At 76.7% G+C, this 55,215-nt stretch carries 59 protein-coding genes, 2 pseudogenes and 2 riboswitches (1 of these 63 only partly in view); of the genes and pseudogenes, 22 read left to right on the forward strand and 39 right to left on the reverse strand.

The features are described 5' to 3' along the window. Nucleotides 1–123: 123 nt before the first annotated feature. The 3 genes from hflX to ACI784_RS12545 all read right to left on the reverse strand — a co-directional run bounded on the left by hflX (nt 124) and on the right by ACI784_RS12545 (nt 3,122). The gene (gene hflX / locus ACI784_RS12535) at nt 124–1,272 is read right to left on the reverse strand and encodes a GTPase HflX (protein ID WP_457013704.1); all 1,149 of its coding nucleotides are present in this window, start codon (nt 1,270–1,272) and stop codon (nt 124–126) included. A gap of 135 nt (nt 1,273–1,407) precedes the next feature. After that, complete coding sequence (locus ACI784_RS12540; protein ID WP_457013705.1) at nt 1,408–2,427, reverse strand: S-adenosylmethionine:tRNA ribosyltransferase-isomerase; 1,020 nt, start codon at nt 2,425–2,427, stop codon at nt 1,408–1,410. Continuing rightward, nucleotides 2,424–3,122, reverse strand: coding sequence for an SDR family NAD(P)-dependent oxidoreductase (locus tag ACI784_RS12545; protein ID WP_456921406.1), 699 nt, complete (start codon nt 3,120–3,122; stop codon nt 2,424–2,426). The genes ACI784_RS12540 and ACI784_RS12545 overlap by 4 nt, the downstream gene beginning before the upstream one ends. A 72-nt stretch (nt 3,123–3,194) precedes the next feature. Between ACI784_RS12545 and soxR the strand changes: the two genes are divergently transcribed. From soxR to arr, 3 genes are all read left to right on the forward strand, one after another. Further along, nucleotides 3,195–3,665, forward strand: a complete 471-nt coding sequence (soxR, locus tag ACI784_RS12550; protein WP_456921407.1) for a redox-sensitive transcriptional activator SoxR — start codon at nt 3,195–3,197, stop codon at nt 3,663–3,665. Nucleotides 3,666–3,764: 99 nt separating this feature from the next. Continuing rightward, complete coding sequence (ygiD, locus tag ACI784_RS12555; protein WP_457013706.1) at nt 3,765–4,616, forward strand: 4,5-DOPA-extradiol-dioxygenase; 852 nt, start codon at nt 3,765–3,767, stop codon at nt 4,614–4,616. A gap of 45 nt (nt 4,617–4,661) precedes the next feature. Beyond that, nucleotides 4,662–5,093, forward strand: a complete 432-nt coding sequence (arr, locus tag ACI784_RS12560; RefSeq protein ID WP_457013785.1) for an NAD(+)--rifampin ADP-ribosyltransferase — start codon at nt 4,662–4,664, stop codon at nt 5,091–5,093. A 10-nt stretch (nt 5,094–5,103) separates the two neighbouring features. On the opposite strand, the gene cobA is transcribed toward arr, so the two are convergent. The 11 genes from cobA to ACI784_RS12615 are packed head-to-tail and all read right to left on the reverse strand — an operon-like array spanning nt 5,104 to nt 15,505. Further along, nucleotides 5,104–6,363, reverse strand: a complete 1,260-nt coding sequence (gene cobA, locus ACI784_RS12565; protein ID WP_457013707.1) for a uroporphyrinogen-III C-methyltransferase — start codon at nt 6,361–6,363, stop codon at nt 5,104–5,106. Further along, nucleotides 6,360–7,460 carry a nicotinate-nucleotide--dimethylbenzimidazole phosphoribosyltransferase gene (gene cobT / locus ACI784_RS12570; RefSeq protein WP_456921522.1) on the reverse strand — a complete coding sequence of 367 codons (1,101 nt, stop codon included), beginning with the start codon at nt 7,458–7,460 and terminating at the stop codon, nt 6,360–6,362. Before cobT ends, cobA begins: the two co-directional genes overlap by 4 nt. Next, entirely contained in the window at nt 7,457–8,530 is a 1,074-nt protein-coding gene (gene cobC, locus ACI784_RS12575) for an Rv2231c family pyridoxal phosphate-dependent protein CobC (protein WP_457013708.1), read from the reverse strand. The genes cobT and cobC overlap by 4 nt, the downstream gene beginning before the upstream one ends. Beyond that, complete coding sequence (locus ACI784_RS12580) at nt 8,527–8,868, reverse strand: cobalamin biosynthesis protein (RefSeq protein WP_456921411.1); 342 nt, start codon at nt 8,866–8,868, stop codon at nt 8,527–8,529. The genes cobC and ACI784_RS12580 overlap by 4 nt, the downstream gene beginning before the upstream one ends. Further along, on the reverse strand, nt 8,865–9,704 hold the full coding sequence (locus ACI784_RS12585; RefSeq protein WP_457013709.1) for an energy-coupling factor ABC transporter ATP-binding protein: 840 nt from the start codon (nt 9,702–9,704) through the stop codon (nt 8,865–8,867). Before ACI784_RS12585 ends, ACI784_RS12580 begins: the two co-directional genes overlap by 4 nt. Beyond that, the gene (cbiQ, locus tag ACI784_RS12590) at nt 9,701–10,435 is read right to left on the reverse strand and encodes a cobalt ECF transporter T component CbiQ (RefSeq protein WP_457013710.1); all 735 of its coding nucleotides are present in this window, start codon (nt 10,433–10,435) and stop codon (nt 9,701–9,703) included. Before cbiQ ends, ACI784_RS12585 begins: the two co-directional genes overlap by 4 nt. Then, a complete protein-coding gene (locus tag ACI784_RS12595) occupies nt 10,432–10,824 on the reverse strand; it encodes an energy-coupling factor ABC transporter substrate-binding protein (RefSeq protein ID WP_456921415.1) in 393 nt (130 codons plus the stop codon). Before ACI784_RS12595 ends, cbiQ begins: the two co-directional genes overlap by 4 nt. Continuing rightward, the gene (locus ACI784_RS12600) at nt 10,821–11,516 is read right to left on the reverse strand and encodes an energy-coupling factor ABC transporter permease (protein WP_457013711.1); all 696 of its coding nucleotides are present in this window, start codon (nt 11,514–11,516) and stop codon (nt 10,821–10,823) included. Before ACI784_RS12600 ends, ACI784_RS12595 begins: the two co-directional genes overlap by 4 nt. Then, nucleotides 11,503–12,885, reverse strand: a complete 1,383-nt coding sequence (locus tag ACI784_RS12605; RefSeq protein ID WP_457013712.1) for a cobyrinate a,c-diamide synthase — start codon at nt 12,883–12,885, stop codon at nt 11,503–11,505. Before ACI784_RS12605 ends, ACI784_RS12600 begins: the two co-directional genes overlap by 14 nt. Next, complete coding sequence (gene cobO, locus ACI784_RS12610) at nt 12,882–13,496, reverse strand: cob(I)yrinic acid a,c-diamide adenosyltransferase (protein ID WP_456921418.1); 615 nt, start codon at nt 13,494–13,496, stop codon at nt 12,882–12,884. Before cobO ends, ACI784_RS12605 begins: the two co-directional genes overlap by 4 nt. Then, a complete protein-coding gene (locus ACI784_RS12615; protein WP_457013713.1) occupies nt 13,496–15,505 on the reverse strand; it encodes a putative cobaltochelatase in 2,010 nt (669 codons plus the stop codon). The genes cobO and ACI784_RS12615 overlap by 1 nt, the downstream gene beginning before the upstream one ends. Before the next feature lie 73 nt (nt 15,506–15,578). After that, a riboswitch (cobalamin riboswitch) is annotated at nt 15,579–15,705 on the reverse strand. A gap of 255 nt (nt 15,706–15,960) precedes the next feature. Between ACI784_RS12615 and ACI784_RS12620 the strand changes: the two genes are divergently transcribed. From ACI784_RS12620 to ACI784_RS12635, 4 genes are all read left to right on the forward strand, one after another. Then, nucleotides 15,961–17,055: an AbrB family transcriptional regulator gene (locus tag ACI784_RS12620; protein ID WP_456921420.1), complete on the forward strand. Its 1,095-nt coding sequence runs from the start codon at nt 15,961–15,963 to the stop codon at nt 17,053–17,055. Nucleotides 17,056–17,085: 30 nt separating this feature from the next. Beyond that, nucleotides 17,086–18,132, forward strand: coding sequence for an LLM class flavin-dependent oxidoreductase (locus ACI784_RS12625; RefSeq protein WP_457013714.1), 1,047 nt, complete (start codon nt 17,086–17,088; stop codon nt 18,130–18,132). Nucleotides 18,133–18,196: 64 nt separating this feature from the next. Then, nucleotides 18,197–18,448 (forward strand): hypothetical protein, encoded by a 252-nt coding sequence (locus tag ACI784_RS12630; protein WP_457013715.1) that lies wholly within the window; start codon nt 18,197–18,199, stop codon nt 18,446–18,448. A gap of 73 nt (nt 18,449–18,521) precedes the next feature. Next, nucleotides 18,522–18,962, forward strand: coding sequence for a hypothetical protein (locus ACI784_RS12635; RefSeq protein ID WP_457013716.1), 441 nt, complete (start codon nt 18,522–18,524; stop codon nt 18,960–18,962). A 4-nt stretch (nt 18,963–18,966) separates the two neighbouring features. On the opposite strand, the gene ACI784_RS12640 is transcribed toward ACI784_RS12635, so the two are convergent. Then, complete coding sequence (locus ACI784_RS12640) at nt 18,967–19,698, reverse strand: class I SAM-dependent methyltransferase (protein ID WP_457013717.1); 732 nt, start codon at nt 19,696–19,698, stop codon at nt 18,967–18,969. A 158-nt stretch (nt 19,699–19,856) separates the two neighbouring features. Then, on the reverse strand, nt 19,857–20,432 hold the full coding sequence (locus ACI784_RS12645) for a type II toxin-antitoxin system PemK/MazF family toxin (RefSeq protein ID WP_457013718.1): 576 nt from the start codon (nt 20,430–20,432) through the stop codon (nt 19,857–19,859). Between the two features lie 188 nt (nt 20,433–20,620). Here ACI784_RS12645 and ACI784_RS12650 point away from each other — a divergent pair, with 188 nt between their 5' ends. Beyond that, complete coding sequence (locus tag ACI784_RS12650) at nt 20,621–20,818, forward strand: hypothetical protein (RefSeq protein ID WP_456921426.1); 198 nt, start codon at nt 20,621–20,623, stop codon at nt 20,816–20,818. 50 nt (nt 20,819–20,868) lie between these two features. On the opposite strand, the gene ACI784_RS12655 is transcribed toward ACI784_RS12650, so the two are convergent. Both ACI784_RS12655 and ACI784_RS12660 read right to left on the reverse strand, forming a co-directional pair. Continuing rightward, on the reverse strand, nt 20,869–21,294 hold the full coding sequence (locus ACI784_RS12655) for a VOC family protein (RefSeq protein ID WP_457013719.1): 426 nt from the start codon (nt 21,292–21,294) through the stop codon (nt 20,869–20,871). Nucleotides 21,295–21,324: 30 nt separating this feature from the next. Beyond that, a complete protein-coding gene (locus ACI784_RS12660) occupies nt 21,325–21,915 on the reverse strand; it encodes an MSMEG_1061 family FMN-dependent PPOX-type flavoprotein (RefSeq protein WP_456921428.1) in 591 nt (196 codons plus the stop codon). 34 nt (nt 21,916–21,949) lie between these two features. Here ACI784_RS12660 and ACI784_RS12665 point away from each other — a divergent pair, with 34 nt between their 5' ends. Beyond that, a complete protein-coding gene (locus ACI784_RS12665) occupies nt 21,950–22,339 on the forward strand; it encodes an acyl-CoA thioesterase (RefSeq protein ID WP_456921429.1) in 390 nt (129 codons plus the stop codon). Between the two features lie 7 nt (nt 22,340–22,346). Here the strand turns inward: ACI784_RS12665 and ACI784_RS12670 are convergent, their stop codons facing one another. The 6 genes from ACI784_RS12670 to ACI784_RS12695 form a co-directional block, all read right to left on the reverse strand. Beyond that, nucleotides 22,347–22,634, reverse strand: a complete 288-nt coding sequence (locus tag ACI784_RS12670; protein ID WP_456921430.1) for a hypothetical protein — start codon at nt 22,632–22,634, stop codon at nt 22,347–22,349. A gap of 128 nt (nt 22,635–22,762) precedes the next feature. Then, nucleotides 22,763–24,262, reverse strand: coding sequence for a cobyric acid synthase (locus ACI784_RS12675; protein ID WP_457013720.1), 1,500 nt, complete (start codon nt 24,260–24,262; stop codon nt 22,763–22,765). Then, the gene (locus tag ACI784_RS12680; RefSeq protein ID WP_457013721.1) at nt 24,259–24,924 is read right to left on the reverse strand and encodes a lysophospholipid acyltransferase family protein; all 666 of its coding nucleotides are present in this window, start codon (nt 24,922–24,924) and stop codon (nt 24,259–24,261) included. The genes ACI784_RS12675 and ACI784_RS12680 overlap by 4 nt, the downstream gene beginning before the upstream one ends. Nucleotides 24,925–25,024: 100 nt before the next feature. Beyond that, a complete protein-coding gene (locus tag ACI784_RS12685) occupies nt 25,025–25,738 on the reverse strand; it encodes an ANTAR domain-containing protein (protein ID WP_457013722.1) in 714 nt (237 codons plus the stop codon). Between the two features lie 259 nt (nt 25,739–25,997). Beyond that, nucleotides 25,998–27,449 (reverse strand): MocR-like transcription factor YczR, encoded by a 1,452-nt coding sequence (yczR, locus tag ACI784_RS12690; protein WP_457013723.1) that lies wholly within the window; start codon nt 27,447–27,449, stop codon nt 25,998–26,000. A 249-nt stretch (nt 27,450–27,698) separates the two neighbouring features. Beyond that, entirely contained in the window at nt 27,699–28,661 is a 963-nt protein-coding gene (locus tag ACI784_RS12695) for a cobalamin biosynthesis protein (protein ID WP_457013724.1), read from the reverse strand. A gap of 52 nt (nt 28,662–28,713) precedes the next feature. Between ACI784_RS12695 and def the strand changes: the two genes are divergently transcribed. The 3 genes from def (at nt 28,714) to cobM (ending at nt 31,302) form a co-directional block, all read left to right on the forward strand. Beyond that, nucleotides 28,714–29,271 (forward strand): peptide deformylase, encoded by a 558-nt coding sequence (gene def, locus ACI784_RS12700; protein ID WP_457013725.1) that lies wholly within the window; start codon nt 28,714–28,716, stop codon nt 29,269–29,271. A gap of 79 nt (nt 29,272–29,350) precedes the next feature. After that, nucleotides 29,351–30,565, forward strand: coding sequence for a precorrin-6y C5,15-methyltransferase (decarboxylating) subunit CbiE (gene cbiE / locus ACI784_RS12705; protein WP_457013726.1), 1,215 nt, complete (start codon nt 29,351–29,353; stop codon nt 30,563–30,565). Continuing rightward, on the forward strand, nt 30,562–31,302 hold the full coding sequence (gene cobM, locus ACI784_RS12710) for a precorrin-4 C(11)-methyltransferase (RefSeq protein ID WP_457013727.1): 741 nt from the start codon (nt 30,562–30,564) through the stop codon (nt 31,300–31,302). Before cbiE ends, cobM begins: the two co-directional genes overlap by 4 nt. A 44-nt stretch (nt 31,303–31,346) precedes the next feature. Here cobM and ACI784_RS12715 read toward each other — a convergent pair whose 3' ends face one another. Then, nucleotides 31,347–32,438 carry a cobalt-precorrin-5B (C(1))-methyltransferase gene (locus tag ACI784_RS12715; RefSeq protein WP_456921439.1) on the reverse strand — a complete coding sequence of 364 codons (1,092 nt, stop codon included), beginning with the start codon at nt 32,436–32,438 and terminating at the stop codon, nt 31,347–31,349. Between the two features lie 26 nt (nt 32,439–32,464). Here ACI784_RS12715 and ACI784_RS12720 point away from each other — a divergent pair, with 26 nt between their 5' ends. Beyond that, nucleotides 32,465–33,190 carry a cobalt-precorrin-6A reductase gene (locus tag ACI784_RS12720; RefSeq protein WP_456921440.1) on the forward strand — a complete coding sequence of 242 codons (726 nt, stop codon included), beginning with the start codon at nt 32,465–32,467 and terminating at the stop codon, nt 33,188–33,190. A gap of 1 nt (nt 33,191) precedes the next feature. Here ACI784_RS12720 and ACI784_RS12725 read toward each other — a convergent pair whose 3' ends face one another. Next, nucleotides 33,192–33,584, reverse strand: coding sequence for a hypothetical protein (locus tag ACI784_RS12725; protein ID WP_456921441.1), 393 nt, complete (start codon nt 33,582–33,584; stop codon nt 33,192–33,194). A 605-nt stretch (nt 33,585–34,189) separates the two neighbouring features. Here ACI784_RS12725 and ACI784_RS12730 point away from each other — a divergent pair. Continuing rightward, nucleotides 34,190–34,681: an FBP domain-containing protein gene (locus tag ACI784_RS12730; protein WP_457013728.1), complete on the forward strand. Its 492-nt coding sequence runs from the start codon at nt 34,190–34,192 to the stop codon at nt 34,679–34,681. A 4-nt stretch (nt 34,682–34,685) separates the two neighbouring features. Here the strand turns inward: ACI784_RS12730 and ACI784_RS12735 are convergent, their stop codons facing one another. The 6 genes from ACI784_RS12735 to ACI784_RS12760 all read right to left on the reverse strand — a co-directional run bounded on the left by ACI784_RS12735 (nt 34,686) and on the right by ACI784_RS12760 (nt 41,381). Beyond that, entirely contained in the window at nt 34,686–35,912 is a 1,227-nt protein-coding gene (locus ACI784_RS12735; protein ID WP_456921444.1) for an MFS transporter, read from the reverse strand. Between the two features lie 59 nt (nt 35,913–35,971). Continuing rightward, the gene (gene mftD, locus ACI784_RS12740; protein ID WP_457013729.1) at nt 35,972–37,141 is read right to left on the reverse strand and encodes a pre-mycofactocin synthase MftD; all 1,170 of its coding nucleotides are present in this window, start codon (nt 37,139–37,141) and stop codon (nt 35,972–35,974) included. Nucleotides 37,142–37,270: 129 nt separating this feature from the next. Next, entirely contained in the window at nt 37,271–38,776 is a 1,506-nt protein-coding gene (locus ACI784_RS12745; RefSeq protein WP_457013730.1) for a precorrin-2 C(20)-methyltransferase, read from the reverse strand. 74 nt (nt 38,777–38,850) lie between these two features. Further along, nucleotides 38,851–39,471, reverse strand: coding sequence for a precorrin-8X methylmutase (locus ACI784_RS12750; RefSeq protein ID WP_456921447.1), 621 nt, complete (start codon nt 39,469–39,471; stop codon nt 38,851–38,853). After that, nucleotides 39,471–40,634 carry a precorrin-3B synthase gene (gene cobG / locus ACI784_RS12755; protein ID WP_457013731.1) on the reverse strand — a complete coding sequence of 388 codons (1,164 nt, stop codon included), beginning with the start codon at nt 40,632–40,634 and terminating at the stop codon, nt 39,471–39,473. The genes ACI784_RS12750 and cobG overlap by 1 nt, the downstream gene beginning before the upstream one ends. Before the next feature lie 36 nt (nt 40,635–40,670). Continuing rightward, on the reverse strand, nt 40,671–41,381 hold the full coding sequence (locus ACI784_RS12760; RefSeq protein WP_456921450.1) for a DUF4383 domain-containing protein: 711 nt from the start codon (nt 41,379–41,381) through the stop codon (nt 40,671–40,673). Between the two features lie 121 nt (nt 41,382–41,502). Here ACI784_RS12760 and ACI784_RS12765 point away from each other — a divergent pair, with 121 nt between their 5' ends. The 3 genes and pseudogenes from ACI784_RS12765 to ACI784_RS12775 all read left to right on the forward strand — a co-directional run. After that, nucleotides 41,503–41,832 carry a tetratricopeptide repeat protein gene (locus ACI784_RS12765; protein ID WP_457013732.1) on the forward strand — a complete coding sequence of 110 codons (330 nt, stop codon included), beginning with the start codon at nt 41,503–41,505 and terminating at the stop codon, nt 41,830–41,832. 72 nt (nt 41,833–41,904) lie between these two features. Further along, nucleotides 41,905–42,564 (forward strand): annotated as a pseudogene (locus ACI784_RS12770) (TIGR04222 domain-containing membrane protein); the annotation flags it as partial. Nucleotides 42,565–42,575: 11 nt separating this feature from the next. After that, nucleotides 42,576–42,731, forward strand: a pseudogene (locus ACI784_RS12775) (YunG family protein); the annotation flags it as partial. Between the two features lie 239 nt (nt 42,732–42,970). Here the strand turns inward: ACI784_RS12775 and ACI784_RS12780 are convergent. The 3 genes from ACI784_RS12780 to ACI784_RS12790 are packed head-to-tail and all read right to left on the reverse strand — an operon-like array spanning nt 42,971 to nt 44,861. Continuing rightward, nucleotides 42,971–43,699: a methyltransferase domain-containing protein gene (locus ACI784_RS12780; protein ID WP_457013733.1), complete on the reverse strand. Its 729-nt coding sequence runs from the start codon at nt 43,697–43,699 to the stop codon at nt 42,971–42,973. Continuing rightward, complete coding sequence (locus tag ACI784_RS12785; protein ID WP_457013734.1) at nt 43,696–44,157, reverse strand: nitroreductase/quinone reductase family protein; 462 nt, start codon at nt 44,155–44,157, stop codon at nt 43,696–43,698. The genes ACI784_RS12780 and ACI784_RS12785 overlap by 4 nt, the downstream gene beginning before the upstream one ends. After that, nucleotides 44,154–44,861 carry a hemerythrin domain-containing protein gene (locus ACI784_RS12790; RefSeq protein WP_457013735.1) on the reverse strand — a complete coding sequence of 236 codons (708 nt, stop codon included), beginning with the start codon at nt 44,859–44,861 and terminating at the stop codon, nt 44,154–44,156. Before ACI784_RS12790 ends, ACI784_RS12785 begins: the two co-directional genes overlap by 4 nt. Before the next feature lie 60 nt (nt 44,862–44,921). Here ACI784_RS12790 and ACI784_RS12795 point away from each other — a divergent pair, with 60 nt between their 5' ends. Together ACI784_RS12795 and cobN are read left to right on the forward strand one after the other, a co-directional pair. Then, nucleotides 44,922–45,551 (forward strand): TetR/AcrR family transcriptional regulator, encoded by a 630-nt coding sequence (locus ACI784_RS12795; protein ID WP_457013736.1) that lies wholly within the window; start codon nt 44,922–44,924, stop codon nt 45,549–45,551. Nucleotides 45,552–45,626: 75 nt separating this feature from the next. Further along, a riboswitch (cobalamin riboswitch) is annotated at nt 45,627–45,691 on the forward strand. 55 nt (nt 45,692–45,746) lie between these two features. Beyond that, entirely contained in the window at nt 45,747–49,352 is a 3,606-nt protein-coding gene (gene cobN / locus ACI784_RS12800) for a cobaltochelatase subunit CobN (RefSeq protein ID WP_457013737.1), read from the forward strand. A gap of 358 nt (nt 49,353–49,710) precedes the next feature. On the opposite strand, the gene ACI784_RS12805 is transcribed toward cobN, so the two are convergent. From ACI784_RS12805 to ACI784_RS12815, 3 genes are read right to left on the reverse strand one after another with little or no spacing between them, the layout of a single operon-like run. After that, entirely contained in the window at nt 49,711–50,469 is a 759-nt protein-coding gene (locus ACI784_RS12805) for an adenosylcobinamide-GDP ribazoletransferase (RefSeq protein WP_457013738.1), read from the reverse strand. Then, nucleotides 50,466–50,987, reverse strand: coding sequence for a bifunctional adenosylcobinamide kinase/adenosylcobinamide-phosphate guanylyltransferase (gene cobU, locus ACI784_RS12810; RefSeq protein WP_456921459.1), 522 nt, complete (start codon nt 50,985–50,987; stop codon nt 50,466–50,468). The genes ACI784_RS12805 and cobU overlap by 4 nt, the downstream gene beginning before the upstream one ends. Before the next feature lie 28 nt (nt 50,988–51,015). Next, nucleotides 51,016–51,567, reverse strand: a complete 552-nt coding sequence (locus ACI784_RS12815; protein ID WP_457013739.1) for a histidine phosphatase family protein — start codon at nt 51,565–51,567, stop codon at nt 51,016–51,018. A gap of 141 nt (nt 51,568–51,708) precedes the next feature. On the opposite strand from ACI784_RS12815, the gene ACI784_RS12820 reads away from it, so the two are divergent. After that, nucleotides 51,709–52,497 carry an oxidoreductase gene (locus ACI784_RS12820; RefSeq protein WP_457013740.1) on the forward strand — a complete coding sequence of 263 codons (789 nt, stop codon included), beginning with the start codon at nt 51,709–51,711 and terminating at the stop codon, nt 52,495–52,497. A gap of 75 nt (nt 52,498–52,572) precedes the next feature. Next, complete coding sequence (locus tag ACI784_RS12825) at nt 52,573–53,541, forward strand: aldo/keto reductase (RefSeq protein WP_457013741.1); 969 nt, start codon at nt 52,573–52,575, stop codon at nt 53,539–53,541. 17 nt (nt 53,542–53,558) lie between these two features. Here the strand turns inward: ACI784_RS12825 and ACI784_RS12830 are convergent, their stop codons facing one another. Further along, nucleotides 53,559–54,407: an HAD family hydrolase gene (locus ACI784_RS12830; protein ID WP_457013742.1), complete on the reverse strand. Its 849-nt coding sequence runs from the start codon at nt 54,405–54,407 to the stop codon at nt 53,559–53,561. A 126-nt stretch (nt 54,408–54,533) separates the two neighbouring features. Between ACI784_RS12830 and ssd the strand changes: the two genes are divergently transcribed. Further along, nucleotides 54,534–55,215, forward strand: the 5' portion of a protein-coding gene (gene ssd / locus ACI784_RS12835) for a septum site-determining protein Ssd (RefSeq protein WP_456921464.1). Its footprint extends 416 nt past the window's final position; 682 of the gene's 1,098 nt are visible here — the first part of the coding sequence; the start codon lies at nt 54,534–54,536; the stop codon falls past the right edge of the window.

Genomic DNA, 55,215 nt, shown 5'->3' on the forward strand with positions numbered 1-55,215 from the left:
TCGATCCAGACATACAGTGCGGTCAGGAGGGTGTTTAGGTCGGTTCTCACACCCCGAGCCTGGGCACCCTCCGCCTGCGCCTACAGCGCCCTTCGGCCCTGCCCGCCGATAGGACTTACTCGTCTAGCCGCCCAGCCGCTCCTCCACCGCCCGCCGGAGGTCCTCGGTGCCCTCGCCGGTGAGGGCGGACACCGGGACGGCGTCCGGATGGGCCACCTGCAGCGCCGCCACCCACTCCGGCGGGGCGACGTCGACCTTGTTGAGGGCCAGCAGTTCGGGCTTGTCGCGGGCGCCGATCTCGTAGAGCACGCCACGGACCGTCGTCACCTGCGCCATGGCGTCGGGGGCGGAGGCGTCCACGACGTGCAGCACCAGGTCGGCGTCGGTCACCTCCTCCAGTGTGGAGCGGAAGGCGTCGACCAGCTGGTGCGGCAGGTGGCGGACGAAGCCGACGGTGTCGGTGAGGGTGTACTCGCGGCCGCCGGGGGTGCGGGTTCGGCGGACCGTGGGGTCCAGCGTGGCGAACAGCGCGTCCTGGACCAGGACGTCGGCTCCGGCCAGCCGGTTCATCAGCGCGGACTTCCCGGCGTTGGTGTAGCCGGTCAGCGCCACCGCGGGCACCCGGTTCCGGCGGCGCCGCAGCCGGGTGCGCTGGCGGCGCCGGGCGGTCTCCTGCACCTGCCGGCGCAGCAGTGTGATCCGGCGGCGCAGGTGGCGCCGTTGGCTCTCCAGCCGCATCTCGCCGGGTCCGCGGACGCCGGTGCCTGCGCCGCCCGCCGTGCGGCCGCCGCCGATCCGGGACAGCTCCGTGCCGTGCCCGGTGAGCCGGGGCAGCTGGTAGGCCAGCTGGGCCAGCTCGACCTGCGCCTTGCCCTCACTGCTGCGCGCGTGCTGGGCGAAGATGTCGAGGATCAGCGCCGTCCGGTCGACCACGCGCGCGTCCAGCCGTTCCTCGAGGTTGCGGACCTGTGCGGGGGACAGGTCGCCGTCGGCGATCACCAGCGCGGCCTGCTGCTCGCGCACGAGCTCGGCGAGCTCGCCCACTTTGCCGGCGCCCAGGTAGGTCGCCGGGTCGGGCCGGTCGCGGGCCTGGACCATCCGGCTGACGACGGCCACCCCGTCGGTCTCGGCCAGCCGCGCCAGCTCGTCGAGCGGGTCGCCCGAGCCGCCTGCGCCGTCACCGCCGGCCCGCAGGCCGAGGAGGACCGCACGGGGGCTGTCCGCATCACCGTCGGGGGGCGCCTGTGCGCCCAACAGCCACGTCCCTGGCACGTCCGCCTCCCGGGCCCGGGCCGCCGGCCCGGGGTCGGCGCCGGAAGAGGTGGGGCCGTCCTGGCCCGGTGCCCCGCGGGGCGCGCTCCGGCCCCTCCAGCGTCGCCGACGGAGCGCGCCCCTGCCACCCCGCGCTCAGGGCAGGAACAGCATCGTGTCGCCGTACTCGTGCCACAGGTAGCCGCCGTCGACCGCGTGGGCGTAGGCGCGGTCGACGAGGTCCCGCCCGGCCACCGCCTCGAGCAGCAGCAGGTGGCTGGCGTCGGGCGCGTGCAGGCCGGTCACCAGGCCGTCGACCACACGCGCCGGGCGGTCGGGGCCCAGGACGAGGTCGGTCCAGCCGGCGGCCGGGCGGGGAACGCCGTCCTCACCGGTCGCGGACTCCAGCGCGCGGGTGACCGTGGTGCCGACGGCGACCACCCGCTGCCCGGCCGCGCGGGTGCTCTCCACCAGTCGGGCCGTCGCCGGTGGCACCCGGAACCGCTCGGGCGCCGGCGGCTCGTGCAGCTCCGGGCTGGAGACGCCGGCGTGCAGGACCACCGGGGCGACGACGATCCCGCGCGCCATGAGCCGCACGAGCAGCCGCTCGGTGAACGGCCGGCCCGCGCTGGCGTTCTCCGCGCTGCCCGGCTCGGTGGCGTAGACGTTCTGCGTGTCGGACAGGGACGGCGCGGCGGTGAGGTACCCGTAGCGGATCGGCTGCCCGTGGCGGCGCAGGTGGTCGGCGACCGGGACCGGCGGGTCGGGGCGGGCCCGCCACAGCCGGGAGGCCCGGGCCGGGTCGGGGAAGCCCGCGAGCAGCCGAAGGCGGACGCCGCCGGGCAGGCCCAGCACGGTGCCGGGTTCCACGCCGCGGTCGGGGCCGTCGTTGCCGGGGCGGCGCACCTCGACCACCCAGTCGCCGTCGTCCAGCGTCGTCGAGACGTGCAGCGGGGTGCTGGTGCCGTCGGCCCGCCGGGCGTCCAGGCGGGCGGGCAACGTCGCGGAGGTGTTGACCACGAGCAGGTCGCCGGGCTCCAGGTGCTCGGGCAGGTCGCGGAAGGTGGCGTCGCGCAGCCCATCGGGTCGGACCACCATCAGCCGGACGCCGTCCCGGGCGAGCCCGCGGTGCTCGGGCGGGGCGGTCGCCTCCCGGCCCATCGCCACCGCGGTCACCGGGTCACCTCCAGCCGGACGGGGAGGTCGGCGGCGCGGTAGCGGCCGCTGGGGAGGTCGCCGTCGACCAGCGTCAGCAGCGCCGGGACGACGGACTCCGGGCCGGGCAGGCCCGTGGCGTCGGGGTCGGCCGCGTGGTGCATGTCGGTGGCCATGTCGCCGGGGTCGACGGCGTACAGGCGCAGGCCGGGGTGCTCGACGGCGAGGACGGCGGTCAGCTGGTCGAGCGCGGCCTTGCTGGCGCCGTACCCGCCCCAGCCCTCGTAGGCCTCGACGGCGGCGTCGCTGCTGATGTCGAGCACCCGCCCGCCGGCCCGCTCGAGCGCCGGCAGCACCGCCTGCAGCAGGGCCAGCGGGGCGACGGTGTTGACCGCCAGCACCCGCTCGAGGGCCGTGGCCGGCAGGTCGGCCAGACGGGGCAGCGGGGTGGGGCCGAGCTCGCTGGCGTTGTTGACCAGCAGGTCCAGGCGGCCGGGGACGGCGGCGGCGAGTGCGGCCCGGTGGCCGGGGTCGGCGACGTCGCCGGCGATCGCCGTGACGAGGTCGGGGCGGGGGAGCGCGGCGACGGTGGCGGCGAGGCGGTGGGGGTCCCGGGCATCGACGACCAGCCGCCACCCGCGCCGGTTCAGGGCCTCGGCGAGGGCGGCGCCGAGGCCGCGGGACGCTCCGGTGACGAGTGCGGTCGGTGTGCTCATGGAGCTACCGTCGGAGTTCAAGTGAACTTGAGGTCAAGGGGTTCGAGCCGGCTCGAGGGAGAGGAGCCCGCCGTGGCGGACGAGCTGACCATCGGCGAGGTCGCGCAGCGGTCGGGGGTGGCCGCGTCGGCGCTGCGCTACTACGAGGCGCAGGGCCTGGTCGCGGCGTCCCGGACCGCCGGGGGTGCCCGGCGCTTCCCGCGCAGCGTGCTCCGCCGGCTGGCGTTCATCCGGGCGGCGCAGAACGTCGGGCTGACGCTGCCGGAGATCCGGGCCGCGCTGGCCACCCTGCCCGAGGGGCGGACGCCGTCGGCGCGGGACTGGGCGCGGCTGTCGCAGGGTTGGCGGGACCGGCTGGACGAGCAGATCGCCGCGCTGGTCCAGCTGCGGGACGGGCTGGCGTCGTGCATCGGCTGCGGCTGCCTGTCGCTGACCCGGTGCGCGCTGTCCAACCCCGGCGACGTCGCGGGTGGGGAGGGCCCGGGGGCGCGGTGGCTGTCCCCGGCCCTGCGGCGGGTGCCGCCCACCTCCAACGCCGGGTGACCACGGGGACCGACGCGGGGTGACGGCCCGCACCACCTCGCCTCCGGCGCGGGGGCGGGAGATGATCAGCTGATCGCCGTCGACGAGGGGAGCGACCCCATGCCGGTCATGCCCGCCGCGTTCATCGGCCACGGCAACCCGATGAACGCCCTCGAGGAGAACCGCTACACCCAGGCGTGGCGGGCGTTCGGGCAGTCGGTGCCCCGGCCGCGGGCCATCCTGGTCGTCTCGGCCCACTGGTACGTGCACGCCACCGCCGTCACGGCGATGCCCCGGCCGCGCACGATCCACGACTTCTTCGGCTTCCCCCGCGAGCTGTTCGACGTCAGCTACGAGCCGCCGGGCCTGCCCGAACTGCACGAGGAGATCTCCGACGTCGTCCACCCGACGTGGATCGGCGCCGACCTCGACAGCTGGGGCATCGACCACGGCACCTGGTCGGTGCTGCGGCACGCCTTCCCCGACGCCGACATCCCGGTCGTGCAGCTGTCGATCAACGCGCTCAAGCCGTTCGACTACCACCTGCAGCTGGGCGCCTCCCTGGCTCCGCTGCGGGAGGACGGCGTGCTGGTGATCGGCAGCGGCAACGTCGTCCACAACCTCGGCGGGGTCAGCCGCGCGCTGCCCGACGCCGGGTTCGACTGGGCGCGCCGCTTCGACGAGCAGGCCCGCGAGCTCATGCAGCTCGAGCCCACGGAGGTGGCCAAGCTCGACGGGCACCGCGACTACGACCTCGCCGTCCCGACGCCGGACCACTTCCTGCCGCTGCTCTACGTCGCCGGCGTGGCCGGGGCGACCGGCACGACCGCCGACGTGCTGGTCGACGGCTACGCCTACGGGTCGCTGTCGATGACCGCCTACACCGTCGGCATGACCCCGCCCGTGGTCGACGGCGCCGGTTTCGCCGCGCCGCTGCCCGAGGAGCCACCCGCCGACGGCGCCAACATCTGAGTGGAGGCGACGGTGGGGCCCGACGACGCCAGCCACCACGTCCCCGTGACCTACGACCGCTGCGCACACGTCACCGGCCCCTTCTTCCACGGGACGAGGTCCGCGCTCCAGGTCGGCGACGAGCTGGTGCCCGGCCGCGGCTCCAACTTCCATGCGGGGCGGGTGTCGAACAACGTCTACTTCACCGCGCTCGTGGACACCGCCGTCTGGGGCGCGGAGCTCGCGACGGCGCTGGCCGGGAGCGGGGAGCGGGGACGCATCTACGTCGTGGAGCCACTGGGGCCCTTCGAGGACGACCCGAACGTGACGGACAAGCGGTTCCCGGGTAACCCGACGCAGTCCTACCGCACCCGCCACCCGCTGCGCGTCGTCGGCGAGGTGGAGAGGTGGCAGGGGCACGACCCCGACGTCCTGAAGAGGATGCTCGACCACCTCGCCCTGCTGCGCGAGCAGGGGCTGGACGTCATCGAGGACTGACCCCCGGCCGTCAGCGCCGCGGGCTGAGCTCCGCGGCCAGCGTCACGACCTCCCCGACCACCCAGACCGCGGGCGGGCGGATGCCCTCGTCGGCCAGCGTGCGGGCCAGCCCGGCCAGTGTGGTGCGCACCGTCCGCTGCGTGGGGGTCGACCCGTCGGCGACGACGGCCACCGGGGTGTCCGGGGCGCGGCCGTGCTCGACCAGGGCCGCGGCGATGGCCGGGGCGGTGTCGACGCCCATGAGCACGACCAGGGTGCCCTGCAGCCGGGCCAGCGCCGTCCAGTCGGTCAGCGACGACGGGTGCCCCGGGGGCACGTGCCCGGAGACGACGACAAACTCGTGGGTGAGCCCGCGGTGGGTCACCGGGATGCCGGCCAGCGCCGGGACCCCGATCGCCGAGGTCACCCCGGGCACCACCTCGACCGGCACGCCCGCGGCCGCGCACGCCGCCAGCTCCTCCATCCCGCGGCCGAAGACGAACGGGTCCCCGCCCTTGAGCCGCACCACCCGCTTCCCGGCCCGCGCGTGCTCCACCAGCAGCGCGTTGATCTGCTCCTGCGCCATGTACCGGCCGCGGGGCAGCTTGGAGGCGTCGATGACCTCGACGTCCGGCGGCAGCGAGGCCAGCAGCGACTGCGGCGCCAGGTGGTCGGCCACCACGACGTCGGCCTGCGAGACCGCCTGCTGGCCGCGGACGGTGATCAGCCCCGGGTCGCCGGGCCCGCCGCCGACGAGGACGACGGTGCCGGGGCGCCCCTCCGGGGTGGCGCGGGCGGCGCGGTCGCGGATGCTGCCGTCGGTGAGCCCGGCGACCACCGCGTCGCGGACGCCGACCGCCCGCTGCGGGTCACCACCGCCGTGGACGCCGACGACGAGGTCGCCCTGCCGGCCGACGGCGGGGGTCCAGACGCTGGACGCGGCGCGGTCGTCGGCGCGCGCGCAGAACAGCCGGGCCCGCTCGGCCTCCTCGGCGACGGCGGCGTTGACCGCGGGGTCGTCGGTGGCGGCGACCGCGTACCAGGCGCCGTCGAGGTCGCCGTGCTGGTAGCCGCGGCGCACCCAGGTCACCGCCCCGGGGCCGACCAGGGCCTCCAGGGCCGGGGTGACCTCCGGGCTGACGACGGTGACCAGCGCGCGGGCCTCCAGCAGCCCGGCCACGCGGCGGTGGGCGACCTGGCCCCCGCCGACGACGACCACCCGCCGGTCCAGCAGCCGCAGCCCGACCGGGTAGACGACCCCGCTGGCGGGGTCGACCGGTGTGGCGTTCATGCGTCCTTCCCGGTGACGCCGGCGGAGTCGAACGTTGCGACGTCGCGCAGCGCCCGGGCCGCGCTCGCGACCAGCGGCAGCGCCAGCAGCGCGCCGGTGCCCTCGCCGAGGCGCAGGTCCAGGCCCAGCAGCGGGCGCAGGCCCAGGGCGCGCAGCGCGAGGCCGTGCCCCGGCTCGGCGGAGGTGTGCCCCGCCAGCGCGTGCTCCAGGGCGGTCGGGCACAGCGCCGCGGCGACGAGCGCGGCGGACCCCGCGATGACCCCGTCGAGCAGCACGGGCACGCGGGCCGCCGCGGCGCCCAGGACGAAGCCGGCCAGCGCGGCGTGTTCCAGACCGCCCACCTCGGCCAGGGCGGCCAGCGCCGCCTCGGGCGTGGTGGGCCGCTCGGGGACGCGGGCCACCGCACGGGTGACCACCTCGACCTTGCGGGCCAGGGTGCGGTCGTCGACGCCGGTGCCGCGGCCGGTGGCCTCGGCGGGGCTCGCGCCGGTGAAGGCGCAGACCAGCGCCGCGGACGCGGTGGTGTTGGTGATCCCCATGTCGCCGGTGACGAGGCTGGCGTGGTCGGCGGCGAGCGCGGTCGCCACCTCGATGCCGGCCTCGACCGCGCGGCGCGCCTCGTCGACGGTCATCGCCGGGCCGGTGGCGAGGTCGGCGGTGCCGGGGCGCACCGTGCGCGCGAGCAGCGCGGGGCCGGGCTCGACCGCGTACGAGGTGGCCACCCCGACGTCCACCACGACGACGTCGGCGCCGAGCTGCGCGGCGAACGCGTTGACCACCGCGCCGCCGCGGGCGAGGTTGGCCACCATCTGCGCGGTGACCTCCTGCGGCCACGGCGTGACCCCCTGGGCGTGCACCCCGTGGTCCGCGGCGAACACCGCGACCGCGGCGGGCACCGGCAGCGGCGGGGGGCAGGCGCCCGCGGTGCCCGACAGCTGCGCGGCGACGTCCTCCAGGACGCCCAGCGAGCCCGGCGGCTTGGTCATCCGGTCCAGCCGGTCCCGGGCGGCGCGCTCGGCCTCGGCGTCGCGGGGGGCGACCGCGGCGATCGTGTCCCCCAGCAGGGTGCCGGCGAACGGGGTCGGGTCGGTGCTCAGCGGATCTCCTCGGGCTGGCGGGGCTGGCCCCGCGGCGTCGGTGGCGCGGGAGGGATCCCCTCCAGGATCGCAGCGAGGTCCGCGGTGAACGCACGCGAGGTCGCCGGGTCGCGGACGGCGACCCGCAGGTGGTCGGCGGACAGGCCCGGGAAGGTGTCCCCGCGGCGCACCGCCCAGCCCCGTTGCCGCAGCTCCGACCGCACCTGCTCCCCGCCGGGCACCCGCAGCAGCACGAACGACGACCGCGGCGTGCCGAGCACCTCCACCCCGGGCGGCAGGGCCTGCAGCAGCACCTCCCGGTGGTCGATGAGGTGGTGCGCCGCGGCGGTCGCCTCCGCCCGGGCCGTGGACGTGGTGCAGGCGGTGAGCGCGGCCAGCGCGGGGGAGGAGACCGGCCAGTGCGGCTGGTGCGCGGCGAGCGCGGCCACCAGGTCCGGCGACCCCAGCGCGTAGCCGACCCGCAGCCCGGCCAGCCCCCACGTCTTGGTCAGGCTGCGCACCACGAGCAGCCCCGGCAGGTCGCGGCGGCCGGCCAGCGAGGCGGGCTCCCCGGGCACGGTGTCGGCGAACGCCTCGTCGACCAGCAGCACACGCCCGGGCCGCGCCAGCGCGGCGACGTCGTCCCGCGGGTGCAGCACCGAGGTGGGGTTGGTCGGGTTGCCGAGGACGACCAGGTCGGCGTCCTCCGGCACGGCGGCCGGGTCGAGCCGGTACCGCGGAGCCGCCAGGAGCAGCCGCTGGACCGGGTGGCCGGCGGCCCGCAGCGCCGCCTCCGGCTCGGTGAACGACGGGTGGACGACGACCGCGCGCCGCGGTCGCAGGGCCCGCGCCACCAGCGTGAACACCTCGGCGGCGCCCGCGGCGAGCAGCACCTCCGCGGAGGGGCGGCCGTGCGCGGCGGCGACCGCGGCACGGGCCGGGCCGGCGTCCGGGTAGGCGGCGGCGTCCTCCAGCGCGGCCTGCAGGACGGCGCGCAGCCACGGCGGCGGGGTGCCCGCACGGACGTTGACGGCGAGGTCGGTCAGGCCGGGCGCGAGCTCGGCGTCCCCGTGGTGCTGCAGGTCGGTCATGCGGCCACCGCCACGGTCACCCTCCCGACCACCGTCCGGCCCACCAGCAGGGTGCCGCCGCCGAGCAGCGCCGCGGCCTCCGCGACCGACGCCGTCCCCACCGCGGCCGCCACCCGCGGGGACGGGGCGGGGACGGGGACGGCGGCCAGCGCGGCCGCCGGGTGCCCGGTCAGCGGCCAGCCGCGGGCGGCCGCGGCGGCCCGCATCCCCGGCTCCGCGGCGCGCGCGTCGAGCGTGGCCAGCCGGACGCCGTCGGCCCCGGCCGGCAGGACGGCGTCCACCGCGGCCAGCACCTCCGCCGCGCTCACCCCCGGCCGCGCCCCCACCCCGACGATCACGGGGCCACCCCCTCGGGGAGTGCGGCGAGCAGCTCGTCGGCGTCCCGCGGCAGGGCGCCGTCGGGCAGCAGGCCCAGCGTCCGCAGGCGGGCGCCGACGGCCAGCGCCCACGGGCGGTCCAGGCGGGCCCGGGCGAGCAGCGCGTCGTCGGCGAGCAGCTCCGTGGGCGCGCCCTGCACCACGGTGCGGTCGACGACGACGGCCACGTCGTCGGCCCAGCGCAGCGCGAGGTCCACGTCGTGGGTGCTCATGACGACGGTGGAGCCGGCGGCGCCCAGCCGCTCCAGCGCCCGCAGCGCCTCGGTGACCGCCGAGGGGTCCAGCCCCGCGGTCGGCTCGTCGAGCAGCAGCACGCAGGGCCGCATCGCCACCGCGCCGGCGATGGCCACCCGCTTGCGCTCGCCGTAGGAGAGCTGGTGGGTCGGGCGCCCGGCCAGGCCGGTCACGCCCAGCAGGTCGAGGGCCTCGGCGACACGGGCCCGGACGGCGTCCTCCGGCAGGCCCAGGTTGAGCGGGCCGAAGGAGACGTCCTGGGCGACCGAGGCGCTGAACAGCTGGTCGTCGGGGTCCTGCAGGACCAGCTGCACCTCCTGCCGGTGCGCCCGCAGCCCGCGGCGGGTGTACCGCAGCCGCTCCCCGTCGAGCGCGACCGTGCCGGCGGTGGGCTCGAGGGCGCCGGACAGGCAGCGCAGCAGCGTGGTCTTGCCGGACCCGTTGGCGCCCAGCAGCGCCAGGCGCCGTCCGGCGGGGACGGTGAGGGCGGCGCCGTCGAGCACCCGCCGGCCCCGCTCGTAGCCGGCGACCAGGCCCTGGGCGGTCAGCGTGCGGTGGCTCACGCGAGCAGCCCCACGGCCACCAGCGCCGCCAGCCCGGCGGCGGTCGCGGCGAGGAACGGCCGGGACGACGGCAGCGCCTCGGGCAGCACCCGCAGCCCGGTCTCCATCCCGCGACCGGCCAGGCCCTCCTGCAGCCGGCGGGCGCGGTCCCAGGAGCGGGTGAGGACGGCGGCCGCGAGCACCGCCGAGGAGCGGTAGGAGCGGCGCACCGACGAGTGACCCATGCGGGCGGTCTGCGCCTCGCGGACGGCGGTCAGGCTGGTCAGCAGCACGAACAGCAGCCGGTAGGTGACCGCGGCGACCTCCACGACCGCGGCCGGCACCCGCAGGCGGCGCAGCGCCGGCAGCAGGTCCGACACCGGCGTGGTGGTGGCCAGCAGGAGCACCGCGGCGCTGCCGGCCAGCGCGTGCCCGGCCAGCGCGCCGGCCCGCGCCACGGCGTCGGGCGCCCAGCCCAGCCCACCGTCGCCGACGGAGACCACCGAGGTCAGGGCGCCGACGGCGACGAAGCCCAGCGGCCAGCGCACCACGCGGCCGAACGTGCGGGCGGGGACCCGGGCGGGGCCGAGGGCGAGGACGACGGCGGTGAGGCCGACCAGGAGGCTGCCCGGCCACGCCGGCAGGACCAGCGCGCAGACCACCAGCCCGAGCGACAGCAGCAGCTTGTCGCCGGGGGCCCGGCGGCGCCAGGCGCTGGCCCAGGCGGCGTCGTCGATCGCCAGGGAGCTCACGGGCGCGGTGCCTCCGGCGCGTCGGCCCGGGCGGCCTCGACCGCGGGGGTGCTCGTCGCCGCCCCGGCCGCGGGGCTGCTCGTCGCCGCCCCGGCCGCCGCGAGGGCCTCCCGCAGGGCCCGCCGGTTGCGCAGCCGGCCCAGCACGTAGCCGAGCACCCCGGCGCCCGCGGCGGCCTGCAGGGCGAACAGCCCGGACTCGACCTCCGCGGAGCCGGCGGAGAACACCGAGTCGAACCACGGCGTGTAGCCGGACTCCTCGATCAGCTCGGTGGCCTGCCCGTCCGTGCCGCCGAACTCGGCGCTGCCCGCGTGCAGCAGCAGCGGGACGGCGACGAGCACGACGACGCCCAGGACGAGCAGGGCGGTGACCAGGTGGCGGCGGTTCATCGCGCGCCCTCCTCGTCGACCGCGGCCGCCGGGCGGGGGAGGACCCCCAGCCGTTGCAGCTCCGGGCGGGCGTTGACCGTGAGCACCCGGAACAGCAGCACCCCGACCAGGCCCTCGGCCAGCGCCAGCGGCACCTGGGTGACGGCGAAGACGCCGAGGAACTTCGCGACGGCGCCGGCGAAGCCGCTCTGCGCGTCGGGGAAGGCCAGCGCCAGCTGCAGCGACGTCGTCACGTAGGTGGCGAGGTCGGCCACCGCCATGCCGGCGAAGACCCCCGGCAGCAGCCCACCGCCCAGCCGGCGGGTCAGCCGGTAGGCGCCGTAACCGGCCCACGGGCCGACCACCGCCATCGAGAAGGCGTTGGCGCCCAGCGTCGTGAGCCCGCCGTGGGCCAGCAGCAGGGCCTGGAACAGCAGGACGACGGTGCCCAGCAGGGCCATGACGGGTGGTCGGAACAGGATCGCGCCCAGCCCCGTGCCGGTCGGGTGGCTCGAGCTCCCGGTGACCGACGGCAGCTTGATCGCGCTGAGCACGAAGGTGAACGCCCCCGCGGCGCCGAGCAGCAGGGTCGACTCCGGGTTCTCGCGCACCTCCTTGACCACCGCCCGCGCGCCGTGGACGACGAAGGGGGCGGCGGCCACCGTCCAGCCGATCGCGTGCGCCGGTGGCAGGAAACCCTCAGCGATGTGCACGTCGCGCCCCCTCTGAGACGGTCGCCGCGCAGGCGGCCACGAAACGCCCGGCCACGGCCGGGGACCCGGCCCAGTTCAGGTGCAGGTAGCTGGCGTGCACGCCGCCGGAGACGAAGCCCTCCGGAGCGGCGCCCGCCCACCGCCACGCCGGCGCCGCGCCCGCGGCCGGGGTCGCGACGGTGCGGTGGAACTCGTGCCCGCGCACCCGGGTGCCCGCCGGGGCCAGCACGGAGTCGGTGAGCGCCACCGCGGCGCGGTAGCCGAGGGTCAGCCCCGGGGTCATCGCCGCGTCGGTGTCCAGGACGCCGCACATCGGCAGCCCGTCGAGGCTGCGGGCCAGGTACAGCAGCCCGGCGCACTCGGCGGCGACCGGCCCTCCGCGGGCGGCGAGCGCGGCGACGTCGTCCCGCAGCGCGGTGTTGGCCGACAGGTCCGCGGCGTGCACCTCGGGGAAGCCGCCCCCGACCACCAGCCCCGCGGTGCCCGCCGGCAGCCGCTCGTCGCGCAGCGGGTCGACGGTCACCACCTCGGCGCCGGCGGCGGCGAGGAGCTCGGCGTTCTCCGCGTACCCGAAGGTGAAGGCCGCGCCACCGGCGACGGCGATCCGCGGCCGGCCAGGCACCGGGGCGACCTCCGCGGCGGGGTCCCACGGGTCGGCGTCCAGCGGCGGGGCCGACCGCGCCAGGCGCAGCACGGCGTCCAGGTCGACGGCCGCGGCGACCGCCTCGCCCAGCGCGCCGACCGTGGCCAGGGCCTCCGCCGAGCGCTCGGCCGCCGGAACCAGGCCGAGGTGCCGGGACGGCGTGGCCAGCGCGTCCAGCCGGCGGATCGCCCCGAGCACCGGTACCCCGGAGGCGCCGAGTGCGTCGCGCAGGATCTGCTCGTGCCGGTCGCTGCCGACCCGGTTGAGCACCACGCCGCCCAGGCGCACCGTCGGGTCGAACGTGGCGAACCCGTGCACCAGCGCGGCGACGGACTGCGCCTGCGCCGAGGCGTCGACGACGAGCACGACCGGTGCCCGCAGCAGCCGGGCGACGTGCGCGGTGGAGGCGAACCCCGGCTCGACCGAGGGGTGGGTGGCGCCGTCGAACAGGCCCATGACCCCCTCGACCACGGCCACGTCGGCTCCGCGCGCCCCGTGCAGGAACAGCGGCACCACCCGTTCCTCGCCGACCAGCACCGGGTCGAGGTTGCGGCCGGGGCGGCCGGCGGCGAGGGCGTGGTAGCCGGGGTCGATGTAGTCGGGGCCGACCTTGTGCGGCGAGACCGACAGGCCGCGGGCGGTGAGGGCGGCGGCGAGGCCCGTGGCGACCGACGTCTTGCCGGAGTTGCTGGCCGGCGCGGCGACGACGACGCGAGCGAGGCTCACCACTCGATCCCCCGCTGGCCCTTCTGGCCGGCGTCCATCGGGTGCTTGACCTTGGTCATCTCCACGACCAGGTCGGCGGCCTCGACCAGCGCCGCCGGGGCGTTCCGCCCGGTCACCACCACGTGCTGGGTGCCGGGGCGCTCGCGCAGCGTCCGCACCACGTCGTCGACGTCCACCCAGCCCCACGCCAGCGGGTAGGTGAACTCGTCGAGCACGTAGAACCGGTGCGCCTCGGCGGCGAGGTCGCGCTTGATCTGCGCCCAGCCCTCGGCGGCGTCGGCGGCGTGGTCGACCTCGGTGCCCTGCCGGCGCGACCAGCTCCAGCCCGAGCCCATCTTGTGCCAGACCACCGGGCCGCCCTCGCCGGTCTGCTCGTGCAGCCGGCCCAGCGCGGTGAGCGCGTTCTCCTCGCCCACCTTCCACTTGGCGCTCTTGACGAACTGGTAGACCGCGATCGGCCAGCCCTGGTTCCACGCCCGCATCGCCATGCCGAACGCGGCGGTGGACTTGCCCTTCATCTCCCCGGTGTGGACGACGAGCAGCGGCCGGTTGCGCCGCTGGCGGGTGGTCAGCCCGTCGTCCGGGGTGACTGCGACCTGCCCCTGCGGCATCAGGCGGCCCTCGCCGTCCGGACCGTGGCCGCCAGCGAGTCGGCGGCCAGCTCCTCCAGCCGCAGCGTCGTCGCGCCCAGGTGGGCCCCCAGCTCCGCGGCCAGGCCCAGCCGCACCGGGCCGGACTCGCAGTCGACGACGACCGCCGCCGTCCCGGTCGCCGCCAGCAGGCCGGCGGCGGCGTGCGCGTCGGCGACGTGCGCGCCGCCCCGCGCACCGGTGGCCCGGCCGTCGGTGACGACGACGAGCAGCGGCCGGCGCTGCGGATCGCGCACCCGCTCCACCCGCAGCGTCTCGGAGGCCCGCAGCAGACCCGCCGCCAGCGGGGTCCGCCCGCCGGTGGGCAGCTCCCGCAGCCGCGCGGCCGCGGCCTCCACCGACCAGGTGGGCGGCAGCGCCAGCTCGGCGCCGGAGCCGCGGAAGGTGACCAGACCGACCTTGTCCCGCCGCTGGTAGGCGTCCAGCAGCAGCGACAGGACGGCGCCCTTGACCGCGGCCATCCGCGAGCGCGAGCCCATCGAGCCGCTGGCGTCGACGCAGAAGAGGACCAGGTTGCCCTCGCGGCCCTCGAGGGTGGCCTGGCGGAGATCGCCGCGCCGGACCCGCAGCCCGGGCCCGGTGCGGCCGCGGGCGGCCTGGTGCGGTGCGGCGGCGAGGACGGTGGCGGGCAGGTGCAGCCGCGTGACGGTGCCGGGCGGGTGGGTCGAGCCGACCACCCGGCCGCGCTCGGCGCGGGCCCTGGACCGCCGGCCGGCCGCGCCCGCGCCGATGCCGGGCACCTCCAGCCGGCGGGTGCGGAACGGGTCGCCCGGCGCGACGGCGGCCCGCTCGGGCGCCGGCCCGCCGCCCGTCTGCCCGCCGTCCGTCTGCCCGCCCTCCGTCTGCCCGCCCTCCGTCTGTCCGCCGTCCGTGCGCTCGCGGGCATCCGGCGCGGGCGGGGGCGCGGGGCCGTCACCGGGCGGGCCGCCGTCGTCGTCGGGGCCGTCGTCCTCGGGCTCCTCGGGGCGGGCGTCCTCGAGCGCCTGGTCCAGCGTCGACTCGTCCAGCCCCGGGGCGTCGAACGGGTTGCGCCGCCGGCGGTGGGGGAGGGCCAGCCGGGCGGCGACCCGGACGTCGTCCTCGGTGACCTCGTCGCGGCCGCACCAGGCGGCGTGGGCGATGGCGGCGCGTGCGGTGACGAGGTCCGCGCGCAGGCCGTCGACGTCGAACGCCGCGCACACGGCGGTCACCTGACGCAGCGCGTCGTCGGAGAGGACGACGTGCGGCAGGCGGGCGCGGGCGTCGGCGATGCGGGCCGCCAGCGCGGACTCCTCGGCGGCCCACTGCGCGGTGAACCCGGCGGGATCGGCGTCGAACGCGAACCGGCGGCGCACCACCTCGGCCCGCTCGTCGGGGTCACGGGGGGCGGCGACCTCCACGGTGAGGCCGAACCGGTCGAGCAGCTGCGGGCGCAGCTCGCCCTCCTCGGGGTTCATCGTGCCGACCAGCAGGAACCGCGAGGCGTGCCGCACCGAGACGCCCTCGCGCTCGACGTAGGCGGTGCCCATCGCCGCGGCGTCCAGGAGCAGGTCGACCAGGTGGTCGTGCAGCAGGTTGACCTCGTCCACGTACAGCACGCCGCGGTGCGCCGCGGCGAGCAGCCCGGGCTCGAAGGCCTTCACGCCCTCGGTCAGCGCCCGCTCCAGGTCCAGGGAGCCGACGACGCGGTCCTCCGACGCCCCGACCGGCAGCTCGACCAGCCGGGCCGGGCGGGTCTGCGCCGGGGCGGCGGTGTCGTGCGGCCCGTCGGGGCACGCCGGGTCCGGCGCGGCGGGGTCGCAGGCGAACCGGCAGCCGGCGACGACGTCCACAGGCGGGAGGACGGCGGCCAGCGCGCGCACCGCCGTCGACTTCGCCGTGCCCTTCTCACCCCGGACCAGCACACCGCCGACGGCCGGGGAGACGGCGTTGAGCAGGAGGGCCAGCCGCATGTCGGCCATGCCGACGACAGCGCCGAAGGGATAGGTCATGCGGGTCGACCGCGCATGGCACGCGTCCTCTCCCCGGGTGTCCACGCCCGGAGGTGGCAGGGACGACGGCGGGAGTCTCCTGGCTGCCGGATCGTCGTCCGCCCCCGACCTTCCCGTCCCCGGGGGGACAGTGGCCGAGCGTGGGGACGGACTCCCCGGTCACAGTGGCGGGACCGCGCCGGAATCTCACCGGGCTTCCTCCACTGCCGTCGCGTGTGGCCGCGTCATCAGACCACGACGCCCGGGCGCGCCGACACCCCCGGGTGTCGTGACGGATCGGGAACCGACGGTCCGCGCTCTCCGGCGTGGAGGCACCGAGGTCGACGGCCGCCGCCTTCGGCGCGCACGTCGCCCCGCTGCGCCGCATCGCCGGCGTCTGGGAGGACCCCGTCCTCCCCGCCCTTCGCAGGCTCAGGGCGGGCCCCGGGACGGGGCCGCGGCGGCCAGGAGGCAGAGTGACCCACGTGGGGGGCTCGGGGCGGATCGCGTGGCTGGTGGACGCGGCCCTCGTCGTGGCCGGTGCGCTCGCGGCCACCGTCGTCCTCGACGCGCTCGACCTGCCCTCGCCGTCCCTGTTCGGCGGACTGCTCGCCGGCCTGGTCCGCGGCCTGACCGTCAGCCGGCGGCTCACCGTCCCGCGCCCGGGCGTGACCGCCGCGCAGGCGCTGATCGGCGTCTCCGTCGGCGCGCTGGTCGACCTGGACACCCTGGCCGCGATCGGGCGGGACTGGCTGCCGGTCCTGCTGGTCACCGTCGCCACGCTGGCGCTGACCGTGGTCGCCGGCCTGCTCATGCGCCTGCAGCCGGGGATCAGCCCGGTGACCGGCGCCTTCGCGATGATCGCCGGCGGTGCGTCGGGCATCACCGCGATGTCCCGGGAGCTGGGCGCCGACGACCGGATGGTCGCGGTCCTGCAGTACCTGCGGGTGCTGATCATCGTCGTCCTCATGCCGGTGGCGGCCACGGCGGTGTTCGGCGCCGAGCCCGGGTCCGGCGGGACGCTCGCCGGGGAGGGCGGCCCGGGCTGGCCCGCCGGGCTGCTGTTCTCGGTGGTCTGCGTGGCCGTGGGCCTGCCGCTGGCCCGGCTGCTGCGGATCCCGGTGCCCGCCCTGCTCGGCCCGATGCTCGTCGCGGCCGCCCTCGACCTCAGCGGCCTGGCCAGGGGCGCGCAGGTGCCCGCCGCGCTGGAGCTGGCGGCGTTCCTGGTCATCGGCCTGATGGTGGGCCTGAACTTCACCCGCGCGAGCCTGCGCACCATCGGGCGGGCGCTGCCGCTGGCGCTGGTGATCATCCTGGGCCTCATCGCCGCCTGCGCGGGCCTGGGCGCGGTGCTCACCGTCACCACGGGCGCCAGCGCGCTGGACGCCTACCTGGCCACGACTCCCGGCGGGCTCTACGCGGTGCTGGCCACCGCCCGGGACGGCGGCGCGGATGCCACCTTCGTGCTCGCCGTCCAGGTGTTGCGGCTGTTCGTGATGTTGCTGTCGGCGCCGTTGCTGGCCCGGTGGCTGCGCCGCACGGGGAATCCCGGTGACGCGAACGGTGGTTGACCGTTCAACGGACGACGGCAGGGAGTGGCAGTGGAGCTCGGGGTCTACACGTTCGGCGACGTCCTCCGGGACCCGCACACCGGGACGACGATCAGTCCCGAGCAGCGGGTGGCGAACCTGCTGGAGGAGATCGAGCTCGCCGACCAGGTGGGGCTCGACGTCTTCGGCGTCGGTGAGCACCACCGGCCCGACTACGCGGTCAGCTCCCCGGCGACGGTGCTGGCCGCGGCGGCCGTCCGGACGTCGCGCATCAGCCTGACCAGCGCGGTCACGGTGCTCTCCTCGGAGGACCCGGTCCGGGTGTTCCAGCAGTTCGCCACCGTCGACCTGCTCTCGCACGGGCGTGCGGAGGTCATGGCCGGGCGCGGGTCGTTCATCGAGTCCTTCCCGCTGTTCGGGTACGACCTCGACGACTACGACGAGCTGTTCGCCGAGAAGCTGGACCTGCTGCTCGCGCTGCGCGACGCGCCGCGGGTGACCTGGTCCGGGCGGCACCGGGCGGCGCTGGCCGACCAGCCGGTCTTCCCACGGCCGGTGCAGGACCCCCTGCCGGTGTGGGTGGCCGTGGGCGGCAACCCGCAGTCCGTCGTCCGGGCCGGGGCGCTGGGCCTGCCGCTGGCGCTGGCGATCATCGGCGGCGAGCCGGCCCGGTTCGCGCCGCTGGCCCAGCTGCACCGGCGGGCGGCCGCGCAGTACGGGCACGGGCCGCTGCCGGTCTCGATCAACTCCCACGGCTTCGTCGCTGACACCTCGCAGGTCGCGGCCGACAGCTTCTACGACACCTACGCCGAGGTCATGACCCAGCTGGGGCGCGAGCGCGGCTGGGGGCCCATGACCCGGCCGGACTTCGACGCGCTCGCCGGCCTGCACGGCGCGGTCGTCGTCGGCAGCCCGCAGCAGGTGGCGGAGAAGATCCTGTTCCAGCACGAGTTGTTCGGTCACGACCGCTTCCTCATGCAGTCCTCGCTGGGGGCCGCGCCGCACCGCGAGGTGCTGCGGTCGATCGAGCTGCTCGGCACCGAGGTGGCCCCGATCGTGCGTGCGGAGCTGGCCTCCCGCGCGAAGGCGTCGGCCTGATCACCCGTCCAGGGGCCCCCTTCCCCGCCCGGACGCGCCTACCCTCGACCGGGGCGTCAGGGAGGTGAGGGAGCTGTCCGAGGAGACGACGGGCACGGAGGACGCCGTGCTGCTGTTCGTGGGTGGCCCGCTGGACGGGCGGGTCGAGGTCCGTGAGGCGCGGCACGGTGAGCCGCTGCCGACCATCACCCACGTGCACCTCCACGGCGGCCCCAAGGTGGTGCACCGCTACGATCTGACGACGCTGCAGGGCTCGGCCGGCGTCTACACCGTGCGGCCCCGGCAGTCGGTCCGCGACGAGTCCGTCGCCGACTGACCTCCCATCCGTCACGTCTCGACGCTGACGGGCGGGACTGCCGCCGGCGACGCGCGGGTGCCACGGTCGCCGGGTGACGATCCCGCTGCTCACCCTGCACGTCGCCGCCGGGACGGCCGGTCTGGTGCTGGGACCTCTCTGGCTCGGCGCCCGGATGCGGGGTGCCCGAGCCGCGTTCTCTGCCTGGGGCTACCAGCTCGCCGTCGCGGGGGTCGCGCTCACCGGCGCCGTCCTCGCGCTCGCCGCACCCGGGCTCGCGTGGCTGCTGCCGGTCGCGGTGGGGACCGAGTTGCTGGCGGTGACCGGTGCGCTGGCCCGTCGGCGGGGCTGGCGATCGTGGCGGACGCTCCAGCCGCATCTGCTCGGTGGGTCCTACATCGCGATGGTGACCGGGCTGCTGATCGGGTCGACCGGCAACCCGGTGTGGTGGGCGCTGCCCGCGCTGGTCGGGCAGGTGCCCATCGCGATGGCCAAGCGTCGGCTGCACGCCGCAGGTCACGTGGTGGCCGCCTGACCCGTCACGGGCGCCGCAGCACGAAGCCGGCGTAGCCGAACTCGGTGGCGTGCCTGCGCCGCACGTCGATCTCGACCCGGGCTGCCGCCAGGACCGCGGCCGTCCGCTCGTCCGGCCGGGGCCAGGCGTCGATCGCCGCCTCGAGCGGATCGTGGTACTCCTCAGCCCAGTCGGAGTCGGGCAGCAGGTGTGTGGCGAGGACGTCGTAGCCGGCGGCCCCTGCCGCGGCGACGGTGGCCGCGACGTCCCGCATCGCCGGGTACGCGGCCCAGAACGCGGCGGCCTCCGGGGACGGGGTGTCCGTCGTCCAGACCGCGTCGGTGAGCACGAGGACACCGCCGGGGGAGAGCAGCCGCCGCCACGTGGACATCGCCGCGTCGACGCCCATGAGGTAGGCCGCTCCCTCGCACCACAGCAGGTCGAAGGCGCCGTCGGGGTGGGGGAGCGCACCCATCGAGGCCCGCTCGACCGCGATCCGGCTCGTCAGGCCGGCGTCGGCGGCCGCCTGCCGGGCCCGCCGCAGGAAGGGTTCGTGCAGGTCGACGGCGGTGACCCGGACACCGGCCGCGGCCAGCACGAGCGACGCCCGCCCCGGGCCGCAGCCGATGTCGAGCGCCCTCGGCTCCGCCGGCAGGGCCCCGGCGAGGCCGAGCAGGTGCCGGGTGGTCGCGTCGGATCCCACGCCCTCGCGCGGGAGGTCGCTGTGCAGCGCCCAGAAGACCTCCACGTCGTCCATCCCGGGCAGCGTGCCGCGGCCACCGCAGTGCGGTCGAGCGGATTCCGGGCGTGTGCTCATGCGGCGGTGAGCAGGGGTGGGCCGATGTGGATCTCGGTGCCGTCGGGTGCTTGCGGGGTGCCGCCCACTCACGACTCGCGTCCGGCGCCGGAGCGACGTCAGCTGCGGTGCAGCGTGCGGACCGCGGCGACCGTCTCGTCGAACTGACGCCGGCCGAGCGCGGCGCCGATCCGGCGCGCGGCATCCGGCGGCACGAGCAGGAGCCGGTCCAGCCGCGCCTCGCTGGGGCGGCGCTGGGGGTCCCAGGCCCCGGAGCCGACGTCGATCCACCGCCGGCCGAAACGCGCCTCGTCCGCGGCGTCGCGGTCGTGGTCCTGGCTGGAGAGCATCAGGCCGACGAGGTCCGAGCCCCGCCGGCCGATGACCAGCACGGGCCGGTCCTTGCCGCGGCCGTCGCCCTCGTCGAACGGCACCCACGCCCACACGACCTCCCCGGGGTCGGGCAGGGCGTCGTCGTGCGGGGAGTAGCCGAGGTCGACGCCGGCGAGCGTCCCGGGGAGGTCGCGCACCCCGTCGGACGCCTCGGACGCCGGGGCGGGAGCCGGCGTCCGGCGGGCACGGCGGACCCCCGGCCGGGCCGCTTGCGGAGCCGGCCGGAGCGCCGCCCGGACGGCCGGCCGCAGCGCGGCCCGGAGGCCGTCGGCGAGGCGTCGGCCGAACCCGGATCCGGTCATGAACGGCACCGTACGGAATCGCGGACGGGCGCCGGCACGCGGCCGTCAGCGCGACGTTCGTGGACCTCATGTGTCACGTGTGACACATCGGCACCAATCGGTCACCGGAAGGATTCGACCTGCCGATGGAGGGGCACCATGGCCTCACGGGGCGGGTCAGGGGGCTCCTCCGAGGAGAGGGGGCCGCGATGACCTCGGCCGAACCGGTGCCACCTGCCGCGCCACGGGTGCGGGAGGTGAAGGCCAGCGTACTGGCCGCCTTCCAGCTCGTTGAGGACGCCCGCTACCTGGGGGGCGACCAGCGGTCGCGGCGAGGTCGCAGGCGCAGCATCGTCGAGCGCACCGTGGCCTACCGCAAGCTGGCCCGGGACCTACGCGCCAGCTGAGCCCGACGCCGCGGGCCCGGCTCGCCACGGGCCCCGAGGGGCCAGCGGGTTCAGGCCACGCAGAACTCGTTCCCCTCCGGGTCGGTCAGCGTCGCCCACGTGAACGGGCCCTGGGACTGCCGGTGGAGCTCCGTGGCGCCCATCTCCACCAGCCGCGCCACCTCGGCGTCCCGCTGCTCGGGTCCGACGTGCAGGTCGAGGTGCACGCGGTTCTTGACCGTCTTGGCCTCGGGCACGAGCTGGAACAGCACCCGCGGTCGGCCGGGGTCCGGGGAGTTCACCGCGGCGCCGACCCGCCAGACGAGCGCGCCCCGGTGGGTCGTCGTGTCGGCCTCGCTCGCCGCGCCCGACTCGACCATGCGGCGGATGAACGCCGGGTCCTGCGCCTCCACCTGCCAGCCGAGGGCCTCGGCCCACCAGTCGGCCAACCCGTGCGGGTCGGAGCTGTCCACCACCACCTGGACGTCGGTCGCCATGCCCGCACCGTAGGGCCCGGTACCGACGGCTCAGAGCTCCTGGGCCAGCCCCTCCCGCATCACCGCGTCGTCGGGCAGCGGTGTGGTGAGCCGGCAGTGGTCGCCGAACACCTCGCGCATGGGGGCGAAGGCCGTGCGCTCCACCTGGCGCGACGGGTCCCACAGGCCCGAGCGCATGATCGACTTGGCGCACTGGAAGTAGGCGCGGGTCACCGTCACCACGAGCACCGACCGGGGCGCGCGGCCGAACTCGGTGAGGTCGACGTCCAGGTCCTCCGGCGCGGCCAGCTCGGCGGTGCCGAAGACCCGCAGGGTCTCCTCGATGCCCGGCACCAAGAACAGCAGCGCCGCTCGGGGGTTGCCCGCCACGTTGTGCAGGCTGTCCACCCGGTTGTTGCCCGGCCGGTCGGGGAGCGCGAGCCGGTGCTCGTCGAGCACCTTGACGAAGCCCGGGTCCCCGCCGCGCGGCGACACGTCGGGCCACCCGTCGGCCGAGGCGGTGGACAGCGTCGCGAACGGCGACAGCTCGACGAAGGCCCGGCAGTGGCGGTCGAGGTGGTCGATCACCTTGTCCTGCACCAACTGGGAGGGGTCGCGATAGCGGTCCAGCACGCCGTCCATGCCGAGGACCGTAACCGGACTACGGTCCGTCCCCGTGACGGCACGGTGGAGCGCCCCGGTCCGGTACGTCGAGTGCGACCAGCAGGGCGTCGTCTTCAACGCCCACTACCTGACGTGGGCCGACGAGGCCTCCAACGCCTGGTGGGCCGCGGCCGGGCTGTCGTGGGCCGAGCTCACCGAGCGCTCCATCGACCCGCTGGTCAAGGCCAGCACGCTCGAGTGGTCCTCGGCCGCGCGCTGGGGGGACACGGTCACCGTGGACGCCGAGACCGAGAAGGTGGGCCGCACGAGCGCGACCGCCCGGTTCACCGTGCGCGTCGGGGAGCGGGTCTGCTGCGTCGTCCGCACCACGTACGTCTGCGTGGCCGACGGCGCGGCCGCACCGTGGCCGGACGACGTGCGGGAGCGGCTGGCCGCGGGTTGAGGGCGGGTCAGTCCGGCCGGACCACCTGCAGGACCTCGCCCACCTCCGGCTGCCCCTCGAGCGTCATGCCGAACTCCTCGAGGATCGGGCCGAGCGTGACCATCCACTCCGAGAACGCCTCGGGGGAGTCCCAGACGTCCACGACGTGCAGCACGTCCCCGGCCATCCAGGCGGTGTGGCTCTGCCGGCCGGCCGGGTGCCGCAGCCCCCGCTCGTCGATGCGCCGCCAGGCTCCCTCGTAGGCCGCCCGCGCGTCGCTGTTCGGGGTGTTCACCACGTGCACCGCGATCGCCATGGCCGCCTCCCGCTGCTGGGGTCCGTCGGCGGATGGTCCCGCAGGGGGGCCACCGGCGACACCGCCCGCGGGCGGGGCGTCCGCGCGTCGTGTCCCACGGCACACCCCGTGCGCGCGGCGGGTGCCGGTCAGCGAGACCCGGCGCCGGGCGGCAGCAGCGGCAGGCCGGCCGGGACGCCGTCCTCGACCAGCCGCCACAGCGCATCGGTGTCGGCGTGCTCGGCGACCAGGTCGCCCAGGGCGTCCAGGCGCCGCTCGCGGACGGCGGCGAAGTCGGTGTCCGGGGCCGGGACGAACCGGCGGCCGGCCACCCGCGCCACCTCCGTCAGGAAGGCCCGGCGGAACCCGTCGTTCTCCAGCGCCCCGTGCCAGGTCGTGCCCCAGACCGAGCCACGCCGGGCGCCGTCGAGGAACGGCTCGGCGTCGTCGTCGACGGTGACCACGCCGTGGTGGATCTCGTAGGCGCGCACCGGCTGCCCGAACGCGGTCCCGGTGGGGCGGGCCAGGGTCTTCTCCCGCGCGAACCGGACGTCGGCCGGCAGCAGGGCCAGCCCCGGCACGGTGCCGGCCCGCGACTCGACGTCGTCGGTGATCGTGCGGGCCAGCATCTGGTGCCCGCCGCAGATGCCCAGCACGGGGCGGCCCTCCGCCGCCCGCCGCGCCACGGCGTCGGCCAGCCCCGTCTCCCGCAACCACCGCAGGTCGGCGACGGTGGACCGGGTGCCGGGCAGCACGACCAGGTCGGCGTCGGCCAGCTCGGCCGGGGTGGTGGCGTGGCGGACGAGGACGCCGGGCTCGGCGGCCAGCGCGTCGAGATCGGTGGAGTTGGACAGCCGGGGCAGCCGGACGGCGGCGACGCGCAGCACGTCCTCCCCGTGCGGTGGGCCGGCGGACGGGCGCGCCGTCCCCAGGCCCAGGGAGTCCTCCACGTCGAGGTCCAGCCCCGGAAGCCACGGCAGCACCCCGAGGGTCGGCCGCCCGGTGAGCCCGGTCAGCGACTCCAGCCCCGGGCGCAGCAGCCGGACGTCGCCCCGGAACTTGTTGACCAGGAACCCGGCGACCAGTCGCTGGTCGGCCGGCGGCATGAGAGCCACCGTGCCGTAGAGGGCGGGGAAGACGCCGCCGCGGTCGATGTCGCCGACGACGACCACCGGTAGCTGCGCAGCGGTGGCCAGGCCCATGTTGGCGATGTCGTCGGCGCGCAGGTTGATCTCGGTGGGCGAGCCGGCGCCCTCGCACACGACGACGTCGAAGCGGGAGCGCAGGTCGGCCAGGCAGGCGAGCACCTGCTCCAGCAGCGCGGCCTTCATCGGCCGGTAGGACAGCGCGCTGACCTCGGCCACCGGCCGGCCGAGGACGACGACCTGGCTGGAGTCCTCCCCGCCCGGCTTGAGCAGCACCGGGTTCATCGCGGCCTCGGGGGTCACGCGGGCGGCGGCGGCCTGCACCACCTGGGCCCGACCGATCTCGGCGCCGTCGGGCGTGACCATGGAGTTGTTGCTCATGTTCTGCGCCTTGAACGGCGCCACCGAGACCCCCTGGCGCACCAGCCAGCGGCAGATGCCGGCGGTGACGACCGACTTGCCGGCGTCCGACGTCGTCCCGGCGACGAGCAGCGCCCCTGTCACACGGTCTCGCGCGGGGCGCCCCAGCCGGCCTTCTCCTGCCCCGACAGCTCGGCGATCGCCTCCATGATCTGGTCGGTGACGGCGCGGCGGGCCCGGCCGTTGCCGGCCATCCCGCGGTACTCGGGGAAGGTGAGCGGCGCGCCGAAGGTGACCGACACCTTGTGCGGGCGGGGCCAGCGGGAGCCCACCGGCTGCACCTCGTCGGTGCCGGCCACCGCGACGGGGACGACGGGGCAGTCGGCGGTCAGCGCCAGCCAGGCCACCCCGGTCTTGCCGCGGGCCAGCCGGCCGTCCCGGGAGCGGGTGCCCTCCGGGTAGATGCCGAAGCCGCCGCCCTGGCGCAGCACCCCCAGGGCGGTGTCGAGGGCCTCCTGCGCGGCCCGGTGGGTCTGCCGCTGCACCGGCAGCGCCCCGAGCGCGGTGAACAGCGTCTTCGACAGCCAGCCGGAGACGCCGGACCCGGTGAAGTACTCCGCCTTGGCGAGGTAGCCCACGCGGCGCGGCGCCGAGAGGGGGATGACCATGCTGTCGATGAACGACAGGTGGTTGCTGGCGAGGATGAACGCGCCGGTGGCCGGGACGTTCTCCCGCCCGGTGACGTGGGTGCGCAGCGCGATCCGGAACAGCGGGCGCAGCAGGAACCGGACGACGAGGTAGAGCACGCCGCGCTTCCCCTCTCGGCTCGGGGGGACCACCGGCGGTCGCCGGTGGCAGCGGCATTCTCCCGCGCGCCCCGGAGCGGGCTCCCCCAGGGCCTGTGGCTCAGTGCATGCGCGGGCTCGGCGGGCACACGTCGCGGATGAGTCCGCGGATGTCGTCGGGCAGGGACGCGTGCCCGGCGGCCGACTCCGTGATGGCCACGGCCACGTCGCGCACCTTGCGGTGGGAGTTGCTCGAGATGTGCGCCAGCACGTCGAAGGCCACCTGGTCACCGCATCCGGTGAGCAGCATGACGATGCCCTTGGCCTGCTCGATCGCCGCCCGGCTGCCCATCGCCGTGCGCAGCTGGGCCACCTCGGTCTCCAGCGCGCGCACGCGGTCGCCGTCGGCGCCGCCGTCCACGTGCGGGGCGTGGGCGGGCTCGGCCGGCACCTCCACGAGCAGCCCGTCCAGGGCCTCCACCACCCCGTTGGGGTCGAGCACCGGCTCACCGATGAGGACGCCGGGCCGCTCGGTGCCGCCGCGGCCGCGCAGCCGCACCCGCATCGAGAACGGCAGGCCGTCGGTGCAGGCCGAGGCGATCGCCGCGAGCGCGTGCGGGCGGTCGCCGGAGTGCATCGAGCGCACCAGCAGCTCGGTGCACGGGTGGGCGCCGCCGTGGCCGCAGTCGAGCAGCGTGGTCATCTCCGGGGACCACGTCCAGGTGCCGGTGCGCCGCTCGTATCGGAACCGGCCGGCGAGCCTGCGGGCGTTGCGGACCGGCCGGGACGCCGAGGGCCCGGGGTGCGGCCCCGCAGAGGCGGGCGGGCCGGACACGGGACGGACCGAGGACAGGATGGGTGACGGCGTCACTGTCATGTCGACTCCACGGGGGGGTCGCCGGACGGGTGTCCGGCTGTGCGCCGACGGCCGTGGCTTCGACCACCGCGGTGGGCCGGTGACGCACGGTCACCGAACTCCCGTTGGGTGACACGGTACGACTCTGTAGCGCGGCTTGCACCCCGGGCGACGGGGCCCCCACGCCGTGCAGCGCGTCGCCACGGGCTGTCGGTGCTCGACGGCCTCCCGCAGCGGTTCAGACGACGGTGAGCGGGCGGGTCGGGGCCCATCCCCGGGCGGGTGCGGCGGGCAGGCCGGCGCTCACCGAGGCGAGCAGCTCCACCGCCGTCCGCAGCCGGTCCGGGGGGAGGGTGAACGGCAGCCGGAGGTGGTCGTCGAACGCGTGCCCCGTGCCGAAGGCGCGGCCCTCCGCGAGCACCAGCCCGAGCGGGGCCGCGGCCGCGGTCAGGGCCGCGGAGCTGAGGCCGGGTGGCAGCCGGCACCACACCGACAGCCCGCCGGAGGGCCGGGGCGCCGTCCACCCGGGCAGCGTCCGGGCCAGCTCGGTCAGCAGCACCTCGCGCCGCTCGCGCAGGGCCTCCCGGCGTTGCTCGAGGACGTCGTCCAGCTGCCGCACCAGGACGGCGGCGGCGAGCTGGTCGACCACCCCGACGGAGAGCTGCCGGCGGCCCAGCGCCTCGCCGAGCTGGGCGGCCAGTGCCGGGTCGGTGCGGACCCAGCCGATCCGCAGACCACCCCAGACGGCCTTCGACAGCCCGCCGACGGTGACCGTGGCGGCGTCCGGCAGCGCGGCGGCGAACGGCGGCAGGGAGCCGTCGTCCAGGTGCAGCTCGGCGGTCACCTCGTCGACGACGCTCAGGACGCCGTGCTGCCACAGGGTCGCGGCCAGCCGGCGCCGCCCCGCGGCCGACAACCGCGCACCGGAGGGGTTGGAGAAGTCGGGCATGACGAACGCCATCCGGGGGCTGCTCTGCCGGGCGACCAGTGCCGCCGCGGCGACCAGGCCGTCGGGGTCGGCGGCGTCGACCGGGGCGGGGACGCACCGGCCGCCGGCAGCGGCCACCATCCCGAGCGCGCCGGGGTAGGTCGGGTGCTCCACGAGCACGCGGTCGCCGGGCTGGAGCAGCGTCTCGAACACGATCGCGGTGGCGTCGCCGGTGCCGGCGGTCACCACGACCTGGTCGGGCCCGGTGGGCAGGCCGCGGGCGGTGAAGCGGTCGGCGATGGCCTCCCGGAGCTCGGGCAGGCCGCTGGGCGCGTACCCGTGCCCGGCCGCGTACGCCGGGAGTGCGGCCAGCGCCTGCTGGTAGGCCGCCTGCAGCTGGGGCACCGCCTCGGGTGCCGCGTGCGCGAGGTCGAGCAGCTCCGGGTCGGTGCTCGGGGCCCGCCACACGCTGCTCGCGGCCGGCAGCTCGGCCACCGTGCCCGAGCCGTGCCGGGTGACCGCGAACCCGTCGGCGCGCAGCTGCCGGTAGGCCGAGGCGACGGTGACCCGGCTGGCGCCCAGCTCGGCGGCCAGCTCCCGCTCCGCGGGCAGCCGGCTGCCACTGGGCAGCGCCCCGGTCGTGACCAGCTCGCGGATGCGGCGAGCCAGGGCGGCGTAGCGCGGGCCGGGCGCCACCTCCACCGGCCCGACCAGGGTGGCCAGCTCATGCGCCGAAGTGGACTGGGCCGAGCGGGGTGGCATGCGGGCCACCATGCCGTAGTGGACCGCATTGCACCAGCCGGATCGGTGCCACTCTCTCGGCATGACCTCAGGTGGTGTCGTCGTCCTGTTCGTCCTGCTGGGGATCACCGCGCTGTCGGTGACCACCCTCGTCGTCGCCGTCCGGGGTGGCCGCGGTCCGGCCGACCCGCCGGCCAGCCACGCCCGCGTCGACCCGGGCGGCTTCCCCGTCCTGTCCGAGCCGCGGGGCCTGCTGCCGCGGCACCCGCCTCAGCCGCGCCGGTCGCGCGGCCCGCGGCGCAGCCGGCCGCTCGCCGCGAGGGCCGCGGCGGCGATCCAGACCGCGCGGGAGAGGCGCACCGCGCGGCCGATGTCGCCCGCGGCCGGCGCCCGGCCGCTGCCGAGCACCGGCCGCTCCTCGACCCGGCTGCCGTAGACGTTCCGGCCGCCCAGCCGCAGCCCCAGCGCCCCGGCCAGTGCCGCCTCGCACCGGCCGGCGTTGGGGCTCGGGTGGGCGGCGCCGTAGCGGCGCCACGTGGTCCAGGCGCCGGGGGCCGTGCCTCCGGCCAGCGGGGCGGTCACGACGGTGAGCGCGGCGGTCACCCGGGCGGGCAGCCAGTTGGCGACGTCGTCGGCGCGGGCGGCGGCCCAGCCGAACCGCAGGTACCGCGGCGAGCGGTGGCCGACCATCGCATCGAGGGTGTTGACCGCGCGGTAGGCCAGCAGCCCCGGAAGGCCGGCGACCGCGCCCCACACCAGGGGGGCGACGGCGGCGTCGGAGGTGTTCTCCGCGACCGACTCCACCGTGGCCCGGGCCAGCTCGCCGCCGTCCAGCCCGGCCGGGTCGCGTCCGGCCAGCGTGGGCAGCAGCCGGCGGGCGGCGGGGAGGTCCCCGGCGTCCAGGGTCGTGGCCATGGCGGTCGCGGCCCGGCCGAGTGAGGTGCCGCCCAGCACGCTCCAGGTCACGACGGCGGTGACGAGCCCGCGGGCTCCGGGACGGGTGCGGGTGACCCGGTCCAGGACGAGCCCCAGGACGGTCGCCCCGCCGGTCAGCGCGGCGGCGTACCCGGCACCGGCCGGCCGCGAGTCCCGCCACGCGCGGCGCTCCAGCGCACCGGCGATCCGGCCGAAGCCGGCGACGGGGTGCCACCGGCGCGGATCGGCCAGCAGCAGGTCCGCCGCGGCGCCCAGCGCGAGCCCCGCGGCGGTGGGCAGGTCGCGGGGCGGCAGCACCGGCACATCGTGCCAACCGGGCGGGCCGGCGCCGTCCCTAGGATGGGCGTCCATGCGCCTGCCCGGCCGTTACGACGGCACCGCCCGGCCGATCGTCACCTACGGCACCGACCCGGTGCTGCACCGCCGGTGCGCGCCGGTGACCGAGTTCGGCAAGGGGCTGCGCCACCTGGTCCTCGACATGTTCGCCTCGATGGAGGCCGCCGACGGCGTGGGCCTGGCCGCCAACCAGATCGGCGTCGACGCGCGGGTCTTCGTCATCGACTGCCCCGATGCCGACGGGGAGGACGTCGTCGGCTACGTGGTGAACCCGGAGCTCACGGTCCTCGCGCCGCGGGAGGGCGAGCCGGCCGAGGAGGTCACCGAGGAGGGGTGCCTGTCGGTGCCCGGCCCCTACGCCGAGCTGCCGCGCGCCTTCCGCGCCCGGGTGGACGGCGTGGACGCGGCGGGCCGGCCGGTGTCGATCGAGGCCACGGGCATGGCCGCCCGCTGCCTCCAGCACGAGGTGGACCACCTGCACGGGACGGTCTACGTCGATCTGCTCCCCGAGGAGGAGCGGGAGCGGCTGCTGGCGGAGGCGGCGGGCCCCGGCGGTGAGCTGCCGGCGTGACGACGCCCGAGGGAGCATCGCAGCGAGCGCCGGCGAGCGAGGAGCGGATCGGGGTCGGAGTCGCGCCCATGGACACCGCGTGAACGAGGGGTGGCGCGTCACCGTCGTCGGCGTCGGCGCCGACGGGTGGGACGGGCTGCCGCCCCGCTCGCGGCGGGCGGTCGAGGACGCCGACGTGCTGCGGGGCAGCGCCCGGCAGTTGGCGCTGGTGCCTGACGGCGTGGCGGCCGAGCGGGTCCCGTGGCCCTCGCCGATGGCGCCGGCCCTCGCGGCGCTGCCGGAGGCCCACCCCGGACGCCGGGTGGTCGTGCTGGCCAGCGGCGATCCCATGCTCTCCGGCGTCGGCACCTCGCTGGTCCGCCTGCACGGGGCGGGCGCGGTGACGGTGCTGCCGGCCCCGTCGTCGGTGACGCTGGCCTGCGCCCGGCTGGGCTGGGCGGGAGAGGAGACGCAGGTCGTCCCGCTCGTGGGCCGCCCGGTGGACCTGCTGGTCCCGCACGTCACCCCGGGACGCCGGCTGCTGGTGCTCGGCTCCGACACCCGGACGCCGGCCGGGGTGGCCGCCCTGCTCGCGGACCTCGGCTACGGCGGCAGCCGGGTGATCGCCCTGGCGCGGCTGGGCGGGCCGGACGAGCGCCGGTTCGAGGGCCTCGCCGCGGAGTGGGCGCACCCCGAGACCGACCCCCTCGTGCTCACCGCCGTCGAGGTCGTCGCCGACCCGGGCACCGTCCCCCTGCCGACCGTGCCGGGGCTGCCCGACGACGCCTACGCGCACGACGGGCAGCTGACCAAGCGCGACGTCCGCGCGGTGACGCTGGCGCGGCTGGCGCCGCTGCCCGGTCAGCTGCTGTGGGACGTCGGTGCGGGGGCCGGGTCGATCGGCGTCGAGTGGATGCGGGTGCACCCGTCCTGCCGCGCCGTCGCGGTCGAGTCGCACGCCGGACGCGCGGAGCGGATCGCGCACAACGCCGCCCGGCTCGGCGTCCCGGGCCTGGAGGTCGTGCGGGGGCGGGCGCCCGGGGCGCTGGCCGGCCTGCCGCGGCCGGACGCCGTCTTCGTCGGCGGCGGGGCGACCGCGCCGGGCGTGCTCGACGCCTGCTGGGACGCCCTCGGCCCCGGCGGCCGCCTGGTCGTCAACGCGGTCACGGTGGAGAGCGAGGCGCTGCTGGCGCAGTGGCGGGCCCGGGTGGGCGGGTCGCTGACCCGGCTGTCGGTGGCCTCCGCCGAGCCGGTCGGGACCTTCACCGGCTGGCGGCCGGCGATGCCGGTGACGATCTGGAGCACGACGCGGTGACGGTGTACTTCATCGGGGCGGGTCCGGGCGCGGCGGACCTGGTGACCCTGCGGGCCGCGCGGCTCATCGCCGCGGCCCCGGTCTGCCTCTACGCCGGCGCCCTGGTGCCGCGCGAGCTGCTCGACACCGCCCCGCCGGGTGCGCGGCTGGTCGACACCGCCGAGCTCGACCTGGACCGGATCACCGCCGAGCTGGTCGGCGCGCACGAGGCCGGCCTCGACGTCGCCCGCCTGCACTCCGGGGACCCGTCGGTCTACAGCGCCATGGCCGAGCAGATGCGCCGGCTCGACGCCGCCGGCGTGCCGTACGAGGTGGTGCCGGGGGTGCCGGCGTTCGCGGCGGCCGCCGCGGCGCTCAAGCGGGAGCTCACCGTGCCCGGGGTCGGGCAGACCGTGGTGCTCACCCGCACCTCGGCCCGCTCGACCCCGATGCCGCCGGGGGAGGAGCTCGCGGCGTACGCGGCCACCGGCGCGACCCTGGTCCTGCACCTCGCCGTCCAGCGGATCGCCGAGCTCGCCCCGCAGCTCGCCGGGCACTACGGGGACGACGGCCCGGTCGCCGTCGTCGCCCGCGCCAGCCGGGACGACGAGCTGGTGCTGCGCGGCACGCTCGCCGACATCGCCGCCCAGGTCGAGGCGGCCGGGGTGCGGCGGACGGCGATCGTGGTCGTCGGGCCGGTGCTGAGCGCCGAGCAGTTCCCCGACAGCCACCTCTACTCGACGACCCGGCCCCGCTGATGCGGAGGCTCTCGGCGCAGGTTTCCTGCACCCTCAGCCTCCGCTCAGGCGCGGCCGACGATCGTGCCGGCCCGGTCGATCACCACGACGTCCACCTCGACCGGCGCCCCGCGGAGCACGCCGAGCGCGGTCTCCCGGGCGCCGGCGGCCACCAGGTCGCCCAGGGGCAGCCCGGCGGCCTGGCACTGCTGCAGCGCGTCGAGGGCGGTGTTCGCCGTCCGCACGCCCTCGACGAGCTCCGCGGGACCGCCGGCGTCGCGCACGCGGGCGGCCAGCGCCTCGGTCGAGACCTGGGAGCGGCCCGAGTGCAGGTCGAGGTGGCCGTCGGCGAGCTTGGCCAGCTTGCCGATGCCGCCGGCGACGGTCAGCCGCGGCACCGGGTGGCGTCGCAGGTACTTGAGGACGGCGCCGGCGAAGTCGCCCATGTCGAGCAGCGCGTCCTCGGGCAGGCCGTACAGCTCGGTGACCACCCGCTCGCTGGTGGAGCCGGTGCACCCGGCGACGTGGGTGTGCCCGGCCGCCCGGGCGACGTCGATGCCGCGGCGGATCGAGTCGATCCACGACGAGCACGAGTACGGGACGACGACGCCGGTGGTGCCGAGGATGGACAGCCCGCCGAGGATGCCCAGCCGCGGGTTCCACGTCCGCCGGGCCAGCTCCTCGCCGTGCTCGACGGCCACCTCCACGACGACGTCCCCGGTGCCGCCGTGCCGTGCGGCCACCGCCGCGACGTGCTCGCGCATGAACCGCCGCGGCATCGGGTTGATCGCCGGTTCCCCCACCGGCAACGGCAGCCCGGGCTTGGTCACCGTGCCGACGCCGGGGCCGGCCCGGAACACCACCCCGCTGCCCGGCTCGCCGTGCGTGACCCGCGCCGACACGAGGGCGCCGTGGGTGACGTCGGGGTCGTCGCCGGCGTCCTTGACGATGCCGACGGTCGCGGCGCCGTCCGCCAGGTGCTCGCGGGCCAGGGCGAAGGAGGGGTGCCGGTCGTTGGGCAGGTCGATCGAGACCGGGTCGGGGAACTCGCCGGTGAGCAGCGCGGTGTAGGCGGCGGTGGTCGCGGCGGTCGCACACGCTCCGGTCGTCCAGCCGAAGCGCAGGCCCGTGCCGCGCTCGCGCCCCGCCTCCGTCACCCGGTCAGCATGCACGGGGCGACGACGTGACCGGCCGGGTGCTGGTGCTCGGCGGGACCGGGGAGGCCCGCCGGCTGGCCGGGCACCTCGTCGCCGAGGGGGTCGACGTGGTCAGCTCGCTGGCCGGCCGGGTCGCCGAGCCGCGGCTGCCGCCGGGTGCGGTGCGCATCGGCGGCTTCGGCGGCGTGGACGGGCTGGTGGCGGCCCTGGACGGCGTCGCCGCACTCGTCGACGCCACGCACCCCTTCGCCGCGACGATGACGGCGCACGCCGCCGCGGCCGCCGCCGCCACGGGCACCCCGCTGCTGCGCCTGCAGCGCCCCGGCTGGACGCCGCAGCCCGGCGACGACTGGCGCTGGGTGGACTCGCTCGACCAGGCCGCGGCGGCGGTGGCCGGCTCCGCGTCGGTCTTCCTCACCACCGGCCGTCAGGGGCTGGCGGCCTTCGCGGGACTGACCGGCCGCTGCCTCGTGCGCGCGGTCGAGCGGCCGGCACCGCCCCTGCCGGAGAGGGTCACCGTGGTGCTGGCCCGCGGCCCGTTCACGGTCGAGGAGGAGCTCGCGCTCCTGCGGGAGCACGACGTCGACGTGGTGGTGACCAAGGACAGCGGCGGGGGGATGACCGCGGCCAAGCTCACCGCGGCGCGTCAGCTGGGGCTGCCCGTGGTCGTCGTCCGCCGGCCGCCGGTGCCGCGGGGAGTGCCCGTCGCGGCGACGGTCGAGGAGGCGCTCGCCTGGCTGGGGCTCCGGTGACTCAGATGTTCGCGGGCCAGAACGACCAGGACGTCACCCACACGATGCCGATGGCCACGACCAGGGCGACCGGGACGTGCAGCGCGATCTGGCCGTGGCTGCCGAGCCAGGCCTGCAGGAACGTCAGCAGGAAGGTGACCCCGGTGAGCGCCGCCGGCCACCACTGGGTGGTCCGCCGCCCGTGCAGCGCGGTGGCCACCAGCAGCAGCCCGGTGCTGACGTGCAGGGCGATCGCACCGGTCCCGTGTCCGGAGAGTGCGTCGGTGCCCGAGATCATCCGGCCGGCGGTGAAGAACTGCCAGAGCAGCACGAGCACCGAGAGGACGGCCGCGGCCTGCACGAGCCGGATGGTCGAGCTCTGGCGCGCCACGGCGTTGTCGCGGGTCCGGGTCATCGGAGGCCTCCGGGATCGGGCAGGGGCAGGGGGCGGTGGTGCTTGAAGATTGCAACACCGGGGGGCGGTGTCCACCAGAGGGGCGGACCCGATCGGCTGATCCCCGAAGCAGGGGGTCCGGGGCCGGGCCGCCTCGTCCTGTTCGGCCTCGACGGCACGCTGGTCGACTCCTCGCCGGGCATCCATGCCTCCGTGCGGGTCGCCGCCGCCGCGCTCGGCCGGCCGGAGCCGACGCCGGCCCAGCTGCGGGCGATGGTGGGCCCGCCGCTGCAGGACGGGCTTCCCGCTGGTCCTCGGCGTCCCGCCGGTCGACGTCCCGCGGGCGGTGGCGGCCGACCGGGCGCACCACGCAGCCGGAGCACTGCTCGACGTCGCCGTGCGACCGGGAGTACGACGTGCGGGGCGCCGGGGCGCACGGGCTGCCGTGCATCGGCGCCGGCTTGGGGCCCGGCCGAGGACGGCGAGCCGGCGGACGCCGGCGCGGCGGTCGTGGTGGCCACCCCGGCGGAGGTGCCGGCCGCGCTGGACCGGAAAATCGGCTGACCGGGCGGCGGTCGTCCCGCAGGATGTCCGCCGGCAGTCCGACGAGGTGGGGAGCAGGAACGGTGCAGGCGCTGACCGAACGACAGGTGCGGCGCTCGTTCGCCAACTGCTCCCGCGGGGAGGCCGACGGCCTGACCCTGCCGCCGGGCTTCGCGGACCTCGACTGGGCGCAGCTGGAGGTGCTGGGCTGGCGCGACCCCAAGGCGCCGCTGCGCGGGTACCTCGTGCTGGAGGTCGACGAGCGGCCGCTGGGCATCGCCGTCCGTGCCGCCGACACTCGCATGTCCAGCCGGACGGCGGCCATGTGCCTGCTGTGCCAGACGGCGCAGCCGGGGGACGCGGTCTCGCTGTTCACCGCCAGGCGGGTGGGTGAGGCCGGGCGCAACGGCAACACCGTCGGCACCTACATCTGCGCCGACCTCGCCTGCTCGCACCGGGTCCGGACCGAGATCCCGCCGTGGCTGCAGGACCGCGACCCGGCCGAGGTGGTCGCCGAGCGGGCGGCGGAGCTGCGTGAGCGGGTGGTGGGCTTCGTCGCCGCCGTCCGCCGCTGACCTCCTAGGCGGCGACCGGCTCGCACTGCTCCACGGAGGAGAGCCGGCGCTGGGCGCGGCGCCGGCGCAGCAGGCCGGCCACCGCGGTGAGGGCCAGGACGACGAGCACCGCGCCGTAGACCTCGGCGGTCGGCCGCAGCCCCACCTCGCCGGCGGCCAGCCCCGCGACGATCGCCGGCACGCTGAACGCGAGGTAGCCGACGACGTAGACGCTGGAGAGCAGCCCCGCGCGGTCGCCGGGTGCGACGCCGGCGGTGATGGTGCCCATCGCGCCGAGGAACGCCGAGCCGAAGCCGAAGCCGGAGATCACCGAGGCGACGAAGAACAGCAGCAGCGAGCCGGTGCCCAGCGCGGTGATGGTCGTGCAAACGCCGAGCACGAACAGCAGGGCGCCGGTCAGCATCGACCGGTGCGGGCGGACCCGCCACATCGTGATCGAGCCGATCGCGCCGGTGCCCTGCATGGCGAGGATGAGCAGGCTGCCGACCAGGTGGTCGTCGACGCCGAAGACGCCGACCGCCAGCGAGGGGCCGAGGGAGAGGTACAGCCCGCCGAGCGCCCACATCGCCACCAGGCAGGGCAGGGCCACGAGGAAGGGCGGCCGGTGCGCGCGGGGCACCCGCACCTGCGGGCGCAGCGAGGCCAGCGCCCCCGGCGTCCGCGGCGAGGTCTCCGGCAGCAGGGCGACGACCGCGGTGGCGACGAGGAAGGCGACCGCGAGCGCGGCGAAGACCCACCGGGTCGGGTGCGGGGCGTACTCGACCAGCACCCCGGCGCCGACCGCGCCGAGGGACAGGCCGACGGTCGGCGACGCGGCGTTGAGCATCGCGGCCAGCGGCCGGTCACGGCGCTGCAGGTCCAGCAGCATCGCGCCGAGGGTGCCGGTCAGCGCGCCGACCGACAGCCCCTGGACCACCCGGGCGGCCAGCAGCCAGCCCACGCCGTCCGCCGCGAGGAACAGCACGCTGGCCAGCACCTGGAGGAGCAACCCGACGACGATGACCGGACGCCGGCCGACGTGGTCCGACAGCCGGCCCACCACCAGCAGGGCGCCGAGCAGGGCGATCGCGTAGATGCCGAAGACCGTCGTCAGGACGCCGGCGGAGAACCCGAAGCGCTCCTGGTAGACGCGGTACAGCGGCGAGGGCACCCCCGAGGCCGCGAGGACCAGGACCAGCAGCGTCGCGGCGGTCCAGAAGGCGGCGGGCCTGGGCAGTCGACGGGAGGGCACGCAACGTGGCAAGCCCTCCCGCCGGACCCGCATTCCCGGTACCCGGTGGGTCGCGCGTCTCAGCTGCGGGTGAAGCCCGGCGGCAGGACGACGTCGTCGCGGGTGAGGTCGTGCACCGACGTCTTGCCCAGGCCGAGCAGCGCCTCGTCGATGCCCTGCCGGATGATCGACAGCACGTTCTGCACGCCGCGCTCGCCGTTGGCGGCCATGCCCCACAGGTAGGCGCGCCCGATCATCACGGCCTTGGCGCCCAGCGCCATCGCGCGGACGACGTCGCCGCCGCGGCGCACGCCGCCGTCCATCACGACCTCGACCTGGTCGCCGACCGCGTCGGCGATGGCCGGCAGCGACCGGATGGCGCCGGGGGTGCCGTCGAGGTTGTTGCCGCCGTGGGTGGACACCGAGATGGCGCTGACGCCGGCGTCGACCGCGCGGCGGGCGTCGTCGACCCGGGTGATGCCCTTGAGCATGAACGGCCCGCCCCACTGCTCCCGCAGCCAGGTGACGTCCTCCCAGGTGGGCAGGGCGGTGCCCATCCACTCCCCGTAGGCGCCGAAGAAGTTCGGCGGCTCCTGCCCGTCGAGGGCGAGGTTCGGGACGCTGAGCTCGGGGATCGCGCCGGTGCGCAGGTAGGTGGCCAGCCAGCGCGGCTTGCGCAGCACCTCGGGGGCGAACTTCAGGGCGTTCTTGACGTCGATCTTCTCGGGGATCGGCGGGCTGCCCCAGTCGCGCCGGGAGGCGAAGGACCAGTCGAGGGTCATGATCAGGCCCTTGGCGCCGGCGGCGCGGGCGCGCTCGGCCCGGGCGAGGATCGTCTCGCGGGAGCCGACCCAGTACATCTGGAAGAGGAGCTTGTCGGTGGCGGCGCCGACCTCCTCGACCGGCTTGCTGGCGAAGGAGGACAGCCCCATCGCGACGTCCTCGGCCTTGGCGGCGCGGGCGACGGCGACCTCGCCGTCGGGGTGCACCGCCTGCACGCCGGTGGGGGAGATGAGGACGGGCATGGACACGTCCTGTCCCATGACCGTCGTGGCCAGCTCCCGCTTGGCCGACAGGCCGGCGACGTGCGGCCGCCAGGTGATCTCGTCGAAGGCGGCGACGTTGTCGTTCGCCGTCAGGCCCTTCTCGGTGCCGGCGACCAGCGCCATGTACACCGACCGCGGCAGCCGCTTCTTCGCGCGGTGCTGCGCCTCCTCGACGGTCTCGAACCAGTCCTTCGTGCTCGCCATGGGTCCTCCTGCGCTCCGGTCAGCCAACGGCCGGCGCGCCCGGGAACCGGTGACGCGCGCCACGTCCGGCGAGCATGCTGCCAGTCGGTGGCACTGAGTGTCACGCGCGTCTTCTCGCCCGCGGAAGGATCAGCCGCGGGCCGCCGGGTGGGTGCGCGGGCTGTAGACGACGCCGCCGGGGCCGACCCGGGTCTGCGAGGAGCCGACCAGCACCAGGCAGCGCATGTCCACCGACTCGGAGTCGAGCTCGCCGAGGGTGGTGACGGTGACCTGCTCCTCCGGGCCGCCGACGTCGCGGCCCACGACGACGACGGTCTCCGGTGCGCGGGTCTCCAGCAGCACCGCGCGGGCCTCCCCCAGCTGGTGCGGGCGGGCCTTCGAGCGGGGGTTGTAGAGCGCGATCACGAGGTCGGCGGCCGCGGCGTGGCGCAGCCGGTCGACCACGACGTCCCACGGTTTGCGGACGTCGGAGAGGCTGAGCACGCAGAAGTCGGCCCCCAGTGGCGCGCCGACCCGGGCGGCCACGGCCTGCGCGGCGGTCAGGCCGGGGAGCACCCGCACCGGCACACCGGCGAACTCCGGCCGGCCGGCCACCTCCAGCACCGCGGCGGCCATGGCGAACACCCCCGGGTCGCCGCTGGAGACCACCGCGACCCGGCGTCCCCGCCCGGCCAGCTCCAGGGCGTGCGCGGCCCGCTCGGCCTCCACCCGGTTGTCGCTGGGGTACCGCGTCTGCCGCGGGTTGACCGGCACCCGGTCCAGGTAGGGCCCGTACCCCACGAGGTCGTCGGCGGCGGCCAGCGCCTCGGCGGCCTCCGGCGTGGTCCACGACCGGCGGCCCGGGCCGAGACCGACGACCACCACCTCCCCGGTGCGCGGTGCGGTCTCGTCGTGCTGCTCGGCCCCCGGCAGCGGACCGGTCAGCGGGCTGGGCAGCAGCGCCAGGGAGAAGTAGGGGACCGTCGCGGGGTCGACGTCGGCCAGCGGCAGGGTCCGCTCCCGCGTCGTGCTCGCCCGCTCGACGTACAGGGCCCGGTCCAGCACGCCGGCCCGGTCGAAGGCCTCCCGCACGTGCGGGAACGTGCGGCCCAGCTTGAGCACCGCGGCGGAGTCGGTGGTGGCCAGCCACTCGGCGAGCTCGTCGGCCGGCAGCGTCCCGGGCAGTACGGTGAGCACCTCGTCGCGCTCCACCAGCGGCCGCCCGACCGCCGCGGCGGCCCCGCTGACACTGGTCACCCCGGGCACCACCTCGGTCGGGTAGCGGCCGGCCAGCCGCTTGTGCATGTGCATGTAGGAGCCGTAGAAGAACGGGTCCCCCTCGGCGAGGACGACGACGTCGCGCCCGGCGTCCAGGTGCGCGGCCAGCCGCGCCGCCGCCGCCTCGTAGAACTCGTCGATGGCGCCCTGGTAGCCACCCGGGTGGTCGGTCGCCTCGGTGGTGACGGGGTAGACCAGCAGCTCCTCGACCTGCCCCTCGCGCAGGTAGGGCGCGGCCACGGCGCGGGCCACCGAGCGGCCGTGCTGCGCGGCGTGGAACGCCACGACGTCGGCGGCGCCGATCAGCCGGGCGGCCTTGACGGTGACCAGTTCCGGGTCGCCGGGGCCGAGCCCGACCCCGTACAGCTTCCCGCTCACTCGATGCCCCCCGCTCCCGCCGGGCGCTCCGCTCCTCGCTCGTTCCTCGCTGCGATGCTCACGCCCCTGTCCGCTCACTCGTCGTCGCTCGCGATCGCGTTGACCGCCGCCGCCGTGATCGCGCTGCCCCCGCGCCGACCACGGACGACGAGGTGCTCCAGGTCGCCGGCCGCCAGCGCGTCCTTGGACTCCGCCGCGCCGATGAAGCCCACCGGGATGCCCAGGACGGCGGCCGGCCGCGGAGCGCCCGCGGCGACCATCTCCAGCAGGTGGAACAGCGCGGTGGGGGCGTTGCCGATCGCCACCACGGCGCCGTCGAGCCGGTCGCGCCACAGCTCCAGCGCCGCCGCCGTGCGGGTCGTGCCCAGCTCGGCCGCGAGCGCGGGCGTGCGCGGGTCGCCGAGCGTGCAGACGACCTCGTTGTCCTGCGGCAGCCGGCGGCGGGTGATGCCGGCGGCCACCATCTGCGCGTCGCAGAGCACCGGCGCCCCGGCGTCCAGCGCCTTCCGCGCCCGCGCCACGACGTCGGGGGAGTAGGCGAGGTCGGCGACGAGGTCGACCTGCCCGCAGGCGTGGATCATCCGCACCGCCACGCGGGCGAGGTCGTCGGGCAGGCCGGAGAGGTCGGCCTCGGCGCGGATCGTGGCGAACGAGCGCCGGTAGATCTCCGCGCCGTCCTTCTCGTACTCGTACATCAGGCCTTCCCGATCCGGTATCCGGTCCCTGTCGCCACCACGTCGACCACCTCACCGCGCGGGCGGCCGCAGCGGCGCTCGCAGCCGGCCCAGTGCTGGCGCGCGCCGCCGGCCGGCAGCGTGCCGGTGGCCACGGCCCGGACGGCGTCGGCCCGCACGTCGGCCAGCGACCGCGCGCAGCCGGGGCGCCCGGCGCAGGCGGTCACGCGGGTCCACGGGCTGTCCGCGTCGAACACCATCCCGGTGCGGTGCAGGTCGACCGCCGCGTCGTCGACGCGGTCCTCGGCGAGGTCCGGCACGACGACGCTGCGCCACGGGGTCAGCTGCACCTCGTCCGCGAGCCCGGCCAGCAGGTCGGCCTGGGTGGCACTCATCCGGCCGAGCGGGACGACGCCGACCAGCGCGATCCGCCCGTCGTCCTGCTCGAACCCGCCGACCGGCCCGCTGCCGGAGGCGCCCGGGATCGCGACCGGCGCGGTTCGAGGACGGGAGAGGCGGGCGGTCACGCGCTCGGGCCCGTCGTCGAGCTCGGCCAGCCGCCAGGCGGTGCCGCCCTGCGCGGCGCGCTCGTCGAGGAAGGCGGAGACGGCGGCCAAGGCCAGGGTGACGGCGTCCGTGGGGGAGGCGCGCAGGCCGCTGTCGGTCCCGGCGAGGGTCAGCGCGACCTCGTCCGACGCGAGGGCGAGCAGCCCGACGTCCCCACCGAGGCCGGCGACGTCGCCGCGGCCGTCGTCGAGCGTGGCGAGGAACCGGCCGGGCAGCGCGGCGGTGGCGGGGTCGGCGCGCAGCCCGGCGTCCAGCGCCGCCACCCACGGGCGGACGTCGAGGTGCCCGCCGGTGCGTCCGGTGAGCGCGCTGGCCAGGACGTTGCGGACCCGCTCGTGCGTCGCGCTGGGCAGCAGCCCGGCCACGGCCAGCCGGCTCCCGAGCTCCGCCCCGGCACCGTCGGCCAGCCCGCGCAGCTGCACGTTGCCGCGGCTGGTCAACTCCAGCGCGCCGTCGCCCAGGTCGCGGGCGGCGCGGGCCAGGACCCGCAGTTGACCGGCACCGAGCAGGCCGCCGGGGATCCGCACGCGCGCCAGCGCGCCGTCGGCGGCGGGGTGGGTCTGCAGTGCCCCCGGGCAGGCGTCGGCCCGGAGGCGGGGGGCGGGGGCGGCGGTCATGGCGCTGGCGAGGTTACGGCCCGCCCCCGGGTGGGCTCAGCGCAGTTCGCGCCCGCCGGGCTCGTCGAAGGACATCCAGACCCGCCGGCGGTCGGCCCGCGTGTGCACCCGGGCCATCGCCTCGACGCGGCGCCGCTGGTCGTCGGTGGCCACGCGCTGGACCACGGCGACCTCGGCGTCCCGCATCGCCCGCTCGGCGGCGAACTCCTCGGGAGTGGAGGGGTGCTCGTCGACGACGTCCTCCATCGGGTGCGGGTGGGCGTAGGGGCTGTCCTCGGGCAGGTGCCCGCCGATGCGGCCGTAGGCCCCGAGCACCAGCAGGAGGAGGCCGACGACGAAGGAGAAGGCGACGTTCTCGAACTCGAACGCGAGGATGTTGAACGACGTCCGCAGCACCGCCAGGTTGACCAGGCCGGAGAGCAGGAACAGCACCCCGACGACGATCATCACCGTCGAGGCGGTCCGTGGGCTGCGGGCCGCGGCGACGAGCAGGACGACCGCCACGACGACCGAGATGGTCGACAGCAGGCCGTTGGACGACAGGCCGAGGATGCGCTCGCCGTCGGTGGAGAAGAAGTCCAGGCCGCCGGCGAACCCGAGGATGCCGAAGACCAGCAGGAACAGCGCCACGACGACGGCGCCGGTGCGTTGCACGGCGAAGACGCGGGCGCCAGGGCCGGGACGGTCCTCGGTCGGGTGCTCGGTGCGGTGCTCCGTGCGGTGGGGGAGGTGCAGTCGCAGTGCCATGGGGGGCTCCGAGAGACGTGGGACGGTGCCCATTCTTCGCCTCCGGCGCGCCCGTGGATGCGGTCGGGCCCCGCTCGTCGTCCGCGGGAAGCCCGGGGGCGTGCGCGCCGTTGACCCCGGCATGAGCCGTCCGTTCGAGATCGACCTGCACTCCGAGTTCCTCCGCGCCGACCTGTTCCTCTCCATGGGGCAGCCGATCGAGGCCGCGAAGGTCCTGGCGCCCGTCGTCGAGGCGGAACCGGGCAACCAGGCGGCGCTCGAGCTGCTCGCGCGGGCCTACTTCGGCTCCGCGCAGCTCGGCCGCGCCGAGGAGACGCTGACCCGGCTGGTCGAGGCGGCCCCGGCCAACGGCTGGGCCCGGCGGGCGCTGGCACGCACGCTGGAGCGGCAGAGCCGCGGCGACGAGGCCGTCCCGCACCACCGGATGGCCGACGCCCTCGGCGCCGACTGACGCCTCGGGCACTGGCCGCGCCGGCCCGCTCCGTGCGACCGTCTCCTCCCGCGGCACGGGCGCCGCGCCGCGCGAGAGGACGCCGAGATGACCGGTGTGCGCACCCCCTCCGTCGCCCTCGACGTGTACGGGATCGCCTGGCTGGCCGGCGGGCCGCGCCGGGTCGTCGAGACCGCCGTCGTCGCGCTCGTCGAGAGCCGGCGCATGCGCGTCGGGCAGCCAGGCGGTGAGCTGCACGTCGTCGCGCACCGTCCCCGCCACCCGGTCGAGGCCGCGGTGCTGGACGCCGCCGGTCGCGGGCGCCGCTCGGTCGACGGCGTGTACTGGCGGGTGCGCTCCGACGGCCGCCTCGCGACGTTCGGGCGGCAGCTGGAGGACGCCGGCCTGCTGGTGCGCGGCGCCGGGGACCCCGCTGCCCGGCGGCGGCCCTGGACCCCCACCTGCACCCGGGCCGGGCGGCGCACGCTGCGGGAGGTCCGCCACGACCTGCCGGCCCGTCTCGTCGCCGGGGGGACGAGTGCCCTGCTCGTGGCGCTGTCCGGGCCGGGCGCGGTGCCCGACCGGGAGCTGCGCGCCGCGCTCGTCGAGCCGCCCCGCCCGGCGCTCCCCCCCGGTGGCGGGGAACGCGGGGCCGCCCGTTGCCGGGGTGCGCGGCGGCGGGCTGCACCTGGGCGCCGGCGGCGGCTTCGCCGGCTTCGGCGGCGGCGACTGCGGGTTCGGCGGAGGTGGTGACGGCGGCGGGGGTGGCTGCTGACCGTCGGTGGAACCGGCTGCCCGGGGGCGAGGAGGTCGATCTCACCCGCGAGCAGTTCGCGCCGGCCGAGCGGGTGCAGCAGCCGCGGGTCGTCGTCCGCCCTCCGGGCCTCCCGCGGCGCTGCGCCGAGCAGTACCCGCGGGTGCGGGCACGGGTGCCCGGCCCTCTCGGGGACGGGCCGCCCGTCAGCTCCTCGGGAGCTCGGCAGCAAGGTGACGTCCGGGTGGGAACGTCGCGCAGTCCCTCGGCATCCCGCCCTGGGGCCGACTCCTGCGGTGTCCCGCACTCTCTTGCGGTCATGCAGCACCGCCAGAGTGGGCAGAACACCGCAAGAGCACCCCACCGGGCCGGATCTCCCACGCACAGATCACCTTGCCGCCGCACTCAGCTCCTCGTGAGCCGCAGCAGGGAGCGGGCACCGCGCTGGAACTCGTACCCGACGTCGCCGACCTCCGCCGCGACGCCGGCCGTGGGGAGGTCGGCCAGCAGCCCGGCGAGCAGGTCGGGCAGCGGGCGGCCCGCCTGGTCGACCAGCGGGTAGACCCGCACCTGGCCGCGGCTGACCCTCGCGAGCTCCCGCAGGGCCGCGAGGTGGAACGCGGGGTCGAGGCGGTCGGCGTAGGTGAACAGCAGGTGGGAGGAGAGGACGAGGTCGAACGCGCCGTCGCGGAAAGGCAGCGCGGGCAGCGCCGCGCAGACGTACCGGCCGGGTGCGGCGGCGCGGTCGGCGGCGAAGGCCCGCGCCGCCTCCGCCCGCACCCGGGTGTGGCCGGCCGGACTCCCGTAGAAGTCCCAGACGTAGCGGTCCGCGTGCGCCTGCGCCCACGCCCGGCCCCGCTCCAGCTCGCCGGCCAGCCGGGCGGCGAGCGCGGCGGGTGGGGTGGCGTAGACGGGGTCGACGGCGACCGCGTCGACCCCGCGGGCGCGGGCGCCCGCGGTGAAGCCCGCGCCACCACCGGGGCAGTCGAGGACGCGGCCGGCGAGGTCGCCGTCGGCCAGGGCGAACATCGCCCGGTACTCCTCGAACGACCGGGCGCTGACCAGGTAGGCGCCGATGTCCTGCGCGCCGGGGCGCAGCGCCGGGTCCACGCCGGACGAGCCTGCCCCAGTCACCCGCGGGCGGCCACCTCCACCGGCCGGAGGCGGACGACGGCGATCTGCCGGCTCACCTTGGCCTGGTAGTCGTCGTACCCGCCGAACCGCAGGCGGGGCAGCAGCCGCCACAGCCGGTCCCGCTCGGCGCCCTCGGCCCGGGTCGCCACCACCGGGAACCGTCGTCCGGCCACCTCCACCTCGACGTGCGGGTCGGCCTGCAGGTTCAGCCACCACTGCGGCTCGCGGTCGATGCCCCCGTTGGAGGCGGCGACCACGAGGTCCGCGCCGTCGCGCACGTGCAGGACCGGGGTGGTGTAGGTGCGCCCCGACGTCCGCCCGCGGTGGGTGAGGAGCAGGACGTCCCCGCCGCGGAACCGGTTGCCCAGCCGGCCGCCGCTGCGCCGATTCAGCGCGACGTGCCACCGGGCCACGTACTTCGACACCACGGTGAGCACGCGGTCGGTCCCGGTGGTCATCGCGCGGTCCCGAAGACGCGGGCCTCACGGCGGTCGAACCGGCGGGCCATGAGCTTGGCGACCGCGAGGAGCACCGGTCCCGCACCGGGCATGCGGCGCAGCACCTCGTCCGGCAGGCCCGAGGCCACCCAGCCGGCGACGGCGGGCACCTCGCGCGGCGAGTAGTCCTTCGCGAACACCTCGCGGTCCAGCCGCTCCCAGTCCGCCTGCGTGAGGTGCTGCTGCACCAGGGCCATCCCGTCGCGCTCCTCGTGCGCGAGGTGTGCCGTCAAGGCGTCGCGCAGCTGCGCGGTGGTGCCGGCGAGGCGGTCGCGGGTGGCCGCGTCCCCGGTGCCGCCGGCCAGCGACCGCAGGTCTGCGGCGGCCGAGGCGAGCAGCGGGTCGATGACCGCGTGCTCGGCCTCGAGCGCGTCGAGGACGCTGCGGTCGGCGCCGCGCTCGGCGAGCAGCGGCCACAGCCCGACGTCCTCGCCGTGGTGGTGCTTGTGCAGCACGGTCGCGAAGAAGTCGAAGCGGCGACGGACCAGGCCCCACCGCTGCCGGTCGTCGACGGCCACGGCCGGCACGACGTCGGCGAAGGCGGCGAGGTCCCGCCGGAACGCCCGGTGCATGAGGTACATGGGCGCGATGTCGACCGGCCCCTCGGGAGCGGCGGCCTGGCCGGGCAGGACCAGCTGGGTCAGGGGCGGGACGGTGGCGGTCACGATCACTCTTCATTGAGTAGATGCAGACTCTAACGAATGACGCGATGCTAGGGTGAAAACGTGACGGAGGGCAAGAGGGTCTACCGGTCGCCGCTGCGGGCCGAGCAGGCGCAGCGCACACGGGCGGCGGTGCTCGACGCCGCGGGTTCCTGCTTCCTCCGGCAGGGCTACGCCGCGACGACGATGAAGGACGTCGCCGCCGCCGCCGGGGTGTCGGTGCAGACGGTCTTCGGCGTCGGGAGCAAGGCGTCCCTGCTGCTGGCCTGCGTCGACCGGGCGGTGGTCGGGGACGACCAGGAGATACCGCTGGCCCAGCGGGACCTGTTCGTCCGTCTGCTGTCGGCGCCGGACCGCGCCGGCAAGCTCGCCGCCGCCCGGGAGATGGCGGGCCACTACGTGCCGCAGACCGTCCCGATGATCCGGGTCTTCGCCGACGCGGCCGCCGGCGACGCCGAGATCGGCACGGCGTGGGCCGAGTACGAGCGCCGGCGGCTGCAGGACGACCGGGCGCTGATCGCCTCCTTCGAGCCGTGGCTGCGCGCCGGGCTCGACGTCGACCGGGCCGCCGACGTCTTCTGGGGCGTGTTCTCCCACGCGCCGGCCGTCGCGCTCATCTGGGAGCGGGGCTGGACCGTCGAGGAGTACGCGGACTTCCTGGTCGACGCCGTCGAGCGGTTGCTGCTGGACTGACGTGACCGCGCCAGCCGCACCCTGACGGCGCGCCGGACGGCGGCGGGTAGCGTCCCGGCATCACGGCAGCGCAGCGAGGAAGCCGGTGCGAGTCCGGCGCGGTCCCGCCACTGTGAACCCCTCGGGGGAGCCAGACACTCGGCGCTGCCCGTGCCCGACGACCCGGGGCGCGGACCCCGAGTGAGGACCTGCCCGGTGTTCACCCTGCTCTCGACCAGCGACACCGACCTGCTCTCCGCCCGCGCGAGCGGCGCCGGCTGGCGGCTGGGCAACCCCGCCCGCCTGGACGCCGACGGGGTCGCGGCCCTGGTCGAGGGCGCGCAGCTGGTCGTCCTCCGGCTGCTCGGCGTGCGCCGCCAGTTCGAGGAGCTGCTCGCACCGCTGCTGGCCGGCCCGGCACCGGTCGTCGTCCTCGGCGGTGAGCAGCTGCCCGACGCCGAGCTGATGGCGCTGTCCACCGTGCCGATGGGCGTGGCCACCGAGGCGCACGGCTACCTGGCGCAGGGCGGCCCGGGCAACCTCGTCCAGCTGCACCGCTTCCTCTCCGACACCGTGCTGCTCACCGGCGAGGGGTTCGAGCCGCCGTCGGTCGCGCCCGACTGGGGTCTGCTGGAGAGGCCGTCCCGCGGGGAGGGCCCGACGGTCGCCGTCCTCTACTACCGGGCGCACCACCTCTCGGGGAACACCGCGTTCGTCGAGTCGCTGTGCGCCGCGATCGAGGACGCCGGGGGCCGGGCGCTGCCGGTGTTCACCTCGACGCTGCGCTCGGTGGAGCCCGAGCTGCTGGAGACGCTGCGCGGCGCGGACGCCCTCGTGGTCACCGTGCTCGCCGCCGGCGGCTCGCGGCCGGCGACCGCCTCCGCGGGCGGCGACGACGGCGCGTGGGACGTCGGCGCGCTGGCCGCCCTCGACGTGCCCGTGCTCCAGGGGCTGTGCCTGACCTCGAGCCGCGCCGACTGGCTGGCCAGCGACGACGGGCTCTCCCCGCTCGACGTCGGCAACCAGGTGGCCATCCCCGAGTTCGACGGCCGGCTGATCAGCGTGCCGTTCTCCTTCAAGGAGACCGACGCCGACGGGCTGACCACCTACGTCGCCGACCCCGAGCGGGCCGCCCGCGTGGCCGGGACGGCGGTCGCCCACGCGCGACTGCGGCACGTGCCGCCCGCCGACCGCCGCATCGTCGTGATGCTGTCGGCCTACCCGACCAAGCACGCGCGGATCGGCAACGCCGTCGGGCTGGACACCCCGGCGTCCGTCGTCCGCCTGCTGGCCGCGCTGTCCGGTGCCGGCTACGACATCGGCCCGTTCGAGGGGCCCGGCGCGCTGCCCGGCGTGGCCGACCTGGACGGCGACGCCCTGGTGCACGCGCTGATCGCCGCCGGCGGGCAGGACGCGGACTGGTTGACCGCCGAGCAGCTGTCGGGCAACCCGGTGCGCATCCCGGCGGCGGACTACCGGGCGTACTTCGACACGCTCCCGGCCGACCTGCGCGACGCGATGGTGCGGCACTGGGGGCAGCCACCGGGCGGGCTCTTCGTGGACGGCGACGAGATCGTCTTCGCCGCGCTGCGGGCGGGCAACGTCGTGGTGATGGTCCAGCCCCCGCGCGGCTTCGGGGAGAACCCGATCGCCATCTACCACGACCCGGACCTGCCGCCGTCCCACCACTACCTGGCCGCCTACCGGTGGCTGCGGTCGGAGTTCGGGGCGCACGCGCTGGTGCACGTCGGCAAGCACGGCAACATGGAGTGGCTGCCCGGCAAGACCGTCGGGCTGTCGGCCTCCTGCGCGCCGGACGCCGCGATCGGCGACCTGCCGCTGGTCTACCCGTTCCTGGTCAACGACCCGGGCGAGGGCTCGCAGGCCAAGCGCCGGGCGCACGCCACGCTGGTCGACCACATGGTGCCGCCGATGGCCCGCGCGGAGACCTACGGCGACATCGCCCGGCTGGAGCAACTGCTCGACGAGCACGCCAACGTCGCGGCGATGGACCCGGCCAAGCTGCCTGCCGTCCGGGCGCAGATCTGGACGCTGCTGCAGGCGGCCCGCCTCGACTCCGACCTCGGGCTCACCGAGCGGCCGGAGGACGACCACTTCGACGAGATGATCCTGCACGTCGACGGGTGGCTCTGTGAGATCAAGGACTCCCAGATCCGCGACGGGCTGCACGTCCTCGGCAGCCCGCCGGCCGGCGCCGACCGCGTGGACCTCGTGCTGGCGATGCTGCGGGCCCGGCAGATCTGGGGCGGCGCGGTCGCGCTGCCCGGGCTGCGGGAGGCGCTCGGCCTGGCCGAGGGCGCCTCGCGCGCCGACACCGACGCGGTGGAGTCGCTCGCGGCCGCCCTGGTCTCCGGCATGGAGTCCCGCGGCTGGACGGCGGACGCGGTCGCGCCCGTCGTCGAGGAGGTCCTGGGCCGGGCCGACGCGCAGGTGGCCGCCGTCCTCCGGTTCGCCGTCGAGGAGGTGGTGCCCCGGCTGGAGCGCACCACCGACGAGCTGGACGCCGTCCTCCACGCGCTGGACGGCGGGTACGTGCCCGCGGGGCCGTCGGGCTCGCCGCTGCGGGGGCTGGTCAACGTGCTGCCGACCGGCCGCAACTTCTACTCCGTCGACCCGCGCGCGATCCCGTCGCGGCTGGCCTGGGAGACCGGGCAGGCGATGGCCGAGTCGCTGGTCGAGCGGTACCGCGCCGACACCGGGTCCTGGCCCCGCTCGGTCGGGCTGTCGGTGTGGGGCACCTCGGCGATGCGCACCTCGGGGGACGACGTCGGGGAGGTTCTCGCGCTGCTCGGCGTCCGCCCGGTGTGGGACGACGCGTCACGGCGGGTGACGGGGCTGGAGCCGGTGCCCCTCGACGAGCTCGGCCGGCCGCGGATCGACGTCACGGTGCGGATCTCCGGCTTCTTCCGCGACGCCTTCCCGCACGTCGTGACCATGCTGGACGACGCGGTGACGCTGGTGGCCGCGCTGGACGAGCCCGCGGACGAGAACTTCGTGCGGGCGCACGTCGAGGCAGACGTCGCCGCCCACGGCGACCGCCGGCGGGCCACTGCGCGGGTGTTCGGCTCCAAGCCCGGCGCCTACGGGGCGGGGCTGCTGCCGCTGATCGACTCGCGCAACTGGCGGGGCGACGCCGACCTCGCCGAGGTCTACGCGGTGTGGGGTGGCTACGCCTACGGCCACGGGCTGGACGGCGTCGCCGCCCGGCCGGACATGGAGTCGGCCTACCGGCGCATCGCGGTGGCGGCGAAGAACGTCGACACGCGCGAGCACGACATCGCCGACTCCGACGACTACTTCCAGTACCACGGCGGGATGGTCGCGACCGTCCGCGCGCTGACCGGGCGGGCGCCGGCCGCCTACATCGGGGACTCCACCCGGCCGGAGTCGGTGCGCACCCGCTCGCTGACCGAGGAGACCGCCCGGGTGTTCCGCGCCCGCGTCGTGAACCCCCGGTGGCTGGCCGCGATGCGCCGGCACGGCTACAAGGGCGCGTTCGAGCTGGCCGCGACCGTCGACTACCTGTTCGGCTACGACGCCACGACCGGGGTGGTCGCCGACTGGATGTACGAGAAGCTGGCCCAGACCTACGTGCTGGACCCGGAGAACCGGGAGTTCCTGGAGCGGGCCAACCCGTGGGCGCTGCACGGCATCGCGGAGCGGCTTCTGGAGGCGGCCGACCGGCAGCTGTGGGCCGAGCCCGACCCGGCGCTGCTGGCCGACCTGCAGCAGGCCTACCTCGACACCGAGGGTGACCTGGAGGGCGGCGAGACCCCGGCTCAGCAGGGCGTCGGCGGCTGAACCCGCGCATCACCGCGGGCCGTGCCGGGTAGTCCTCCGGCATGAGCATCCTCGGACGACTGATGGGCACGGCAGAGAACACTGCCCGCACCGCGGCTCGCGGGGGTCGGGCCACCGGCCGCGGTGCGGCCGCACGCGGCACGGTACGTGGCACGGGCCGCGCGACCACCGGCCGCGGCATGGGCCGGAGCACTCCCCGGGCGACCGGCCGGGGCCGGCCGACGACCGCCGCCTCCGGCGGGCTGCGGGGGCTGGTGGGCGGTCTGCTGGGCCGACGCTGAACAAGGACCCCCTTTCTCCCCGCCCTTCGCGAGCCCTTCGCGAGCTCAGGGCGGTGCCCTGGGAAGGGGGCCGCGCCTCAGGCGAGGACGGCCGCGGCCACCAGCAGGGTGACCGCGGCCGTCACCTCCGCCATCGCGCCCATGACGTCGCCGGTGACGCCGCCCAGGCGGGCCCGCGCCCGGCGCAGGAGGAGTTCGGCCGCGACCAGGCCGGCCAGGGCACTGCCGATCAGCGCGCCGGCGAGCGGCCAGTTCCCGCCGGCCAGCGCGGCCAGTACCGCGGATGACGCGACCAGGGCCGCGGCCCACCACCCCCACGAGACGGTGCCGGCGACCGACCGGCCGAGTGAGGAGCCCTCGGCGGCCGGCACGCCGGGTAGCCCGGTGCGGGTCATCGCCAGCCGGGCGGCCAGCACCGCGGTCCACAGCGCCGTCCACCCGCCGTCGGTGGCCAGCAGCGCGGCCGCCGCGGCCACCTGCAGCAGCACGGTCAGCACCAGCGTGACGACACCGAACGGTCCGACGTCCCCCTGGTGCATGACGGCCAGCGCCCGCTCGCGCCCCCGCAGCGGACCCAGGCCGTCGGCGGTGTCGGCCAGCCCGTCCAGGTGCAGGCCGCGGGTCAGTGCGGCCAGGACCGTGACCGCCAGCACCGCCCCGGTCAGCGGCGAGACCAGCCGGGTGCCGGCGACGGCGACCCCGGTGGCGACCCCGCCCAGCAGGAGGCCGACCAGCGGTGCCCAGGGCAGGACGCCGCGCGTGCTCGCCGCCACCTGCGCCGGGATCCGCACGACGGTGAGCAGCGCCAGCGACTCGAACGGGCCGGTCCACCTCATCGCAGCCGCTGGGGCAGGCCGGCCACCACGAACCACACCTCGTCGGCGGTGCCGGCCAGCCGCTGGTTGACCGACCCGAGGGTGTCGCGGAACAGCCGGCCCGAGCGGGTCTCGGGCACCACACCCAGCCCCACCTCGTCGGAGACCGCCACCACGTGCGCCGGCGTCATGGCCCAGGCGTTCACCAGCGCGTCGCAGCGGGCGGCCAGCCGCTCGGCCGCACCGGGCTCGTCCCGCCACACCCCGGTCTCGTCCATGAGGGCGGCCACCCACGTGGTGACGCTGTCCACCAGCACCGACCCGCGCCGCAGCAGGTCGCTGGGGGCCGTCGTCTCCACCGTCGTCCACCCGGCCGGCCGCCGGGACCGGTGGGCGGCCACCCGTTGCGCCCACTCGGCGTCGTCCGGGACCGGGGGAGAGGTGGCCAGGTAGGTGACCTCCGCCGCGCCGGCCACCAGCGACTCGGCGTGCGCGGACTTGCCCGAGCGGGCACCGCCCAGCACCAGCACCTTGCTCATCCGGGCTCCGTCGGCGCGGGCCGCCCGGTCACAGCAGGAGCTCGAGCCGGGTCACCGTGCCGTTGTGCGGCGTGATCGAGGGCAGCGCGTCGGCCCCCAGGCCGGCGGCCACGGCCTGGGCGGCCCGGATCGTGTCGCCGTGCGTCACCAGGGCGATCACCTCGGCGGGCGGTTCGGCGGCGAGGTGCTTGAGGAACGCGCCCACCCGCGCGTGCAGCTCGTCGAGGCTCTCCCCGCCCTCGGCGGCCCAGTGCGGGTCGGTCCAGTCGACGACCTCCCACAGCTCGCGGGACGGCCGGCCCTCCAGCACCCCGTAGCCCTGCTCGCGCAGCGCGGGCGTGGTGGTGAACGGCAGACCGGTGGCGCCGGCGCAGTGCTCGGCGGTCTGGACCGCCCGGTGCAGGTCGCTGGAGATCAGCGCACCCGGGTGCAGGCCGGCCAGCTCCCGGGCCGCCGCGGCGGCCTGCGCGTGCCCGAGCTCGGTCAGGGGCACGTGCGCCGTCTGACCCTGCATCAGTCCGGCGGCGTTCCACTCGCTCTGTCCGTGGCGGACGAGGAGGAGGGTCAGCGGCTGGGCCATGGTGGGAGGCACTGTAGCCAGCCGTGCGCGGGATCCCGGACGCTCCCTCGTACCGTCGACCCGGTGGGCGTGCCGGTGGGCCCGTCCGCGCCCCGAGCAGCGTTGGTCACGGGACCGACGAGCATCACCCAGGAGGACTCCGTGACCATCCCCGTCCGCCCCGGCGCCTCCCGGCCCGTCGCCCGCCCCTCCGGCCCCGATCCGCTGGCCCCGCTCCTGGAGCTGCCGGGCGTGCGGGAGGCCGCCGACGTCGCGCGGGCGGGGATCGACCGGCTGCTGCGGCACCGGCTGATGCGGAACCGGTCGGCGGAGGTGAGCACCGAGTCGGCGCTGCGCGGCGCCCGCGCCTCGGCCGCCCTCGAGGGCGTCGACGTCCCGCTCGCCGACCTGCGCGCCGGGCAGGTGGACGACCCCGTGGTCCAGGGCTCGCTGCGGACCTCGGTCGCGCTCGGCTCGATGCAGGACACCTGGTCGCGCGCCCCCGGCCAGGTGCTGGCGCGGCTGCACGTGCTGGCCGCCGCCGACCTCGCCGACCGCGCCGGGCTCGGCCGGCCCGCCCCGCACGCCGGCCCCCGCCTGAGCGGACTGTTCGCGCTGGTGACGGGAACCTCCACGGTGCCGGCCGTCCTGGTCGCCGCGGTCGTCCACGGTGAGCTGGCGGCACTCGCCCCGTTCGGCACCGCCGACGGCGTGGTGGCCCGCGCCGCCGCCCGGCTGACCGGGATCACCCGCGGCCTGGACCCCAAGGCCGTGTCGGTGCCCGAGGTCGGGTTCGTGGAGCTCGGCCGTGACGAGTACGCCCGAGCCGTGGCGGGCTACGCCTCGGGGCGGCCCGAGGGGGTGGCGGCCTGGCTCGTGCACTGCTGCCGGGCCACCGAGCACGGCGCCATGGAGGGGCTGGCGATCGCCGAGAGCATGCTGCGCGGCTGACGGGGGCTGACCGGCTCGTCCCCGCGACCGGCCGCCCGCCTGCGCCGTCCTGTGGTGGCGGCGAGACTGGACGGCGTGCGCACCCTCGACGTGGACGGGCTCGGCGCGGTCAGCCGCGTGGGCCTCGGGACCTGGCAGTTCGGCTCGCGCGAGTGGGGGTACGGCGACGCGTACGCCTCCGGTGAGGCCGCGGCGATCGTGCGGCGGGCCCGCGAGCTCGGCATCACGCTGTTCGACACCGCGGAGGTCTACGGCTTCGGCCGCAGCGAGCGGATCCTGGGGGACGCGCTCGGAGCGGAGCGGGCCGGCGTCGTCGTCGCGACGAAGGTCTTCCCCGTCGCCCCGTTCCCGCCGGTGGTCCGCAACCGGCTGGCCGGCAGCGCCCGCCGGCTGGGGCTGCACCGCGTGCCGCTCTACCAGGTGCACCAGCCCAACCCGCTGGTCCCCGACTCGGTGATCATGCCCGGGATGCGGGAGTTGCTCGACGCCGGACGCATCGGCGCCGTCGGCGTCTCCAACTACTCGCTGCAGCGCTGGCAGGCGGCCGACGCCGCGCTGGGCCGCCCGGTGGTCAGCAACCAGGTGCACTTCTCCCTGGCCGCGCCCTGCGCGCTCGAGGACCTCGTCCCGTTCGCCGAGCGGGAGAACCGCATGGTGATGGCCTACAGCCCGCTGGCACAGGGACTGCTCGGCGGCCGCTACGGCGTCGAGAACCGGCCCGGGGGCGTGCGGGCGGCCAACCCGCTGTTCGGCACGGAGAACCTGCGCCGGGCCGAGCCGCTGCTCGGCGTCCTCCGCGAGGTCGCCGCGGCCCACGACGTCGCGCCCGCGCAGATCGCGCTGGCGTGGCTGATGGCCCTGCCGCGGGTCGTGGTGATCCCCGGCGCGTCGAGCGTCGCGCAGGTGGAGGCGAACGCCGCCGCCGCGGAGATCACCCTCCGGCCCGACGAGCAGGCGGCGCTCACCGCGGAGGCGCGGGCGTTCACCCCCGTGTCCGCCGCACAGACCCTGCTCGAGCGCGTGCGGGAGCGGCTGCCGTTCTGAGCCCGCGGGGCGCCTGCTCAGGCGCCGCGACGGCGCCGGCGACCCAGCAGCGGTGACGGGGCGGCGGGGCGGGCGGTGGCCTCGCGCAGCAGCCGTCGCCGGGCGTACCAGGCCAGCCCGACCACCGCGGCGCCCACGCTCATGGCGGCACCGGTCACCACCGGCGTCGTGGGCACCGGGAAGCGCGACCGCATCGAGACCGGGCGGCTGAACTCCAGCACGGGCCACCCGCGTTCCGCCGCGGCCTTGCGCAGGGCGCGGTCGGGGTTCACCGCGGTGGGGTGCCCGACCTCCGACAGCATCGGCAGGTCGGTGACCGAGTCGCTGTAGGCGTAGCAGTCGGCCAGGTCGTAGCCGTTCTCCGCGGCGACCTCCCGGACGGCTACCGCCTTGTTCTCGCCGTAGGCGTAGAAGTCGATCTCGCCGGTGTAGCGACCGTCGACGGTGACCATCCGGGTGGCCACCACCCGGTCTGCCCCCAACATCTGCCCGATCGGCTCCACCATCTCCGCGCCGCTGCTGGAGACGATGACGATCTCCCGGCCGGCAGCCCGGTGCTCTTCGATCAGGTCGGCGGCCTCGGCGTAGACCAGCGGGTCGACGATCTCGTGGATGGTCTCCCGGACGATCTCGTGCACCGTGGCGACGTCCCAACCGGTGCACATCTGGGTGATCTGGGCCCGCATGCGCTCCATCTGCTGGGCGTCGGCGCCGGAGAGGGAGAAGACGAACTGGGCGTAGGCGCCCTTGAGCACCGCCCGCCGGTTGATCAGCCCGCCCTGGAAGAACGGACGGCCGAACGCCAGGGTGCTGGACTTGGCGATGACCGTCTTGTCCAGGTCGAAGAACGCCGCTGCGCGGGTCACGGTTCACGACTGTAAGTGGACCGGCTGACGGTGACGGGGATCGCGCGCCGTCCACACCCCTTCGGGTCATCCACAGATCCCGCCGGCACCTCCCGCACCCCGGAGCCCTCCGCTGGGCTCGGCGGCGTGACCGCCCTCCGCGCCCTGCCCGCCCGCCCCCTCGTCGTCAGCACCGACGAGGCGCTCCTCGACGACCTGCTGCGCCTGCTGGCCGCGGCCGGCGCCGAGCCGGAGGTCGCCACCGGCGGCCCGGCGCTGCGGCGGGCGCACCGGGAGGCGCCGCTGGTCGTCCTCGGCGCCGACGCGCTCGCCGCGGGCCCGGTGCGGGCCCTGCCCCGCCGCCCCGGCGTCGTCGTCGTGGCTCCCGGTGAGCCGCCGGCGGCCACGTGGGCGGCCGCGGTGGAGCTCGGTGCCGAGCGGGTGGCGGTGCTGCCCGACGACGAGAGCTGGTTGCTGTCGCGGATGGCGTCGGCCCTGCGCCGGCCGGTCGACCGCGGCTGCCTGGTCGCGGTCGGGGGCAGCTGCGGCGGAGCGGGCGCGAGCACGGTCGCGGCCGCGCTGGCGCTCACCGTGGCCTCCGGCTCCGACGGCGCGCTGCTGGTCGATGCCGACGGCTGGGGCGGCGGTGTCGACCTCCTCCTCGGTGCCGAGCGTGCCGAGGGGCTGCGCTGGCCGGAGCTCGCCGGCCTCCGGGGCCGCGTGGCGGGCGACGCGCTCATGTCCGCCCTCCCCGAGGTGGAGGGAGTCTCGGTGCTGGCGGCCTCCCGCGAGTCACCGGGCGAGGTCCCGGCCGAGGCGCTGGCGGCGG

It is taken from the genome of Geodermatophilus sp. SYSU D01186 (genome assembly GCF_054050215.1).

Coding starts and splice junctions, on each gene's coding strand:
- ACI784_RS12545 (WP_456921406.1), bottom strand. CDS start 3,122: ATGAGCACACCGACCGCACTCGTCACCGGAGCGTCCCGCGGCCTCGGC.
- ygiD (WP_457013706.1), top strand. CDS start 3,765: ATGCCGGTCATGCCCGCCGCGTTCATCGGCCACGGCAACCCGATGAAC.
- cobA (WP_457013707.1), bottom strand. CDS start 6,363: ATGAACGCCACACCGGTCGACCCCGCCAGCGGGGTCGTCTACCCGGTC.
- cobC (WP_457013708.1), bottom strand. CDS start 8,530: ATGACCGACCTGCAGCACCACGGGGACGCCGAGCTCGCGCCCGGCCTG.
- ACI784_RS12595 (WP_456921415.1), bottom strand. CDS start 10,824: ATGAACCGCCGCCACCTGGTCACCGCCCTGCTCGTCCTGGGCGTCGTC.
- cobO (WP_456921418.1), bottom strand. CDS start 13,496: ATGCCGCAGGGGCAGGTCGCAGTCACCCCGGACGACGGGCTGACCACC.
- ACI784_RS12615 (WP_457013713.1), bottom strand. CDS start 15,505: ATGACCTATCCCTTCGGCGCTGTCGTCGGCATGGCCGACATGCGGCTG.
- ACI784_RS12640 (WP_457013717.1), bottom strand. CDS start 19,698: ATGGACGACGTGGAGGTCTTCTGGGCGCTGCACAGCGACCTCCCGCGC.
- ACI784_RS12645 (WP_457013718.1), bottom strand. CDS start 20,432: ATGACCGGATCCGGGTTCGGCCGACGCCTCGCCGACGGCCTCCGGGCC.
- ACI784_RS12650 (WP_456921426.1), top strand. CDS start 20,621: ATGACCTCGGCCGAACCGGTGCCACCTGCCGCGCCACGGGTGCGGGAG.
- ACI784_RS12655 (WP_457013719.1), bottom strand. CDS start 21,294: ATGGCGACCGACGTCCAGGTGGTGGTGGACAGCTCCGACCCGCACGGG.
- ACI784_RS12660 (WP_456921428.1), bottom strand. CDS start 21,915: ATGGACGGCGTGCTGGACCGCTATCGCGACCCCTCCCAGTTGGTGCAG.
- ACI784_RS12670 (WP_456921430.1), bottom strand. CDS start 22,634: ATGGCGATCGCGGTGCACGTGGTGAACACCCCGAACAGCGACGCGCGG.
- yczR (WP_457013723.1), bottom strand. CDS start 27,449: ATGCCACCCCGCTCGGCCCAGTCCACTTCGGCGCATGAGCTGGCCACC.
- def (WP_457013725.1), top strand. CDS start 28,714: ATGCGCCTGCCCGGCCGTTACGACGGCACCGCCCGGCCGATCGTCACC.
- ACI784_RS12725 (WP_456921441.1), bottom strand. CDS start 33,584: ATGACCCGGACCCGCGACAACGCCGTGGCGCGCCAGAGCTCGACCATC.
- mftD (WP_457013729.1), bottom strand. CDS start 37,141: ATGGCGAGCACGAAGGACTGGTTCGAGACCGTCGAGGAGGCGCAGCAC.
- ACI784_RS12750 (WP_456921447.1), bottom strand. CDS start 39,471: ATGTACGAGTACGAGAAGGACGGCGCGGAGATCTACCGGCGCTCGTTC.
- cobG (WP_457013731.1), bottom strand. CDS start 40,634: ATGACCGCCGCCCCCGCCCCCCGCCTCCGGGCCGACGCCTGCCCGGGG.
- ACI784_RS12760 (WP_456921450.1), bottom strand. CDS start 41,381: ATGGCACTGCGACTGCACCTCCCCCACCGCACGGAGCACCGCACCGAG.
- ACI784_RS12765 (WP_457013732.1), top strand. CDS start 41,503: ATGAGCCGTCCGTTCGAGATCGACCTGCACTCCGAGTTCCTCCGCGCC.
- ACI784_RS12785 (WP_457013734.1), bottom strand. CDS start 44,157: ATGACCACCGGGACCGACCGCGTGCTCACCGTGGTGTCGAAGTACGTG.
- ACI784_RS12805 (WP_457013738.1), bottom strand. CDS start 50,469: ATGAGGTGGACCGGCCCGTTCGAGTCGCTGGCGCTGCTCACCGTCGTG.
- cobU (WP_456921459.1), bottom strand. CDS start 50,987: ATGAGCAAGGTGCTGGTGCTGGGCGGTGCCCGCTCGGGCAAGTCCGCG.
- ACI784_RS12815 (WP_457013739.1), bottom strand. CDS start 51,567: ATGGCCCAGCCGCTGACCCTCCTCCTCGTCCGCCACGGACAGAGCGAG.